Origin of the sequence: Flavobacterium sp. 2755 (assembly GCF_031455715.1) — a bacterium.
GTDB lineage: Bacteria > Bacteroidota > Bacteroidia > Flavobacteriales > Flavobacteriaceae > Flavobacterium.
Genome location: NZ_JAVDTG010000012.1, coordinates 57,672 through 115,342, shown reverse-complemented (window position 1 = coordinate 115,342; position 57,671 = coordinate 57,672). Strand labels below are relative to the sequence as shown.

At 33.4% G+C, this 57,671-nt stretch carries 55 protein-coding genes and 2 tRNA genes (2 of these 57 cut by a window edge); 27 read left to right on the top strand and 30 right to left on the bottom strand.

Features of this window, described 5'->3' with window-relative positions:
• From J2Y38_RS22210 to J2Y38_RS22180, 7 genes are all read left to right on the top strand, one after another.
• Positions 1-37 carry the final stretch of a PA2169 family four-helix-bundle protein gene (locus tag J2Y38_RS22210; RefSeq protein WP_309846969.1) on the top strand. 419 nt of this gene lie to the left of the window's left edge, so only the last 37 of its 456 coding nucleotides appear in the window; its start codon lies off the left edge, out of view; it ends in the stop codon at positions 35-37.
• A 134-nt stretch (positions 38-171) separates the two neighbouring features.
• Complete coding sequence (locus J2Y38_RS22205) at positions 172-747, top strand: hypothetical protein (protein WP_309846967.1); 576 nt, start codon at positions 172-174, stop codon at positions 745-747.
• 134 nt (positions 748-881) lie between these two features.
• Complete coding sequence (locus tag J2Y38_RS22200; protein ID WP_309846964.1) at positions 882-2,756, top strand: U32 family peptidase; 1,875 nt, start codon at positions 882-884, stop codon at positions 2,754-2,756.
• Positions 2,757-3,083: 327 nt separating this feature from the next.
• Complete coding sequence (locus J2Y38_RS22195; RefSeq protein ID WP_309846962.1) at positions 3,084-3,572, top strand: hypothetical protein; 489 nt, start codon at positions 3,084-3,086, stop codon at positions 3,570-3,572.
• Positions 3,569-4,729 carry a formate-dependent phosphoribosylglycinamide formyltransferase gene (gene purT, locus J2Y38_RS22190; RefSeq protein WP_309846960.1) on the top strand — a complete coding sequence of 387 codons (1,161 nt, stop codon included), beginning with the start codon at positions 3,569-3,571 and terminating at the stop codon, positions 4,727-4,729. The genes J2Y38_RS22195 and purT overlap by 4 nt, the downstream gene beginning before the upstream one ends.
• Positions 4,730-4,732: 3 nt before the next feature.
• Positions 4,733-5,050, top strand: coding sequence for a DUF6370 family protein (locus J2Y38_RS22185; RefSeq protein ID WP_309846958.1), 318 nt, complete (start codon positions 4,733-4,735; stop codon positions 5,048-5,050).
• Positions 5,050-5,625, top strand: coding sequence for a Crp/Fnr family transcriptional regulator (locus J2Y38_RS22180; RefSeq protein WP_056204650.1), 576 nt, complete (start codon positions 5,050-5,052; stop codon positions 5,623-5,625). The genes J2Y38_RS22185 and J2Y38_RS22180 overlap by 1 nt, the downstream gene beginning before the upstream one ends.
• 200 nt (positions 5,626-5,825) lie before the next feature.
• On the opposite strand, the gene aceA is transcribed toward J2Y38_RS22180, so the two are convergent.
• Both aceA and aceB read right to left on the bottom strand, forming a co-directional pair.
• Complete coding sequence (aceA, locus tag J2Y38_RS22175) at positions 5,826-7,106, bottom strand: isocitrate lyase (RefSeq protein ID WP_309846953.1); 1,281 nt, start codon at positions 7,104-7,106, stop codon at positions 5,826-5,828.
• 258 nt (positions 7,107-7,364) lie between these two features.
• Positions 7,365-8,966 (bottom strand): malate synthase A, encoded by a 1,602-nt coding sequence (gene aceB, locus J2Y38_RS22170; protein WP_309846950.1) that lies wholly within the window; start codon positions 8,964-8,966, stop codon positions 7,365-7,367.
• A 196-nt stretch (positions 8,967-9,162) separates the two neighbouring features.
• On the opposite strand from aceB, the gene J2Y38_RS22165 reads away from it, so the two are divergent.
• From J2Y38_RS22165 to J2Y38_RS22145, 5 genes are all read left to right on the top strand, one after another.
• Positions 9,163-10,644: a helix-turn-helix domain-containing protein gene (locus J2Y38_RS22165; RefSeq protein ID WP_309846948.1), complete on the top strand. Its 1,482-nt coding sequence runs from the start codon at positions 9,163-9,165 to the stop codon at positions 10,642-10,644.
• 6 nt (positions 10,645-10,650) lie between these two features.
• Positions 10,651-11,007: a hypothetical protein gene (locus tag J2Y38_RS22160; RefSeq protein WP_309846946.1), complete on the top strand. Its 357-nt coding sequence runs from the start codon at positions 10,651-10,653 to the stop codon at positions 11,005-11,007.
• 104 nt (positions 11,008-11,111) lie between these two features.
• On the top strand, positions 11,112-11,513 hold the full coding sequence (locus J2Y38_RS22155) for a DUF4375 domain-containing protein (RefSeq protein ID WP_309846944.1): 402 nt from the start codon (positions 11,112-11,114) through the stop codon (positions 11,511-11,513).
• A 364-nt stretch (positions 11,514-11,877) separates the two neighbouring features.
• A complete protein-coding gene (locus J2Y38_RS22150; protein ID WP_053471584.1) occupies positions 11,878-12,594 on the top strand; it encodes a pirin family protein in 717 nt (238 codons plus the stop codon).
• A gap of 156 nt (positions 12,595-12,750) precedes the next feature.
• Entirely contained in the window at positions 12,751-13,284 is a 534-nt protein-coding gene (locus J2Y38_RS22145; protein WP_291146290.1) for a YceI family protein, read from the top strand.
• Positions 13,285-13,446: 162 nt separating this feature from the next.
• Here the strand turns inward: J2Y38_RS22145 and J2Y38_RS22140 are convergent, their stop codons facing one another.
• Positions 13,447-14,307 (bottom strand): helix-turn-helix domain-containing protein, encoded by an 861-nt coding sequence (locus J2Y38_RS22140; protein ID WP_309846938.1) that lies wholly within the window; start codon positions 14,305-14,307, stop codon positions 13,447-13,449.
• 96 nt (positions 14,308-14,403) lie between these two features.
• Here J2Y38_RS22140 and J2Y38_RS22135 point away from each other — a divergent pair, with 96 nt between their 5' ends.
• On the top strand, positions 14,404-14,766 hold the full coding sequence (locus J2Y38_RS22135) for a DUF983 domain-containing protein (RefSeq protein WP_053471587.1): 363 nt from the start codon (positions 14,404-14,406) through the stop codon (positions 14,764-14,766).
• A 72-nt stretch (positions 14,767-14,838) separates the two neighbouring features.
• A complete protein-coding gene (gene fabD, locus J2Y38_RS22130; protein WP_155102558.1) occupies positions 14,839-15,714 on the top strand; it encodes an ACP S-malonyltransferase in 876 nt (291 codons plus the stop codon).
• A gap of 91 nt (positions 15,715-15,805) precedes the next feature.
• Here fabD and J2Y38_RS22125 read toward each other — a convergent pair whose 3' ends face one another.
• The 4 genes from J2Y38_RS22125 to J2Y38_RS22110 form a co-directional block, all read right to left on the bottom strand.
• Positions 15,806-16,123 (bottom strand): hypothetical protein, encoded by a 318-nt coding sequence (locus tag J2Y38_RS22125; RefSeq protein ID WP_309846933.1) that lies wholly within the window; start codon positions 16,121-16,123, stop codon positions 15,806-15,808.
• The gene (locus J2Y38_RS22120) at positions 16,111-16,308 is read right to left on the bottom strand and encodes a hypothetical protein (protein WP_309846932.1); all 198 of its coding nucleotides are present in this window, start codon (positions 16,306-16,308) and stop codon (positions 16,111-16,113) included. Before J2Y38_RS22120 ends, J2Y38_RS22125 begins: the two co-directional genes overlap by 13 nt.
• A 147-nt stretch (positions 16,309-16,455) precedes the next feature.
• Entirely contained in the window at positions 16,456-17,469 is a 1,014-nt protein-coding gene (galE, locus tag J2Y38_RS22115; RefSeq protein ID WP_309846929.1) for a UDP-glucose 4-epimerase GalE, read from the bottom strand.
• A 36-nt stretch (positions 17,470-17,505) separates the two neighbouring features.
• Positions 17,506-18,639 carry a DegT/DnrJ/EryC1/StrS family aminotransferase gene (locus J2Y38_RS22110; protein WP_309846927.1) on the bottom strand — a complete coding sequence of 378 codons (1,134 nt, stop codon included), beginning with the start codon at positions 18,637-18,639 and terminating at the stop codon, positions 17,506-17,508.
• Between the two features lie 133 nt (positions 18,640-18,772).
• On the opposite strand from J2Y38_RS22110, the gene J2Y38_RS22105 reads away from it, so the two are divergent.
• Positions 18,773-20,005 carry a glycosyltransferase N-terminal domain-containing protein gene (locus J2Y38_RS22105; protein ID WP_309846926.1) on the top strand — a complete coding sequence of 411 codons (1,233 nt, stop codon included), beginning with the start codon at positions 18,773-18,775 and terminating at the stop codon, positions 20,003-20,005.
• Between the two features lie 344 nt (positions 20,006-20,349).
• A complete protein-coding gene (locus tag J2Y38_RS22100; RefSeq protein WP_053471595.1) occupies positions 20,350-20,574 on the top strand; it encodes a hypothetical protein in 225 nt (74 codons plus the stop codon).
• Between the two features lie 117 nt (positions 20,575-20,691).
• Here the strand turns inward: J2Y38_RS22100 and J2Y38_RS22095 are convergent, their stop codons facing one another.
• The 4 genes from J2Y38_RS22095 to mutS form a co-directional block, all read right to left on the bottom strand.
• Positions 20,692-21,072, bottom strand: a complete 381-nt coding sequence (locus J2Y38_RS22095) for a DUF1508 domain-containing protein (protein WP_309846922.1) — start codon at positions 21,070-21,072, stop codon at positions 20,692-20,694.
• A gap of 121 nt (positions 21,073-21,193) precedes the next feature.
• Positions 21,194-21,279, bottom strand: a tRNA-Leu gene (locus J2Y38_RS22090).
• Between the two features lie 14 nt (positions 21,280-21,293).
• Positions 21,294-21,366 (bottom strand) — tRNA-Gly (locus J2Y38_RS22085).
• 162 nt (positions 21,367-21,528) lie between these two features.
• Positions 21,529-24,135 (bottom strand): DNA mismatch repair protein MutS, encoded by a 2,607-nt coding sequence (gene mutS / locus J2Y38_RS22080; RefSeq protein WP_309846920.1) that lies wholly within the window; start codon positions 24,133-24,135, stop codon positions 21,529-21,531.
• A gap of 156 nt (positions 24,136-24,291) precedes the next feature.
• Here mutS and J2Y38_RS22075 point away from each other — a divergent pair, with 156 nt between their 5' ends.
• From J2Y38_RS22075 to J2Y38_RS22065, 3 genes are all read left to right on the top strand, one after another.
• On the top strand, positions 24,292-24,723 hold the full coding sequence (locus J2Y38_RS22075) for a DUF1573 domain-containing protein (protein WP_053471598.1): 432 nt from the start codon (positions 24,292-24,294) through the stop codon (positions 24,721-24,723).
• Between the two features lie 74 nt (positions 24,724-24,797).
• The gene (locus J2Y38_RS22070) at positions 24,798-25,334 is read left to right on the top strand and encodes an RNA methyltransferase (protein ID WP_291146270.1); all 537 of its coding nucleotides are present in this window, start codon (positions 24,798-24,800) and stop codon (positions 25,332-25,334) included.
• Between the two features lie 113 nt (positions 25,335-25,447).
• Positions 25,448-28,417 (top strand): T9SS type B sorting domain-containing protein, encoded by a 2,970-nt coding sequence (locus J2Y38_RS22065; protein ID WP_309846913.1) that lies wholly within the window; start codon positions 25,448-25,450, stop codon positions 28,415-28,417.
• A gap of 92 nt (positions 28,418-28,509) precedes the next feature.
• Here the strand turns inward: J2Y38_RS22065 and folK are convergent, their stop codons facing one another.
• A complete protein-coding gene (folK, locus tag J2Y38_RS22060) occupies positions 28,510-29,643 on the bottom strand; it encodes a 2-amino-4-hydroxy-6-hydroxymethyldihydropteridine diphosphokinase (RefSeq protein ID WP_309846910.1) in 1,134 nt (377 codons plus the stop codon).
• A 138-nt stretch (positions 29,644-29,781) separates the two neighbouring features.
• Between folK and sppA the strand changes: the two genes are divergently transcribed.
• From sppA to J2Y38_RS22045, 3 genes are all read left to right on the top strand, one after another.
• Complete coding sequence (gene sppA, locus J2Y38_RS22055) at positions 29,782-31,539, top strand: signal peptide peptidase SppA (protein WP_309846907.1); 1,758 nt, start codon at positions 29,782-29,784, stop codon at positions 31,537-31,539.
• A gap of 11 nt (positions 31,540-31,550) precedes the next feature.
• A complete protein-coding gene (locus J2Y38_RS22050; protein ID WP_309846905.1) occupies positions 31,551-32,279 on the top strand; it encodes an alpha/beta fold hydrolase in 729 nt (242 codons plus the stop codon).
• Positions 32,280-32,667: 388 nt separating this feature from the next.
• Positions 32,668-35,268 carry an AsmA-like C-terminal region-containing protein gene (locus tag J2Y38_RS22045; protein ID WP_309846903.1) on the top strand — a complete coding sequence of 867 codons (2,601 nt, stop codon included), beginning with the start codon at positions 32,668-32,670 and terminating at the stop codon, positions 35,266-35,268.
• 76 nt (positions 35,269-35,344) lie between these two features.
• On the opposite strand, the gene J2Y38_RS22040 is transcribed toward J2Y38_RS22045, so the two are convergent.
• A complete protein-coding gene (locus J2Y38_RS22040) occupies positions 35,345-36,349 on the bottom strand; it encodes a glycosyltransferase family 9 protein (protein ID WP_309846900.1) in 1,005 nt (334 codons plus the stop codon).
• Between the two features lie 332 nt (positions 36,350-36,681).
• Positions 36,682-37,476, bottom strand: a complete 795-nt coding sequence (locus J2Y38_RS22035) for a DUF2797 domain-containing protein (RefSeq protein ID WP_309846898.1) — start codon at positions 37,474-37,476, stop codon at positions 36,682-36,684.
• A gap of 220 nt (positions 37,477-37,696) precedes the next feature.
• On the opposite strand from J2Y38_RS22035, the gene J2Y38_RS22030 reads away from it, so the two are divergent.
• The gene (locus tag J2Y38_RS22030) at positions 37,697-39,205 is read left to right on the top strand and encodes a GH3 auxin-responsive promoter family protein (protein WP_309846895.1); all 1,509 of its coding nucleotides are present in this window, start codon (positions 37,697-37,699) and stop codon (positions 39,203-39,205) included.
• Between the two features lie 498 nt (positions 39,206-39,703).
• On the opposite strand, the gene serB is transcribed toward J2Y38_RS22030, so the two are convergent.
• The 7 genes from serB to J2Y38_RS21995 all read right to left on the bottom strand — a co-directional run bounded on the left by serB (position 39,704) and on the right by J2Y38_RS21995 (position 43,865).
• Entirely contained in the window at positions 39,704-40,933 is a 1,230-nt protein-coding gene (gene serB / locus J2Y38_RS22025) for a phosphoserine phosphatase SerB (RefSeq protein WP_309846893.1), read from the bottom strand.
• A gap of 158 nt (positions 40,934-41,091) precedes the next feature.
• Positions 41,092-41,529 carry a VOC family protein gene (locus tag J2Y38_RS22020; RefSeq protein WP_053471606.1) on the bottom strand — a complete coding sequence of 146 codons (438 nt, stop codon included), beginning with the start codon at positions 41,527-41,529 and terminating at the stop codon, positions 41,092-41,094.
• 97 nt (positions 41,530-41,626) lie between these two features.
• Positions 41,627-42,070, bottom strand: coding sequence for an SRPBCC domain-containing protein (locus tag J2Y38_RS22015; protein WP_309846890.1), 444 nt, complete (start codon positions 42,068-42,070; stop codon positions 41,627-41,629).
• Between the two features lie 2 nt (positions 42,071-42,072).
• Positions 42,073-42,480: a VOC family protein gene (locus J2Y38_RS22010; RefSeq protein ID WP_053471608.1), complete on the bottom strand. Its 408-nt coding sequence runs from the start codon at positions 42,478-42,480 to the stop codon at positions 42,073-42,075.
• 117 nt (positions 42,481-42,597) lie between these two features.
• On the bottom strand, positions 42,598-43,002 hold the full coding sequence (locus J2Y38_RS22005) for an SRPBCC family protein (protein WP_309846889.1): 405 nt from the start codon (positions 43,000-43,002) through the stop codon (positions 42,598-42,600).
• 24 nt (positions 43,003-43,026) lie between these two features.
• On the bottom strand, positions 43,027-43,434 hold the full coding sequence (locus J2Y38_RS22000) for an SRPBCC domain-containing protein (RefSeq protein WP_309846888.1): 408 nt from the start codon (positions 43,432-43,434) through the stop codon (positions 43,027-43,029).
• A 20-nt stretch (positions 43,435-43,454) separates the two neighbouring features.
• A complete protein-coding gene (locus tag J2Y38_RS21995) occupies positions 43,455-43,865 on the bottom strand; it encodes a VOC family protein (protein ID WP_309846885.1) in 411 nt (136 codons plus the stop codon).
• 143 nt (positions 43,866-44,008) lie between these two features.
• Between J2Y38_RS21995 and J2Y38_RS21990 the strand changes: the two genes are divergently transcribed.
• Positions 44,009-44,974, top strand: coding sequence for a helix-turn-helix domain-containing protein (locus J2Y38_RS21990; RefSeq protein WP_309846882.1), 966 nt, complete (start codon positions 44,009-44,011; stop codon positions 44,972-44,974).
• A 151-nt stretch (positions 44,975-45,125) separates the two neighbouring features.
• On the opposite strand, the gene J2Y38_RS21985 is transcribed toward J2Y38_RS21990, so the two are convergent.
• From J2Y38_RS21985 to J2Y38_RS21960, 6 genes are all read right to left on the bottom strand, one after another.
• On the bottom strand, positions 45,126-45,779 hold the full coding sequence (locus J2Y38_RS21985) for a murein L,D-transpeptidase catalytic domain-containing protein (RefSeq protein ID WP_309846880.1): 654 nt from the start codon (positions 45,777-45,779) through the stop codon (positions 45,126-45,128).
• A gap of 133 nt (positions 45,780-45,912) precedes the next feature.
• Positions 45,913-47,145 (bottom strand): ATP-dependent Clp protease ATP-binding subunit ClpX, encoded by a 1,233-nt coding sequence (gene clpX, locus J2Y38_RS21980; protein WP_073489066.1) that lies wholly within the window; start codon positions 47,143-47,145, stop codon positions 45,913-45,915.
• Positions 47,146-47,314: 169 nt separating this feature from the next.
• The gene (clpP, locus tag J2Y38_RS21975) at positions 47,315-47,989 is read right to left on the bottom strand and encodes an ATP-dependent Clp endopeptidase proteolytic subunit ClpP (RefSeq protein ID WP_053471615.1); all 675 of its coding nucleotides are present in this window, start codon (positions 47,987-47,989) and stop codon (positions 47,315-47,317) included.
• Positions 47,990-48,217: 228 nt separating this feature from the next.
• Positions 48,218-49,540 carry a trigger factor gene (locus J2Y38_RS21970; RefSeq protein ID WP_309846878.1) on the bottom strand — a complete coding sequence of 441 codons (1,323 nt, stop codon included), beginning with the start codon at positions 49,538-49,540 and terminating at the stop codon, positions 48,218-48,220.
• A 105-nt stretch (positions 49,541-49,645) separates the two neighbouring features.
• A complete protein-coding gene (locus tag J2Y38_RS21965) occupies positions 49,646-49,996 on the bottom strand; it encodes a phage holin family protein (protein ID WP_309846876.1) in 351 nt (116 codons plus the stop codon).
• A 54-nt stretch (positions 49,997-50,050) separates the two neighbouring features.
• Positions 50,051-50,815 (bottom strand): alpha/beta fold hydrolase, encoded by a 765-nt coding sequence (locus tag J2Y38_RS21960; protein WP_309846873.1) that lies wholly within the window; start codon positions 50,813-50,815, stop codon positions 50,051-50,053.
• Positions 50,816-51,035: 220 nt separating this feature from the next.
• Here J2Y38_RS21960 and J2Y38_RS21955 point away from each other — a divergent pair, with 220 nt between their 5' ends.
• On the top strand, positions 51,036-52,397 hold the full coding sequence (locus tag J2Y38_RS21955; protein WP_309846870.1) for a hypothetical protein: 1,362 nt from the start codon (positions 51,036-51,038) through the stop codon (positions 52,395-52,397).
• A gap of 47 nt (positions 52,398-52,444) precedes the next feature.
• On the opposite strand, the gene J2Y38_RS21950 is transcribed toward J2Y38_RS21955, so the two are convergent.
• The 3 genes from J2Y38_RS21950 to J2Y38_RS21940 all read right to left on the bottom strand — a co-directional run bounded on the left by J2Y38_RS21950 (position 52,445) and on the right by J2Y38_RS21940 (position 56,366).
• Positions 52,445-53,299 carry a DUF4249 domain-containing protein gene (locus J2Y38_RS21950; RefSeq protein ID WP_309846866.1) on the bottom strand — a complete coding sequence of 285 codons (855 nt, stop codon included), beginning with the start codon at positions 53,297-53,299 and terminating at the stop codon, positions 52,445-52,447.
• A 2-nt stretch (positions 53,300-53,301) separates the two neighbouring features.
• Positions 53,302-55,575: a TonB-dependent receptor domain-containing protein gene (locus J2Y38_RS21945; protein ID WP_309846865.1), complete on the bottom strand. Its 2,274-nt coding sequence runs from the start codon at positions 55,573-55,575 to the stop codon at positions 53,302-53,304.
• 77 nt (positions 55,576-55,652) lie between these two features.
• Positions 55,653-56,366 (bottom strand): pyridoxine 5'-phosphate synthase, encoded by a 714-nt coding sequence (locus J2Y38_RS21940; protein ID WP_309846863.1) that lies wholly within the window; start codon positions 56,364-56,366, stop codon positions 55,653-55,655.
• A 116-nt stretch (positions 56,367-56,482) separates the two neighbouring features.
• Between J2Y38_RS21940 and J2Y38_RS21935 the strand changes: the two genes are divergently transcribed.
• Both J2Y38_RS21935 and J2Y38_RS21930 read left to right on the top strand, forming a co-directional pair.
• Positions 56,483-57,142 carry a CBS domain-containing protein gene (locus J2Y38_RS21935; RefSeq protein WP_053471625.1) on the top strand — a complete coding sequence of 220 codons (660 nt, stop codon included), beginning with the start codon at positions 56,483-56,485 and terminating at the stop codon, positions 57,140-57,142.
• Between the two features lie 91 nt (positions 57,143-57,233).
• Positions 57,234-57,671: the 5' end (the start) of an NAD kinase gene (locus J2Y38_RS21930; RefSeq protein ID WP_309846861.1), read on the top strand. 447 nt of this gene lie beyond the right edge of the window; 438 of the gene's 885 nt are visible here — the first part of the coding sequence; the start codon lies at positions 57,234-57,236; its stop codon lies beyond the right edge, outside the window.

Below are 57,671 nucleotides of genomic sequence, written 5' to 3'. Positions count from 1 at the left end.
AAATACTTTATCGCAAATTAAAATGAAAGCGAACTAATTATTATTGACACTTTTATTTTAGGAAAACTATCTGGTTTAAATAATCAGATAGTTTTTTTGTTTTTATCATCAATTTGAAATAAAAATCTTACTTTTGGCGCATCATTTAAAAAAAAACTCAAAAATCGTTTTATGACCTTAAATCTGCGTTGTTTTATTGCTATTATTTTTACTGTATTATTTTCATCTTATTCAAAAGCCCAAACAACGGGTAAATTTATTAAAGCATCTATAGGTTTTGGATCAAGTACATCACATTATGAAGAAAAAAATCCTGAAATCATTGATGGTTTTGGTTTTTATACACAAGGAGAATATGTAATGGGTATAACAAAATGGTTTAGCGTAAGACCTTATTTAGGAGCTATTTTTACCTCAACAGACGAAGATAAAATTAAAAATCCACAAGGTTATAAAGTAGAAACTAATGCCTTTTTTCTTGGAACCAAAGTACGTCTTTGCGCTCCAATTCCTTGGGTTGCTCCTTTTGTTGAAACTGGTGTTGGAGCTTCAATAGGTTCTTTTGAAACTTATACCGAATCTGTCAATGAGAAAAAAAATGGAGTTATAGCACATATTCCTATTGGCTTTGGACTTGCAATTGGTCGAAAAAACAATATAGAACTTGGAGTTTCATTCTATTCAAATTTATCTGCTCAACAATCTTTCGGAGGTTTTACCGCTGGATATTCTTTTCCACTAGATTAAAATCTAATTAATCATCATTCCATATTAAGTTAACAAATTCAAAAAAATCCCTTCATCATTAGCAAACTCAAATAATTTATAAGACCTTTGCACACTTTTTTTCGGGAATACCACAAAAGTCTAAAGTTTTAGAAATGAAGAAGAAAATCGAAATATTAGCTCCTGCTAAGGATTTAATTGGAGGAATCGCAGCCATAAACAGTGGTGCTGATGCAGTATATATTGGTGCGCCTCAATTTGGCGCACGTTCTAATGCAAACAACTCTATTGAAGATGTCGCTGCTTTAGTACAATATGCGCATTTATTTAATGCTCAAGTTTTTGTTGTTATGAATACCATTTTGTACGACAACGAACTTGAAACTTGTCGTTCAATGATCTGGGAATTATATGAGATTGGTGTCGACGCCCTGATTATTCAGGATATGGCGATTATGGAAATGGAGCTTCCTCCTATCGTACTTCACGCAAGCACGCAAGCCAATAATCGTGATGCCGATAAAATTAAATTCCTTAAAGATGCCGGAATTAAACGTGTTGTTTTAGCACGCGAATTAAACCTGCATCAAATTAAAACGATTTACGATCACGCAGATGTTGAATTAGAATTTTTCGTAACTGGAGCTTTATGCGTTTCTTTTAGCGGAAACTGTTATATGAGTGTGGCAAACGGAGAACGCAGCGCCAACCGTGGTTCTTGCGCACAAAACTGCCGTTTACCTTATAACTTAATCGACGGAAACGGAGAAACTTTAATAAAAAACAGCCACTTACTTTCGATAAAAGATTTAGATATTTCAGATCAAATCCCAAATTTGATCGAAGCCGGAATCGTTTCCTTTAAAATTGAAGGCCGATTGAAAGATGTTGTTTATGTAAAAAACAACGTTTCTTATTTACGCCAAAAACTTGACAGTTATTTAGAAGGTGAAGGAAGCGAAAAATACATGAAAGCTTCTTCTGGAACTTGTACGTATACTTTTGATTCTTCTTTAAGCAGAACCTTCAACCGTGGTTATACGGATTATTTCGTAAACGAAAGACACAGCTCAATTGGTTCTTGGGAAAGCCCAAAATCAAAAGGTCAATATATTGGTAAATTAATTAGAACTGTTGGAAACGCTTACGAAATCGAAAACGGTGAATTATTAAACAACGGTGACGGACTTTGTTTCATAAACGAAAATAACGAAGCGGACGGAATCTACGTAAACAAAGCCGAAAACGGTAAAATTTACCCGAACGTTTTAAAAGAAGTAAAAGATGGAACTTTCATCTATAGAAATAACGACGCCGCTTTCATCAAAATTGTAGAAAGAGAAGATAGTGCTGTTCGTAAATTAAGCACCACTTTATTACTGACTGAAACTGAAAATGGTTTCGAATTAATCGCAACCGACGAAGATGGAAACGTAAGCATTGTTAATTTAGAACATGCAAAAGAGCAGACAAAAACTGGCGAATCAATCGAAGAAAATATCAAAACACAATTAGCAAAAACAGGTTTTACACCTTATACTGCTAATGAAATCAATATTATGTTTTCTCAAAACTGGTTCCTTCCTATTTCAAAAATCAACGAAATGCGAAGAACAGTTTACGATCAATTGACTGAAATTCGTTTGGCAAATTACAAACGTGAAGAACACCAATTGGTAAAAACGTCACATCCGTATCCTGAAACCAAATTAGATTTCATGTACAATGTTTCGAACAAAACGGCTCGTAAATTCTACGAACGTCACGGTGTTACCGAAATCGAAAAAGCATTCGAATTACAATGGGATCCAGGAAAATCTCGTGTAATGACAACAAAATATTGCATCAAATACGAATTAAAAAAATGTCCAATACACCAAAAAGATATTGTTGGTGTAAAGGTAAAAGAACCATTAGTATTGAAACAAGGTGAACTTGAATATAAACTAAAATTCAACTGTAAACCTTGCGAAATGGAAATCTGGGAAAAAGATGCTGAATTTGAAATCGAAGAAGATCATTTTCATTAAAAAAACTTAACCACAAAATTTTTTTTACCGCAAAGAGCGCGAAGAAATACGCAAAGGTTCGCAAAGATTATTTTAAATCTTTGCGAACCTTTTTTATGCTGCTATTTTCCACAATATTGTCATTTCGAGGAACGAGAAATCTCCACAAGTAACTCCGTTCCAATTAGACAATCTTTGTCGAGCTTCTCGCGAAGATTTCTCGTTCCTCGAAATGACAAACTGTATGGATACTTTATCTAAAACTTAAATTAAAATCTCCTGAATCTCCAAAATCTGCGTGAGAATAAATTCCATTTTAATTATCTTTACTCACCAAACAAAATTTAAATGGGATCAAAAAACAACATTCAAAAATACTTCATAATTGCTGGAATTTTTGTGACCGCTTTTTTTCCATTATCAATATTTTCGGATAGTTATTTCATCGATTTATGTATTCAAATATGTGATTTCGGTATTTTTTGGAATCCAATTTTCTGGGGAATTTTATTTCCAATATTCATTATTTTTCTTTTTTGGAATACCGCTAAAAAATTAAGATATTCATTAAACCAAATAACATATTTTCAAGCTTGTTCTCAATTTTCTTTTGGAGTAAGTTCAAAATTAATATTAGCTCTTTTCACACTTTATATAGTCGGATTATTTTTTAATGGAATATCTGTTGCATTGAGAATACAACTTTATGACAAAATTCTATTTTCGATACTAATGATTTTATTCCTATCATTTATATTAATGATTCTAACTTTTATAAGCAGTTTAATTATTGTAAAAGCGAGCCAAAATACCCAAACTTTAAATCAAACAAAATGAAAATACTACTCCTAGGTTCAGGCGAGTTAGGCAAAGAATTTGTCATTGCCGCACAACGAATCGGACAAACCATAATTGCAGTTGATAGTTACGAAAACGCACCAGCAATGCAAGTTGCACACGGTTTTGAAGTCATCAACATGCTTGACGGCGAAGCGCTGGACAGAATCGTAGCCAAACACCAACCTGATTTTATAGTTCCTGAAATAGAAGCCATTCGCACCGAACGTTTTTACGATTACGAAAAACAAGGAATTACCGTTGTTCCTTCAGCGAAAGCGGCAAACTTTACTATGAATCGTAAAGCTATTCGTGATTTAGCAGCAAAAGAATTAGGACTTAAAACAGCAAAATATCAATACGCAACTTCAGCAGAAGAACTGCAAAAAGCCGTTCAGGAAGTTGGAATTCCTTGCGTGGTAAAACCTTTAATGTCTTCATCAGGAAAAGGACAATCGACAATAAAAACAGAAAGTGATATCGAAAAAGCTTGGCAATATGCCGTTGCGGGTTCACGTGGTGATGTTATTGAAGTCATTGTAGAAGCTTTTGTAGATTTTCATTCAGAAATTACGCTTTTAACGATTACCCAAAATAATAATCCAACTTTGTTTTGCGCTCCAATTGGTCACAGACAAGAACGCGGCGATTATCAGGAAAGCTGGCAGCCGGCACAAGTTTCTGAAGCTGATTTATACGAAGCACAGGATATGGCTGAAAAAATCACCGAAGCACTTGGCGGTGCAGGACTTTTTGGTGTTGAATTTTTCCTAACGAAAGAAGGAGTTTATTTTTCTGAACTTTCTCCACGTCCACATGATACCGGAATGGTAACTTTGGTCGGAACCCAGAATTTCAACGAATTTGAATTGCACTTAAGAGCGATTTTAAGCCTGCCAATTTTTGAAATCACTTTGGAAAAAGCTGGAGCAAGTGCCGTAATTTTAGCGTCAGAAGATTCTGCAAATCCTACTTTTACCGGAATCGAAAAAGTTGCTGCTTTACCAAAAACTGATTTCAGGATTTTTGGCAAACCAACTTCAAGACCGTATCGCCGAATGGGAGTTGTTTTAAGCCACGATTCACTCGCAACTCCAATTAATGAAGTAACTGAACGCGCCAAAGAAACGGCAAAACTAATAACTGTAAATTCTTAAAAAATGAAAAAACTTATATTCGTGCTTTTCCTGTTTATCGGAATTGCAGCTCAGGCACAAGACAAGAAGAAATTTGATAAACCAACAATCGTTGAAGCTTCTTGCGGAGAATGTCAATTTGGAATGAAAGGTAAAAGCTGTGATTTAGCGGTTCGTATTGACGGAAAAACCTATTTCGTTGACGGAACTACTATTCACGATCACGGCGATGCACATTCAGAAAAAGGTTTTTGCAATGCAATCAGCAAAGCTTTAGTTACTGGAGAAATCGTAAACAATCGTTTTAAAGCGACTTCATTCACTTTAGTAAACGAAAAATAATGGCATTAATTCTTGAAAATATTGCCAAACATGTTTCTTTGACACCAGAGGAACAAACACTTTTTTTATCTAAACTAGAAACGAATACTTATAAAGCCAAAACAATTTTATTGAATGCGGGCGAAGTTTGCAAACATTCTTATTTTGTAAATTCTGGAATTTTAAGAAGCTTCAATATTAACGATAATATTGTGGAACATGTTTTATCTTTTGCCTGCGAAGGCTGGTGGATGAGTGACATGTACAGTTATTTTTCTCAGAAACCCGGACAGCTTTTTATTGAAGTTCTGGAAGAAGCAGAAGTTGTTTCTTTATCCAAAGAAAATCAGGATCAATTGTTTATTGAGATTCCAAAGTTGGAACGCTTTTTTAGAATTTTAATTGAAAATTCATTAGTCGCTAATCAACAAAGATTAATGGACAATTTAAGTTTACCCGCCGAAGAACGTTTTGAAAAATTCACTAAGAAATACGGAACATTAGTTCACAAAGTTCCTCAAAAACAAATCGCTTCTTTCATTGGCGTAACACCAGAATTCTTCAGCAAAATGAAAGCTCGACTTTTGAAGAAATAAGTTTTTTTTTGCCACAGATTAAAAGGATTTTTTTTCGCCACGAATTACACAAATTCCACGAATTTTATTTTAATTTTTAAAACGATTTAATTCGTGGAATTTGTGTAATTCGTGGCAACATTTTTTTAAATCTATTTAATCCTTTTAATCTGTGGCAAAAAAAAATAAAGCCAGTTCATTGAACTGGCTTTTCTTTTGAATTAAAATTGCTCAACCTCAGTAGAATGTTTCATTGCTGTTATTGAAGATCTTCCTATCATAACCGTATTTTGAACCGCATCAAAATAAGAAGTACCAACAAAAGCCTGATGTTTTACTGCTCTGAATCCGTTTTTCTGTAAAGCGAATTCACGTTCCTGCAATTCAGAGTAACCCGCCATTCCGCGTTCTTTATACGCTTTAGACAATTCAAACATACTTGTATTCAAAGCATGGAATCCTGCCAAAGTGATGAACTGGAATTTATATCCCATTGCTGCTAAATCTTCTCTGAACGTTTCCATCTCGGCAACCGTTAATTTTGCTGCCCAATTAAAAGACGGAGAACAATTGTATGCCAGCATTTTATCCGGGAATTCTTTTTTCATAGCCGTTGCAAACTTTCTTGCAAATTCTAAATCCGGATTACTGGTTTCCATCCAAATTAAATCGGCGTACGGTGCGTAGCTCAAACCTCTTGCAATTCCTTGTTCGATTCCGTTTTTTACGTAGAAGAAACCTTCGGCAGTTTTTTCTCCGGTTAAAAACTTTCTGTCTCTTGGATCTGCGTCGCTTGTTAATAAATTAGCTGCTTCAGCATCCGTTCTTGCTACAATTAAAGTCGAAACCCCCATAACATCTGCTGCCAAACGCGCTGCAATTAATTTATTGATAGCTTCCTGAGTCGGAACCAAAACCTTTCCGCCGAGATGTCCACATTTTTTAGCAGAACTCAACTGATCTTCAAAATGAACTCCAGAAGCTCCTGCTTCAATCATTGATTTCATTAATTCGAAAGCATTTAAATTCCCTCCAAAGCCCGCTTCAGCATCAGCTACAATAGGAACTAAATAATCTTTTTTATCTTCAATTTTATTTACGGTCTGAATCTGATCCGCACGAAGTAAAGCGTTATTGATCTTTTTTACCACCATCGGAACGCTGTTTACCGGATAAAGCGATTGGTCAGGATACATTTCCCCCGCCAGATTTGCATCAGCAGCAACCTGCCATCCGCTTAAATAAATCGCTTCTAAACCCGCATCAACTTCCTGAATCGCCTGATTTCCAGTCAACGCCCCTAAACCAGCTACATAATCCTGACTTTTTAACTTTTTCCATAATTTTTGCGCTCCCATTTTGGCAATAGAATGCTCAATATGATATGAACCTTGAAGTTCAACTACTTCACTTGCAGTGTAAGGGCGTTCAACACCTTTCCATCTTGGGTTCGTTATCCAATCGTTAATCAATTCCTGAATTCTGTCTTCTGTTGTTTTCATAAGTATAGTTTAAGTGGTTAGTAAGTAATAGTTTTCAGTCGCAGTTTCTAGTTTTCAGTTTTACTGGACTTATTTTTCTTTGAGTTTAATTTTTAAACACATAGGAACATAGCTTTTCTTTGTGGTTAAAGGCATTTCATTTGTTTAAACAAATCCCGATAGCTATCGGGACTATGTGTGAAAATCTAGATTTTTTAAAAAACTCTTTTTCACATTTTGAACCTATGTCTCTATGTGTTAAAATTAAACTCAACGTTTTTATAAATATTTGTAACACGGAATCGTTAAGAAGTCAACGAAATCAGGATTTACTACTAATCTTTCCAATGCTTTTTCAGCTAATGGAAATTGTTGTTTTTCGTGATTTTCTTCGCCTAATTCCTCTTTGATTTTTCTGAATTCATCTAAAGCCAATTCGTGATAATAAGCCAAATCTAATTTTCGACCATTATCTAAAAGCACTTTATTCTGAAGCCATTGCCACAATTGGGATCTTGAAATTTCGGCTGTTGCTGCATCTTCCATTAAATTATGCAATGCCGCAGCACCTTGTCCGTTTAGCCAAGAAGCCAGATACAAAACTCCAACATTGATATTTTTTCGAACACCGTTTTCAGTAATGATTCCAATTGGTGGTTCAATTAAATCAGCTTCTGTAATTTTTCGATGTTCTCTTTTAATATGAATTTGATTTGGAGTCGGCATTCCTTTATCAAAAATTTCTTTTGCCAGCGCAACCAAATCAGGATGCGCCACCCAGGTTCCGTCGTGTCCATTTTTAACTTCGCGCTCTTTATCTGTTTTTACTTTTGCGAAAGCGACTGCATTGGCTTCTTCATTATTCCGAATCGGAATCTGCGCTGCCATTCCGCCAATTGCATGAATACCTCTTTTATGACATCTTTGAATAACCAAATTTGAATACGCATTCATAAAAGGTGAAGTCATATTTACCTGATCACGATCCGGAACAATAAATTTTGGATTTTTTCTAAACTTTTTAATGTATGAGAAAATATAATCCCAGCGCCCGCAGTTCAAGCCAACAATATGTTCTTTCAGTTCGTAAATAATTTCATCCAGCTGAAAACTTGCCGTTATGGTCTCAATTAAAATCGTCACTTTTATCGTTCCTCTTTTCAGTTTTAAATAATCTTCGGTAAAATCAATTACATTATTCCACCAGCGCGCTTCCAGATAATGTTCTAATTTCGGAATGTAGAAATACGGCCCTGAATTGTTTTCTAAAAGTCGTTTGTGATTATGAAAAACATACAAACCAAAATCTACCAAAGAACCCGAAACCTCATTTCCTTCAATTAAAAGATGCTTTTCTGGCAAATGCAAACCTCTTGGACGAACAATTAGCACTGCGATTTTTTCATTTAAATGATAGGATTTTTGCTTCACCAAATCGGTATACGTAATTGTTTTGTTGACTGCATCGATTAAATTCAGTTGGCCTTCCATCAAATTTTGCCAAGTTGGCGAAGTGCTGTCTTCAAAATCGGCCATAAAAGTTTTCGCACCCGAATTCAAAGCATTGATAATCATTTTACGATCAACCGGACCTGTAATCTCTACTCTTCTGTCCAATAAATCTTTTGGAGTTTCGGCAGCTGTCCAATTACCTTCTCTGATATTCTTCGTTTCCGGAATAAAAGTCGGCATGATTCCCTGGTCAAAAGTGACTTGCTTTTGGTCACGCTGTAAAAGCAATAGTTTTCGCTGTGATTCGAATTTTCTATGCAATTCAGTTATAAAAACAATCGCTTCTTCTGTCCAGATCTTTGGATAACGAAGCTTTTTTTCGGCTAAAAATTCCATCGCCGTTTCGGTAATTTCAATTTGGTTTTTCATAGCTGTGGTTTTTAATTTTCATTAGAAACAATTGAGTCATTTGTTGTTTTTCAAAACATCAAACCACAACAACCTGATGTCTAATAATTTCTACACCACAATATTAGAAAAAAGTTTTTTACAAAACAAGCGAACGTTCGCTAAATATTAAAAATAATTTTTTGGCGATTATTTTTATAATGATTATATTTGGTTCATGGATATCGAAAAAGACTATATAAAGCTGATCTTCGGACTAAAATTGAAGCAAGTCAGAACGCAAAAAAATCTGTCACTTTTTGGCTTAGCCAAATTGACAAATCTTTCAAAATCGTATTTAAACGAGATTGAAAAGGGAAAAAAATATCCAAAAACAGATAAAATTTTATTGCTCTGCGAACATTTGGACGTGACTTACGACCAAATGGTATCTTTAAAACTCGACAACAACCTTGCTCCAATTGGCGAAATCTTAAAATCAGGCATTTTAAAAGAGATTCCGTTAGAGCTTTTCGGAATTCAGGAAGCTGATTTAATTGATATTATTGCCAATGCTCCTGCAAAAGTCAATGCATTTATTAGTACGATTATCGAAATTGCACAACATTATAATTTAAGCCGCGAAAGTTTCTTTTTGGCCGCTTTGCGCTCGTATCAGGAAGCACACAGTAATTATTTTGAAGATTTAGAAGAAAAAGTAATTGCGTTTTCGAAGTCGTTTCAAATTAATCTGGATTCTAAAATCAGCACTGAAGAATTAGAAGATATTCTAAAAGAAGAATACGAATACAATATAAAAGAAATTGCTTTTACAGATCAGGAAGCTTTAGACGATTTACGTTCGATTTATGTTCCAAAAAGCAAAACTTTATTACTTTCTACAGAACTCGATGCTCCGCAGAAAGCTTTTATTTTAGCCAAAGAAATTGCTTATAATTATTTAAAAATCTCCGATCGATTATTGACTTTCAGTTGGATTAAGTTTGAAAATTTCGATCAGGTTCTGCATAATTTCTATGCTTCTTATTTTGCCGGTGCTTTATTATTACCGAGAAAATTAGTGGTTGACAAAATCAATTCTTTTTTGGAAAATGAAAACCCAAAGCCAGAAGAATTTGTAGCGTTAATAGAAAGTTTTGAAGTTTCGCCTGAATCTTTTTACCAGCGATTAACTAATTTATTACCGAAAGATTTTCAGCTGAAAAACTTATTCTTTTTAAGATTATCGCATAAAATAGGTTCCGATTTTTATCAGATAAATAAAGAATTACACATTACGCATCAACAGGAGCCGCACGCCAATGAAACCAACGAACATTACTGCAGAAGATGGGTTTCTGTTAAAACGATTGACGAGGCTATCAAACAAAATAAATCTCATTTTTTTGACGCACAAATATCCAGTTACGCTAATAGCGGAAACGAATATTTGGTTTTTTCATCGGCCACAAAAGATCCTTTTGCAGAAAATTATATTAGAAGTATTTCTGTCGGCATCTTAATAAATCCGACTATGAAAAAGAAATTCAAATTCATTGAAGGAAAGCCTTTAGTGAAAAGAATTGTTGGTGTTACGTGCGAAACTTGTGCCGTAAAAGATTGTCAGGAAAGATCTGCTCCTCCGATTGTTTTGGAAAGAAAGAAACGTCATGAGAATACTGACATTGTAGTACAGCAGTTTATAAATCAATTTAGCTAGAATCCTATGAAATATTTCACTTTAATAATAATATTCCTTTCTATTAACTTCAATCAGAAAACAGATAAACTTAACGGTCGTTACAATTATTTATTAGAAGACTATGGCTTATACGTCCAAAAAGACAAAATTACTTTTAAGGACAGTGTTTTCATTTTTGATAACAAGTACATGCCGAAAGGAAAAATCTCATATGGCAATATAATACTGTTGGAGAATTTTATAAATACTGACTTAATTATAAGTATTCGAAAAGATCAAATTCAAAAAGACACTATTCAATTTTATATCCACAATAAAAATGGTGGCGGAAATTATCTTGATATTTCAGCGGGGAGAGGGAAATTAATTAGAATTAAATAATTCAGATTTTCAACATAACGATTTCTCACAATCTTATCATCTCGACGAAGAAGAGATTCCCGCAAGTAGCTCGACAAAGTATTAAAAATCCAAAATTATAAGCAATGAAATTATTGAGCCTCATTTTACTTCTCTTTTTGTTAACATTTTCAAGTTGTTTAAGTCAAACTTCATCAGAGAAAATCAGTGTTTCTAAACCGATGGCCAATATTGAAGAGTTAGAAATAGAAATCAATAACGGAGGGTTTAACCAATACTTTTTTAACTGTGGTCAAAATTGCTTTGAAACGTTAAAAGCGTTGAAGAAAAATAACAAACCTAAAACTGCAAAAATTCTTGAATCGGCGATTTCCTTAATCAATCCAAAAAAACTACCTAACAAAGATTTAATTAAAAAACTCCGAAATCAAGAAGTTGAAGAACTTAACAATGAAGAAATAAATGCAAAATTAGAACTCTTGGATTTAGAGTTTTATAAATATCCTGATGGAAATTTACAAGAATAATTTACACCAATCTTTGTCGAGCTTCTAGTGTGATCTCTCCTTCGTCGAGACGACAAACTGTGTAGTTACTTTCTTTTTAAGCTATACAAACAACGACTTATAAAAACAAAAACTTCTCGTTTAGCCCCGATAGAAGTGAAAATCCTTTTGTGTCTCGTTTCTTTAACGAGACACAAAAGATTGAAACGGATAGCGGGACGTCAGGTCTTTTGAAAACTAAAATTTCTGCTCCAGAAAAAACTCAGAACCTTAGCATCTTAGAACCTCAGAACCTTTAAAAAAATCCTTTCTTAATCTAGGTTAAGTGCGTTTCCTTGACCTCGGCAGTATCTTTGTACTATAAAATTACAAAACATACAAGATCATGGAAAATATAATATTGCACAAAGCAGAAACAAGAGGAAATGCAAATCACGGATGGCTTAATGCTTATCACAGTTTTAGTTTTGCGAGCTGGTACAACCCGGACAGAATTCAGTTTGGAGCGCTTCGTGTTTTAAACGATGATACAATTGCTGCAGGAATGGGATTTGGAACGCATCCACACGATAACATGGAAATTATCACCATTCCGTTAGAAGGAGATTTGGCTCACAAAGACAGTATGGGAAATACTGAAATCATCAAAAATGGTGATATTCAGGTAATGAGCGCCGGAACTGGAGTTCAGCATAGTGAGTTTAACCCGAATGCAGATCAACAGACTAAATTGTTACAAATCTGGTTGTTTCCAAATAAAAGAAACGTTACGCCACGTTACCAACAAATCACTTTAGATGTTGCTGACAGACATAATAAATTATCTCAGATTTTATCTCCAAATGCTGATGACGAAGGCGTTTGGATTCACCAGGACGCTTGGTTCAATATGGGAAATTTTGACTCTGGCGTAACTACTGAATATAAAATTAAAAAAGAAGGAAACGGAGTTTATGCTTTCGTTTTAAAAGGAAATGTTACGATCAACGGTCAGGAATTAAACACTCGTGATGCGGTTGGAATTTCAGGAACTGATATCTTAAATATAAAAGCAAATACAGATGCTGAATTTTTATTGATGGATGTTCCGATGAACTATTAATTCAACGGCAATTTTTCAAACAATAAAAACAAAACAAACTGATAATCAAATTTATTTCGCCTTTATTTCTTAATCTAGGTTAAGTGCCAAACGAAGACAGCCGAAGTAACTTTGTCCTATCAAAATGAAATAAATTAATATTTAAAAAATAAAATTATGGCAACTACAAAATGGTCAATTGACCCAACACATTCAGAAATTGGTTTTAAAGTTAAACACATGATGTTTACAAATGTTTCAGGTAAATTTGGAACTTACGATGCAACAATTACTACACAAGGAGATGATTTCGAAAATGCTGCAATCGAATTTTCTGGGGATATCGCTTCTATCGATACTGCAAATGCAGACAGAGATGGACACTTGAGAAGTGCTGATTTCTTCGACGTTGAAAACAATCCAAAATTAACTTTTAAAGCTTCTTCTTTCAAAAAAATTGATGCTGGAGATTATCAATTAACTGGAGATTTAACAATCAAAGGAATTTCAAAAGAAGTAAAATTCCCAGTAGAATATAGCGGAATCTTAACTGATCCTTGGGGAAATACAAAAGTAGGTTTAAGCATTGAAGGAAAAATTAATCGTAAAGATTGGGGGTTAAACTGGAACTCAGCTCTTGAAACCGGAGGTGTTTTAGTTGGTGAAGAAGTAAAATTAAACATTGAATTACAATTTGTAAAACAAGCTTAATACTTTATAATAGGTTTTAATTTGGTTGGTTACGAAGCCTGCACTTTTTCTCGGGAGTGCAGGCTTTTTTGTTTTTAGGGACGGGGCTTCGACTTCGCTCAGCCTGACATGCTAAATCTTTAAGAATACGATTGTCAGGCTGAGCGAAGTCGAAGCCCTTTTTTATTTTATATTTCGAAATTCTGTTGGCGATAATCCTGTTTGTTTTTTAAAGAAACGGGAGAAATACGAATAATCTTCGTAGCCAACTTTAAAGGCTACTTCGTTTACGGCTAATTGTTTATCGATCAGCATTCTTTTTATTTCGAGGATTACACGATCTGTGATAACTTCTGTGGCTGTTTTTTGCAGAATTTCATTGCAGATTCTGTTTAAATGTTTCAAAGTAATATTCAGTTTTTCGGCATAGAAAGAGGGTAATTTTTCGGTTCTGAAATATTCTTCTAAAAGTGATTCAAACTTGTTGATTTTAATATTGTACGAATGGGTTTGGTGCGAATACGTTTCGCTGTATTTACGTGCGATTTCGATGTGAATTGAATCTAATAAATTCAGCATTTTATCCAGCTGATATTTATTATTCTGATTATTTTCCTGTATCAGTAAATCAAAATAAGGCAGGATTTTCGGGATTTCTTTTTCTTCGAAAACCATTTCTGGTCGATTATGAATGGAATGATAGAAATTATAATCATTGATGTTTTTTTGTCCGAAATAGAGATTATACAATTCCTGCGAAAAGATAATTACAAAACCTTCAACATCTTTAGACAAACTCCAATGATGCATTTGTCCGGGCTGCAGTACAAATAAACTTCCTCTTTTTATTTCGAATTGGTCAAAATCAACTTCGTGCCGTCCGGAACCTTTTGTAAAAAATACCATTAAATAGGAATCATGGCGATGCGGGTCTTCTACAAAACTGTGGCTTTTTAAATGCTCTGTAAAAGTATTGACGTAAAAATCGCGATGAATATCATTGCAGCTAAAATTCTGGACGCTGTAAATGGGATATTTTTTCATAACAAATGTCTTTATTGTGCTATAATAAGCGAAGATACTAAAAAGGCTTTTATCCTGCTCTGAATTACCTTTGTATAAATAAAAAACATCAAAGTCATGTCAAATTCATTAACTCATATTTTAAGCAACGAATGTCCTGTTTGTCATAAAGGAAAAGTATTTACAGACAGAAATATTTTTTTATCTTTCGGTCTTCCAAAAATGAACGAATATTGCAGCCATTGCAATTACAAGTTCCAAAAAGAGCCTGGTTATTTCTTTGGCGCGATGTATGTAAACTACGGATTAACAGTCGCTCAGGGAATTGCAACGTATTGTATTGCACAGTTTTTCTTTGAGACAAATTTCGATTTAAGAATTATTCCAATCATTGCTGTTGTCATTACTTTACTTACTTCTTTCAATCTTAGATTTTCAAGATTAGCATGGATTTACATGTTCAAGGATTATACGAAATAAAAAAATAGTACTTTTGCCTTCCAATTGAAACTAATTTTCAATTTTAAAAAAAGTAAAAATTAAATTAGACAAATGAAAGCATACGTATTTCCAGGTCAGGGTGCACAGTTTACAGGAATGGGCAAAGACCTATATGAAAACTCGGCTTTAGCCAAAGAATTATTCGAAAAAGCCAATGAAATTTTAGGTTTTAGAATTACAGATATCATGTTTGAAGGTACAGCCGAAGAACTAAAAGAAACTAAAGTTACACAGCCGGCAGTATTTTTACATTCTGTTATTTTAGCTAAAACTTTAGGCGAAGATTTTAAACCAGAAATGGTTGCAGGACATTCTTTAGGAGAATTCTCTGCACTAGTTGCTAACGGAACTTTATCTTTTGAAGATGGTCTTAAATTAGTTTCTCAACGTGCTTTAGCAATGCAAAAAGCCTGCGAAATTACTCCATCTACAATGGCTGCTGTTTTAGGTTTAGCTGATAATATTGTGGAAGAAGTTTGTGCTTCTATTGACGGAATTGTGGTTGCAGCAAATTATAACTGCCCGGGGCAATTAGTAATTTCCGGAGAAACTTCAGCAGTTGAAAAAGCTTGTGAAGCGATGAAAGCTGCGGGAGCAAAACGCGCTTTAATTTTACCTGTTGGTGGTGCATTTCACTCGCCAATGATGGAACCTGCAAGAGAAGAATTAGCTGCAGCAATTGAAGCAACTACATTCTCTACTCCTATTTGTCCAGTATATCAAAACGTAACTGCCAATGCAGTTTCTGATGCAAACGAAATTAAAAAGAACTTAATCATTCAATTGACTGCTCCAGTAAAATGGACACAATCTGTACAGCAAATGATCGCTGACGGTGCTACTTTATTTACTGAAGTTGGTCCAGGAAAAGTGTTAGCTGGTTTGATTAATAAAATTGATAAAGAAGCGGTTACTGCGAATGCATAATTAGTGTTCAGTATTCCGTTTTTAGTGATCAGTTAAAAACTATACTCATAAAAAAATCCTCATGAACCAATTGTTTATGAGGATTTTGTTTTTATAGCTCTTTTGCTTCTTCTGTATAATTATTTGTAATTCCTGTTATTATATAGTTCTGATTTCTTTTCTCAAAAAAGATATACCAAGTTGTTCTGACATTTGGCTTATAAAAAATATAATTTGAACCTAAACACTGGAGAGATTTTGGGGTTTTCTTGTGAGGAAAAGTAGAAGTACTCGAAATAATAAAATCAACTATTTTATCGATATAATTCTGAGCGGATTCATGAAAACCGAAATACTCTTGTTTAAAAAGTGAATAAACTAAATTATCAAAATATTCCAGAACAGCATTTTTAAAAATTACTTTTTCCAAGGATAAGCCTTTATTCTTTTAGACATTTCGGCTTTAAACTCTTCTGAGGTCAATCCTTTTGCAAACTCAGCATCAAAATCAAAAGTTTCAGGATCTATTCCTTTAAATTTAGGTTTTTGGATTTCGTATTCTACTCTAGGCTCTTCAACCTTATCATTTTTTTTATTTTCTTTTTTTGAGTCCATAATTCCTACAATTTTATCTTACAAAATTACAAAATAAATTGAATTAAAATAAAAATCCCAAATAATCAATTTAGATTATTTGGGACTTCTTTACATACTTTAGACGCAGTGCAGTGCGTCTCTACGGAATATCTTTGTGTATTTTATTTACGAACGAACTTTTTGTTCCCATTTCCAGGCACTTGCCATTGCTTCGTCTAAACTTAATTCTGCTTTCCAGCCTAAAACGTTGTTTGCTTTGTCTGTGTTTGCGTAGGCTTCTGTAATATCACCTTCGCGGCGCGGTTTAATTACGTATGGCAGTTTTTTATCGCTTACTTTTTCAAAACTATGAATCACTTCCAAAACTGAACTTCCTTTTCCAGTTCCTAAATTAAACGTTTCAACTTTTTGCAAATTCTTTTTGTTTAACAAACGCTGTAATGCAATTACGTGTGCTTTTGCTAAATCGACAACGTGAATATAATCACGAACAGCAGTTCCGTCTGGCGTTGGATAATCATTTCCAAAAACAGATAATTCCTGACGTAAACCTACTCCTGTCTGTGTGATAAATGGAACTAAGTTTTGAGGAACTCCAAGAGGCAATTCTCCAATTTCAGTTGAAGAATGCGCTCCAACCGGATTAAAATAACGTAATAAAATCGCACTGATATTAGTTACTTTTGCAGTATCTGCAATTATTTCTTCTCCAATTTGTTTCGTGTTTCCGTAAGGAGACATCGCTGTTTGAACCGGAGCATCTTCTGTAATTGGCATTTTTTCGGCTTGACCGTAAACCGTACAAGACGAACTGAAAATAAAACTTGCTTCAGGTTTTTGCTGTAATTCCTGTAAAAGATAAACCAAACTGCTGATGTTGTTTTCGTAATACAACAAAGGCTGTTCAACACTTTCACCAACTGCTTTTGAAGCAGCAAAATGAATTACCCCAGTAACATCATTATGTTTTTTAAAGAAATCCCGAACGGCACTTTTTTCTCTTAAATCAATTTTTTCGAATAAAGGCGTTTTTCCCGTTATGGCTGTAATTCCTTTTAAAACATCTTCTGAAGAATTTGAAAGGTTATCAATTATCACAACTTCAAAGCCTTCATTTTGCAATTCGACTACCGTGTGAGAACCTATAAATCCTAATCCTCCTGTTACTAATACTTTCATTTATTTGGTTGTTTATGTGGTTATTTTGGCTGTTACTTATTTATTCAAAAATTCTAAAACAGAATCTGTTATAAATTTAATCTGCTCGTCATCAAGTTCTGTATGCATTGGCAAAGCAATTACTTCCTGCACTAATTGATTAGTAACTGGGAATTGCTCTTCTTTATAACGAGGATCTAAATATGCTTTTTGAGAGTGCAATGGAATTGGGTAATAAATTGCACATGGAATTCCTTTATCTAATAAATACTGCATTAAAGCATTTCTATCAGCATCTAAGATTCTTAAAACATATTGGTGAAAAACGTGGTCGTTTTCATTTGCATCAAATTCTGGTGTAACAATATGTTTGTTTCCTGCGAAAGCTGCATTGTATTTTGAAGCCGCTAAACGACGTGCTTTATTATATTCATCTAACAAAGGTAGTTTTGCATTTAAAACTCCCGCTTGGATACTATCTAAACGTGAATTTACTCCCACAACATCGTGATGGTAACGCTCGTACATTCCGTGATTTACGATTCCGCGGATAACGTGAGCCAATTTATCATCATTTGTAAAAATTGCTCCACCGTCTCCGTAGCAGCCTAAGTTTTTAGAAGGAAAGAATGAAGTTGCCGCAACGTGACCAATAACTCCAACTTTGCTTTTTGTTCCAGTTTTTGAAATATAATCAGCTCCAATTGCTTGTGCATTATCTTCGATTACATATAAATTATGTTCAGCTGCAATTTCCATAATGGCATCCATATTTGCAGCGCGTCCAAATAAATGTACCGGAACAATTGCTTTAGTTTTTGGCGTAATTGCTTTTTTTACTGCATCAATATCGATGTTCATATTATGCAAATCAACATCAACTAAAACCGGAGTTAATTGTAACAATGCAATAACCTCAACCGTTGCTGCAAAAGTAAAATCGGCAGTGATAACTTCATCTCCTGGCTTTAAATCCAACCCCATCATTGCTATTTGCAAAGCGTCTGTTCCATTTGCACACGGAATTACGTGTTTTGCTCCTAAATAGTCTTCAAGATTTTTTTGAAACTGATGAACTAAAGGTCCGTTAATATAAGTATTTGTGTCTAAAACCTCTTGAATTGAAGCATCTACAGTCGTTTTTATTTTTTCATATTGACTTTTTAAGTCAACCATTTGTATTTTTTTCATTTTCGATATTTTATTTAAAAAAGCCTTTCTACTAAACCAGAATGTCAGAAAGAAGGAACAAAAATAGTTATTAATCCCTTCAAACCAATGAAAATAAACGAAAGAAATGTAATTTAGCTGCAAAAATTACTACATGCTTTTTTTATACAATTTAGCTGTTTCTTTAGCAGCGTTTTTTCTTAAAATAGTCGCACTTTTTAGTCCGAAAATTAAGCTTTTTGTTGAAGGTCGGAAAAATGTATTTTCCATTTTAGAAGAAAAAATTAAACCCGAAGACAAAACGATTTGGTTTCACGCTGCTTCGCTTGGTGAATACGAGCAAGGACTTCCTGTAATTGAAAAAATTAAAGAAAAATATCCTTTACATAAAATTATTGTAACCTTTTTTTCCCCTTCAGGATACGAAGTGCGTAAAAATAACACCGTTGCTGATGTTACCATTTATCTTCCTTTGGACACAAAAAGCAACGCTAAAAGATTTTTAAAATTGGTTCATCCTGAATTTGCTTTTTTCATCAAATATGAATTTTGGTTAAATTATTTAAAAGAATTAGAAAAAAGTAAAACACCAACTTATTTGATTTCCGGAATTTTCAGAGACAGTCAGATGTTTTTTAAATGGTATGGCGGTTTTTACAGAAAAGCATTAAAAGCTTTCACTTATTTCTTTGTGCAGAATGAAAGTTCAAAACAAAAAATTGAAGCTATTGGTTTTAAAAATGTAATCGTATCTGGAGATACGCGTTTTGACAGAGTTGCTGCGATTTTAGAAAGAGACAATACTCTTGATTACATCGAAAATTTCAAAAATAATCAGCAAACCATAATTATTGGAAGTTCATGGCCAAAAGACGAAGTTTTAATTGCTGAATACATCAATCAGGCGCCAGAAAATGTAAAATTTATTATCGCACCGCATAACATAAAAACGGATCAAATCTCGAATCTGAAATCCCAAATTACAAAATCGACAGTTTTATTTTCTGAAAAAGAGAACAAAGATTTATCAAATTATAATGTATTTATAATTGACACCATCGGGATCTTAACCAAAATATATAGTTACGGAACGATCGCTTACGTTGGCGGCGGATTTGGAAACCCGGGAATTCATAATATTTTGGAACCGGCAACATTTGGAATCCCAATTGTAATTGGCCCTAATTATTCTAATTTTGCAGAAGCTGTTTCTTTAGTTGGACTTGGCGGATGCATGCCAATTTCTAATATTTCTGAACTAAAAGAAATTTTAGACCGTTTACTGACTGATCCAACATTTCTTAAAGAAAAAAGTCAAATTTGCGAATCTTTTATTCAGAACAACAAAGGAGCCACAAATACGATTATGAGAATTGTTTCAGAGTAAGTAAAGATTCAAATTTAATTTTCTGAGCGATTATTTTAGAGAAACGATTTAAAAGCAGGTAATTTTCATTATTTAAGATCAGGCAATATTCCTTAAAAAGCAAGATAAACTGCAATTAAGAGAAATAAAATAGCCAATTCAACCATAGAATTTTCAACAAAAAATTATTTATACAAAATATTAAATAATTTAAGATAATTTTATATTTTTGGCATATTCTTTGATAAATAAGATAAACGTGAGCTAGGAAAATATTTTAAAAAAAAAGTGAAAAAATATTTTACATATTAAAAAATTTATATCTTTGCCACGAATTAATAATTAACCTTTTATAATAAAGTAAGATGAAAAAAGTATTTTTAAGTTTAGCTGTTGTTGCTGTTTTAACTGTTGTATCTTGTAAAAAAGCTGACGCTGCAGCTACTGAAACTGTAGATTCTACTGCTGTTGCTGTTGATTCTGCTGCTGCTGTAGTTGATTCTGCTGCTGCAACTGTTGACTCAGCTGCTACTAAAGTTGATTCTGCTGCTGCTAAAGTAGAAGAAGCTGCTAAAGAAGTAAAAAAATAATTAGAACCTAAATTCTAAAGATTTTAAAACCATCGAAATCGATGGTTTTTTTTTGACCAAATTTCAACTTGGTCGCAAAGCATAAAAAAAGCGCTCACTTTTCGTGAACGCTTTTTTTTAATCCTCTACCTCTTCTTCAACAGAAACCTCTTCATCTCCAAAAATCGATTCACTCGACGAGAAATCCAAAATCTCCGCTTTTGAAGCATAAGTCACAATTTCTTTTATTCCTTTTTGCAAAAGCAATTCTGTAGTGTATTTTCGACTTGTTGCAAAGTGAACACCATCTAACATCAATTTAAAAAAATATTTCCCCCCAGAGCCTTTAAATTTTAAAAATTTAGAGAGTTCAATTGTCTTTTTAAATCTTTCAATATCTTCTTCACATTCAAACCTCAATTCATAACTCAAACTTGTAAAAATCACTTTCCCTTTCCTGGAAGTAAACACAAACTTATATTCATCATTAAATCGCCTGCTAATTACAAAAGCACCCATATTTGAATTTTAGATTTTAGATTGTTGATTTTAGATCCTCCGAACCTTAGAATTTCAGCACGTTAGCGCCTTTAAAGAATTTACACAATAAAAAAAGCCTCTTCAAAAGAAGAGGCTTTAGTACTCAGAGCGGGACTTGAACCCGCACGAACATTGCTGTTCACTGGATTTTAAGTCCAGCGTGTCTACCAATTTCACCATCCGAGCATTATATGGTTTTGAGCGAAAAACGGGGCTCGAACCCGCGACCTCGACCTTGGCAAGGTCGCGCTCTACCAACTGAGCTATTTTCGCGTTTCAAATTCTAGTTAAGAACTACAATACTTGACTTGTTTCGTATTGCGAGTGCAAATTTAGGACATTTATTCAATTACACAAGCCTTTTTTCAAAAAAATATTTACTTATTTTATAACTTTCTGATAACCTAAACTTTAAACTTGAAAAAATTTTTCGATTTATTTCTTAACCAGCATTCTTTTTATTTCATTCAGCTTCATCAAGGCTTCAACAGGTGTGATCGCATTAATATCGAGGCTTAAGATCTCTTCTTTGATTTCTTCCAATAAAGGATCATCCAGATTAAAGAAACTCATCTGCATTTCATCATTAGCTGTTTTTACCCCGTTTAAAGCATCGCTTGAATGATTCTTTTCTAATTTCTTTAAAAGCTTCTGTGCTTTCAAAATTACAATCTGCGGCATTCCGGCCATTTTTGCTACGTGAATTCCAAAACTATGCTCACTTCCGCCTTTTACAAGCTTTCTCACGAAAAGAACGGTGTCTTTTAATTCTTTTACGGCAACATTATAATTTTGAATTCTCGAAAGCGATTCTGTCATTTCGTTCAATTCATGATAATGCGTCGCAAACAACGTTTTTGGTTTTGATGGATGTTCGTGTAAAAACTCAGCAATAGCCCACGCAATCGAAATTCCATCGTATGTACTTGTTCCTCTTCCAATTTCATCCAGAAGCACCAAACTACGATCTGAAATATTGTTCAAAATAGAAGCGGTTTCATTCATCTCAACCATAAAAGTCGATTCTCCCATCGAGATATTATCAGAAGCTCCTACCCTTGTGAAAATTTTATCTACAACTCCCATTCTTACACTGTCAGCTGGAACAAAACTTCCCATTTGAGCCAAAAGCACAATCAAAGCCGTTTGTCTTAAAATTGCCGACTTACCCGACATGTTAGGTCCGGTAATCATTATAATTTGCTGTGTTTCTCTATCCAGAAAAACATCATTTGCTATATATGGAGTTCCAACTGGTAATTGTTTTTCAATTACAGGGTGTCTTCCGTTTTTAATATCTAATTCAAAAGTTTCATCAATTTCAGGGCACACATATTGGTTTTCAACCGCCATTTGTGTAAACGAACATAAACAGTCTAATTGCGCCACTAAATAAGCATTCATTTGAACAGGCTTAATATAAGTTGCAATCCAGGCAACTAATTGTTCGAAAAGCTCTGATTCAATTTTATGAATTTTTTCTTCGGCGCCTAAAATTTTGGTTTCGTATTCTTTTAATTCTTCTGTAATATAACGTTCTGCATTTACCAAAGTCTGTTTACGAATCCATTCTTCCGGAACTTTATCTTTATGTGTGTTTCGAACTTCGATATAATATCCAAAAACATTATTGAATGATATTTTTAAAGATGAAATTCCTGTACGTTCAGATTCTCTTCTTTCTATTCCTTCCAAGAATTCTTTTCCAGATGTAGAAATAGCCCTCAATTCATCTAATTCTTCATTAATTCCTTTTGCAATTGCATTTCCTTTTGAAATAGCAACCGGCGCATCCTGATTTAAGGTAGTTTTGATTTTTTCGCGTAACAAATCACACGAATGCAAACTGTCTCCAATAACTTTTACAGCTTCCTGCGGACTTTCGAGCGCTAAGGTTTTTATTGGAATAATAGCATCCAGAGATTCTTTCAAATATACAATTTCGCGCGGAGAAACTTTTCCTGCCGCAATTTTAGAAATCAAACGTTCTAAATCTGAAATTTGCTTAATTTGATATTGAATATTTTGTAAAACATCCTGATTTGATTTCAAATACGCAACCACATCATGACGTCCTTTTATTTTATTGCCGTCTTTTAGCGGAAGTGCCAGCCAGCGTTTTAACAAACGTCCGCCCATTGGAGAAAGCGTTTTATCGATTACATCTAAAAGTGTTACAGCATTTGGATTATAGCTGTGATACAATTCTAAGTTTCTAATCGTAAAACGATCCATCCATACATAAGCATCTTCGGCAATTCGCTGAATCGCTGTAATATGCTGCACTCTGTTATGCTGCGTTTCTGATAAATAGTAAAGGATTGCTCCGGCAGAAATAATTCCTTCTTTTAATTCTTCTACACCAAAACCTTTTAATGAATTGGTTTGAAAGTGTTTCGTCAGCGTTTCTAAAGCGTAATCTTCTTTGTAAATCCAGTCTTCCAGATAAAAGCTATGAAAATCTTCTCCAAAAGCATTTTTAAAATCACTTTTGCAGTTCTTAGGGACAAGAACTTCACTAGGATTGAAATTCTGCAGTAATTTATCTATGTATTCTGCATTTCCCTGAGCGGTAAGAAATTCTCCTGTCGAAACATCTAAAAATGAAATCCCAATATTTTTGTTAGCAAAATAAACAGATGCTAAAAAGTTGTTTGTTTTAGATTGTAAAACTTCATCGTTTAAAGAAACTCCGGGAGTTACCAATTCTGTAACGCCTCGCTTTACAATAGTTTTAGTCATTTTAGGATCTTCAAGCTGATCACAGATTGCAACACGAAGTCCGGCTTTAACCAATTTTGGTAAATATGTATTGATAGAATGGTGTGGAAAGCCCGCCAGAGCCGTCTCTGTATCAGACCCTGCGCCTCTTTTTGTTAAGGTAATCCCAAGAATCTTAGAAGCTCTGATAGCATCTTCTCCAAAAGTTTCATAAAAATCTCCTACTCTGAAAAGCAGACAGGCATCAGGATATTTTCTCTTGATTTCGTTGTACTGTTTCATTAAAGGTGTTTCCTTCACCACTTTCTCTTTAGCTGCCAAAATTGATATGTTTTTAAATGAAAATTAAGACAGCGAATTTATAATTTTTTGGCGGCATATCGGGCACTTCAAAAATTAAAATATTTTAAGATTTTTTTATGTTCAGATATAAGAATTTTATATAGCTTTGTTCATCATTAAAAAAGACCCTTAAAAATGAAAAAAATAATTTTATTCGCTATGTTAGCTGTAGCTGGTATTACGGCTACTAACGCACAAACAACTAAAAAAGCTAAAGCTGCTAAAGTTGCTAAAGTTGAAGGAGCTGGAATGCTTTTCGAAACAGAAACTATTGATTACGGAACTATCGCTCACAATGCTGACGGTAAACGTGAATTCGTTTTTGTTAACAACGGAACAAAACCGTTAATCATTACAAACACTCAAGGTTCTTGTGGCTGTACAGTGCCTACAACGCCAAAAGAGCCAATCGCTCCGGGTGCTAAAGGTATTATTGGTGTAAAATATGCTACTGACAGAGTTGGTGCTTTTACAAAAACTGTAACTGTTACTTCAAATGCTGAAGGACAACCAACAAAAGTACTTACTATTAAAGGTACAGTTTTACCAGATCCAGTAAAAAGCTAATCTGAGAAACAACAAAATAATTGAAAAAGCTTCCTTATCTTTGGAAGCTTTTTTTATGACCTGAATTTAAACCAATGAGAAAACTCGAAAATAGCGAACTAGACAGAAAATCAATCGAAGATTTTAAAAAATCAGACAAAACTCCTTTAATATTGATTTTGGACGATATTCGCAGTTTGCACAATATTGGATCTGTTTTTAGAACTGCCGATGCTTTTTTGATCGAAAAAATAATTCTTTGCGGTATTACAGCGACTCCTCCCAATAAAGAAATTCATAAAACTGCTCTTGGCGCTACTGAAACTGTTGCGTGGGAACATCACGAAAATGTACTGGAAGTAATCGAAAACCTGAAAAAAGAAAATGTCCTGACTCTTGCTATTGAACAAGTTGAAAGTGCCATTTTTCTTCAGGATTTTAAGGTGGAGAAAAACCAAAAATATGCTTTAGTTTTTGGAAATGAAGTTTATGGTGTATCTCAGGAAGCGGTTGCTATTTGCGATGGCTGTATCGAAATTCCGCAATTAGGAACCAAACATTCTTTAAACATTTCTGTAAGTGCCGGAATTGTAGTTTGGGATTTATTTCAAAAATTAAACTGGCCAAACTAAGAATTAAAGAATATTTTTACCAAAAAAATGTGATTTTTAAATTAGTTTCAGTATTTAAATGTTAGAAATATAAATATATTTTTTTATTATTAAGAAATTGATACTTTTATAAAATGAAAACTATCTATTTCCTTAAACCACAACATTTATTTTTCTTATTGCTTTTCCCTTTTACTGGATTTGCTCAATATACAGCTATTCCTGATCAAAAATTTGAAGAGGCGTTAATTGATTTGAATATTGACAGCGGTGCTCCTGATGGTCAGGTTCTGACTGCAAATGTCAAAGACCTAACAGAATTAAAAATTTCAGGTAGAAACATTACTGATTTAACAGGTATTGAGGCTTTTGTAAAATTGACAAACTTAGATGTTGGACTAACTAACCAAGATATCAATAAAAGAAATTTTCTTACTACTTTAAATCTTACAAACAATATTTTACTAAGTTTTTTAAGATGTGATTACAACCATTTATCCAATATAGATCTTTCTAAAAACACGGAATTAAAAGTTTTATTTATAGAAAATAACGGATTAAACAGTTTAGATGTTTCAAAAAACACACATTTAAACACGCTCCATTGTTCTGATAATAATATATCAAATTTAGATCTCACTAACAATCCTACTTTATCAAATTTAAATTGCAATATTAATAAATTAACAACTTTAGATCTTTCAAAAAATATCGTTTTGGAAAATATAAACTGCGCTTCTAACAATTTGTCCAGTTTTGATATTTCTAAAAACCCTTTATTGAAATCTTTAGACTTAAATAGCAATCAAATACCTTCTCTAAATTTTTCTAGTAATCCAGATTTAAATTACTTAAACTGTCATAATAATCAATTCTCTAGTTTAGATGTGTCTAACAATCCTAATCTAAATTTTTTTTATTGTAGTGATAACCAGCTAACAAATTTGAATTTAAAAAATGGGCAGAACACAAAACTAGCCATTGGAAATTTCAAATCTAATCCTGGTCTAACTTGTATACAAGTAGATGATGAGGCTTATTCAAATGCAAATTGGACAATCTTCAAAGATAATACAGCAAAATATTCAAATGACTGTAGTAAACCCGCAACAACTGCCCCTATTGTTAAAGCAACCGGAGATCAATTATACTGCCCACAAAACACAATAAAAATTGTAACTGATTTTACTATTACGCACGATCCAGCCGAAACAGCAACTAAAGGCGTTTATATTCAAATTTCGTCTGGTTATTCAAGTGGATTCGATCAGCTTGCGCTTTCAAATCAGGCGGCACACCCTAATGTAATAACAAGCTGGGATGCAACAGCAGGGAAATTAAGCATAACAAGTCCAACAGGAACAAATGTTTTATATTCTGACTTAGTTGATGCTGTAAAAGATGTGGTTTTCTCAAATTCTTCGGCTACAGCTTCGGGAACAAGAACTTTCTCCATAACAATTGGTAATGCTAATTATTTACCTTCAACAAAGCATTTTTATTTATTTGTTCCGAGTATTGGTATTACGTGGACAACTGCCAAAGCCGCAGCAGAATCAAGTACTTATTACGGGCTTACAGGATATTTAGCCACTATTTTATCTGCAGATGAAGCCCAATTAATAGGTGAACAAGCCTCTGGAACGGGATGGATTGGCGGAAGCGATGCCGAAACCGAAGGCTTATGGAAATGGGTTACAGGGCCCGAAGCCGGAACTATAATGAATTATACTTTTTGGAATTCCGGAGAACCTAATAATTTAGGAGAAGAAGATTATGCACATATTACACAACCCGGAATTGGAATTAGAGGTTCATGGAACGACCTTTCTAATACCGGTTCGTTAACGTCTGGCGACCCATATCAGCCAAAAGGTTATGTGGTGGAATATGGCGGAATGCCCGGGGAATCTCCGCTTGAAATCGCGGCAAGTACAAAAATTACAATTCCGGTTGCGACACCAGGAGCAAATCCAAATCCGGTTTGCGATTCTGGAACTTTTACTTTTACTGCAACAACAACTGCGGGAGCAACAATTAGCTGGTATGATGCCGCTGTGGGAGGCAACTTATTAGGAACAGGAAACACGTATACTACTCCAACAATAAATACTACAACAACTTATTATGTAGATGCAGGCTGTGAATCAAACAGGAAATCGGTTACGGCTACGGTAAACATGACTCCAACAACTCCGGTTGCGGGTAAGCCTTCTTATTCAAACTGTGGACCGGGGTCTGTAACTATTAGTGCCAGTTCAAACATTGGAACTATTAACTGGTTTACAACCTCAGTTGGAGGAATAAGTCTTTTTAACGGAAGTAATTTTACAACACCAATAATTTCATCAAATACAACTTATTATGCAGAGGCTTCAAATTCCAGCTGTATTAACCCAACTCGTACGCCTGTAAATATTGAAATTTATACTCCGCCAGTTGTTCATGACGAAAGCTTAATTTTATGTCAATTTCAAACCATAACATTAGATGCCGGAGTTTCGGGAATGAGTTATGAATGGTCAAATAAAGCCTCTACACAAACAATATCCGTTTCACAAGCCGGTACTTATACTGTAACTGTAACAAGTCCTGAAGGTTGCCCAAGCACGAAAACAATAATAGTTGAAGAACGTCAGGTTCCAGAAATTAATCGAATTGAGGTAAACGGAACAAGAGTTATTATTTACCTTAAAAAGGAAACCTCATATTTTGAGTATTCTGTAGACGATGTTTACTATCAGGATTCTAATGTTTTTTATGATGTTCCGGGCGGACTGCAAACGGCGTATGTTCGCGAGAAAAGCGGCTGTGGAAATGGAGTCCCGTTGAATTTCGTTGTTCTTGTTTTTCCAGCATTTTTCACTCCAAATGGTGATACTCATAATGATATATGGGAAGTAACCGGAATGGAAAATTATCCGCAGGCAGAAGTTACTATTTTTGACCGTTACGGCAAACTCATAGCACAGTTAAACGCTTCTAATATGAGTTGGGACGGTACACTTGAAAGAACGCCTCTTCCGGCTTCAGATTATTGGTACGCTTTAAAAATAGACAATACAAAACCTATTTTACGAGGACACTTTTCATTACTGAGATAGTTTTGAATTAGAAAATGTGTCAATTAGAAAATGAGATAATTAAAAAATGTCTTAAATAAATTATCTAATTGACACATTCTCTAATTATATAATTAACCTAATTTCTTCTGAATTTCATTTAAAACAAAAAGATAATCTTCCTGTTTCTTTACAAAGTCACGATCAGAAACGTCGATAATTAAAACATTCAGATCGGTTTGGGATTTAATGTATTCCAGATATCCGTTGTTGATTTTATCTAAATAATCAGCTTGAATATTTTGCTCGTAAGCACGTCCGCGTTTTTTTATGTTTTGAAGAAGACGTTCTGTGTTTTGATACAAATAAATATACAAATCTGGTTTTGGCATTTCTTTGTAAATGATATCGAATAGATTTCGGTACAAACGATATTCGTCTTCCTGCAAAGTAATTTTAGCAAAAATCAGTGATTTAAAAATATGATAATCGGCTACGATAAAATCTTTGAACAAATCAAACTGCGCCAAATCATCTGATAATTGCTGATAACGATCGGCTAAAAAAGACATTTCAAGCGGAAAAGCATATCTATTTTGATCTTTGTAAAATTTCGGAAGAAACGGATTATCTGCAAAACGTTCTAAAACCGTTTTGGCATTAAAATCATCTGCAAATTTGTGAACTAAAGTCGTTTTTCCGGCCCCAATGTTTCCTTCAAAAGCAATATAATTATATTTCTCTAACGGAATTTCACTGAGTGGGCATTTCAAATCCTGAACAACCGTACAAACGCTGTCGTCTGGAGAAATGGCAATTAATTCTGAAATAGATTTCTGAAAAACAGGATGTTTCCAGTTTAATTTTAAATCCTGAACAGGGAGTAAAACAAAGTTTCGGTTCTGCATTAAAGGATGCGGAATATGAAGTTTTTCTGTCTCTATAATTTCGTCATCAAAAACAATTACATCAACATCAATAATCCGGGATTGATATCCTTCCTGATTCAATCTGATTCTTCCTAACTGTTTTTCGACTTTTAAAACCTGATTTAATATTTTTTGTGCCGATGAAGTAGTGTGCAAAAGTAACGCGCAATTATAAAATGCATCGCTCTCAAAACCCCAGGCAGGCGTTTCATAAAGTTTCGAAACCTTAATCACAGTTCCCACTTCCTGATGTATCAAAGCAATACAGCTTTCAATGTTTTCTAACCTGTTTCCCTGGTTGCTGCCTATAGATAAAACGACTTGGTGCTGTGATTTCATAATTAATGCAAATTAACTAAAACTATTTTAGAATTAACCAATATATTTGTGAAACGGCACATTGAAACCGATTAAAATTTATGTGCGAAATTTGTAACAAATAGCCCTTTATCGCTACTTATTAAAAAAAATATACTTATGAAGTTTTTAGGAAATGTACTTGCCACAGTTATTGGTATTTTTGTATTTATCATGCTCTTCTTTTTTGGAGTGATCCTAATTGGGGCCATTTTTGGCGGAGACGACAAAGTTTCGGTTAAAAATGATTCTGTTATCGAATTAGATTTAAAACAGATCAATAATGATTATGCCGGAAAATATAAAGATCCTTGGGTAACTGTTTTTTCAGATAAAAAAAGTGTTGGTTTAACCGATGTAATCAATGCAATTGAAGCCGCAGAAACAGACGATAATATTAAAGGAATTTCAATCTTAAACGACGAGTCTTCTTTAGGACTTGCGCAATACAAAGATTTGAGAAATGCATTGGAGAGTTTTAAAAAATCAGGAAAATTTGTCTGGGCTTACGCTAATACGTATTCGCAGAAAGAATATTATTTAAACTCTGTTGCCAATGTTGTGTATTTGAACCCAGCCGGAGATTTAGATTTTAAAGGACTTTCGTCTGAAGTGATGTTCTTTAAAGATTTTCAGGAAAAATCAGGAATCCACATGGAAGTGATTCGTCACGGAAAATACAAAAGTGCCGTTGAGCCATTTTTAGAAAACAAAATGAGCGATGCAAACAGAGAACAAGTTACAGCGCTTTTAAACTCAATTTGGTCAACAGTTTGCAGCGATATCTCAAAAAGCCGAAATATTCCGGTTGATAAACTAAATGAAATTGCAAACGGTTTGTTAGCCAGAACTCCACAAATGGCAAAAACGCAGCATTTAGTTGATATTGTAGCTTATGAAGATGTTTACCATAATGCCATTAAAAAAGCCTTGAAAGTTAAAGACGACGAAGAGTATAATAAAATTTCGATTTTAGATTATACTCAAAATAATGTAACAACAGCATTAACCAATGTTGCTACTGATCAAATTGCAATTATTTACGCTCAGGGCGAAATTGCAGGCGGCGAAGGCGATGTAAATGTTATTGGCGAAGGTTCAATGCGCCGTTCGCTGCAGGAAGCCAGAAAAAATGAAGATGTAAAAGCGATCGTTTTAAGAATCGACAGTCCGGGCGGAAGCGCGCTGACTTCTGACTTAATCTGGAGAGAAATTGAAGTGACTAAAAAAGTAAAACCGGTAATTGTTTCCATGGGAAATTATGCTGCTTCAGGAGGTTATTATATCGCTTGTAATGCGAATAAAATTTTTGCAGAAAGCAATACTATTACAGGTTCTATCGGGGTTTTTGGAGTTTTACCAAACTTCACTCCGCTTGCTAATAAATTAGGAATTAATACAGAACAGGTAAAAACACACGAAAACTCAGCAAATTATAGTCCGTTTGTACCAGTTGATGAAAAATTCAAAGCTTTTACGCTTGAAGGCGTTGAACAGATTTACAAAACTTTTGTAACGCATGTTGCCGAAGGAAGAAAAATGACTTTTGCACAAGTTGATTCTATTGCACAAGGAAGAGTTTGGTCTGGATCTGAAGCTGTAAAAATTGGATTAGTTGACAAAATTGGAGGTTTGAATGATGCCATTGCAGAGGCTGCAAAAATTGCTAAAATCAAAGATTATGGCACGCAAAACTATCCTGAATACGAAAAAACATTTGGTGATTTAATGGGTAGTTTACCTTTTGCTCAATCTAAAGAAGCTTTTATAAAAGAAGAAATTGGCGAAGAAAACTATATGCTTATCGAGCAGGTAAAAAGATTTCAGAGACAAAAAGGAGTTCAGGCGATGATGCCTTTTGGACTAAACATTAAATAATTCCATTTAAAATGAAAAACATAATTCTGTTTTTAACCGTTTTGTTTCTGACATTCGTAAATGCCCAAAGCCAAAAACAAGATACTTTTAAAGAAACGTCTGCCATTTTAAAAATCAATAATGATCAGATTTTTGGTACACTTACCGTTCCCGACGGTGTAAAAAAATGTCCGGTTGCGTTGATCATTGCTGGTTCTGGCCCAACAGACCGAGACGGAAATAATTCGATGATGAAAAACAATTCCCTGAAAATGCTGGCAGAAGAACTGGCCAAAAACGGAATTGCATCTTTACGATTTGATAAACGCGGCATTGGCGAAAGCAAAAAATCGGCAGTAGCAGAGTCTAGTCTGGTTTTTGAAAATTATACCGAAGATGTAAAAAGCTGGATTAACTATTTGAAACAAGACAAACGTTTTACACAATTAACGGTTATTGGTCATAGCGAAGGTTCTTTAATAGGAATGATTGCCAGTGCAAAAGCCAATAAATTTGTTTCGATTGCCGGAGCCGGAGAATCTGCCGATAAATTGATAAAAACGCAAATTGCTTCTAAATCAAACAAGCAAATTGAGGATATGACGTTTCCTATTATTGATAGTTTAAAAGGCGGTAATAAAGTAAACAAAGTCGATCCGCTTTTAAATTCGCTTTTCAGGGCAAGTATTCAGCCTTATTTGATTTCGTGGTTTAAATACGATCCACAGACAGAAATTAAAAAACTGACATTCCTGTTTTAATCATTCAGGGAAATAATGATTTACAAGTTTCGGTTAAAGATGCCGAAAACTTATCGAAGGCTAAACAGAATTCAGAATTGGTTATTGTAGATAAAATGAACCATATCATGAAAATAGTCGACGGTGACCAAAAGGCGAATATGGAAAGTTATAATAACGAAACTCTTCCCATTTCTGAAACCTTGGTCCATAAGATTGTTTCCTTTATTAAAAAATAGTTACAATAATAAAAAAGTAAAATCCGTTTGAAAAGTATCAAGCGGATTTTTTTTATTCAATACTAACATAATTTTCTTACATTATTAAGAAAATTTTATCGTGGTACTTCAATAAAAAAACTATTTTTGCAAGAGTTAATTCTCAAAAAATAAACCTCAAATCTATAAATATGTTAAAGAAAATTTTAAAAGTAACTGCCATTGTTCTAGTGGTTTTTGTGGCCGCTCTATTTGCCATTCCGTATTTCTTTAAAGACCAAATCAAGGCTAAAATTGCCGAAGCAATCAACGAAAGTGTTGATGCAAAAGTCAGCTTTGCCGATGCTGATTTAAGCTTGTTTAAGAATTTCCCGAATGCTGCGGTAGGAATCGAGAAATTGGTTATTATCAACAAAGCGCCTTTTGAAGGAGATACTTTGGTATCATTAGGAGAATTAAATCTTAAAATGAGTATTAAAGAACTTTTTAAAGGAAAAGACGAACCTTTAAACATTCAGGGAATTACATCTGAAAACGGTTTAATCAACATTATCTTCAATAAAGACGGTGTTGGAAACTTTGATATTGCTTTAAAAGATAAAAAAGAAGAGAAAACAGATGAAAAAAGCAGTCCGCTTTCTTTAAAAATTCAAAACTATAAAATCGAGAACTTTACCTTTAGATATATTGATCAGGGTTCAAAAATTAAAATGGTTATTGATAGTTTAAATCACGAAGGAACTGGGGATTTTACCAATTCAAAATTAGATTTAAATACAAAAACTACAGCAAACGTATCTTTAGATATGGATAAAGTTAATTATATGAAAAATATAAAACTGACTTTAGACGCTATTTTAGGAATTGATTTAGAGCAAAGTAAATATACTTTTAAAGAAAACAAAGCTTTAATTAACCAATTGCCGTTAGAATTTGACGGATTTATCCAAATGGTTAAAGAAGGTCAGATTTATGACTTGAAATTTAAAACGCCAACTTCGTCGTTTACCAATTTCTTAGGATTAATTCCTTCTGCTTATGCATCAAGTCTTGATGGTGTAAAAACAACCGGAGATTTTACTGTTGTTGGTTTTGCAAAAGGAAAATTAACAGACACAACAGTTCCTGCATTTAACATTGCTATTGCATCAAACAATGCTTCGTTTCAATATCCGAACTTACCAAAATCAGTTCAGAATATTGTAATTGATACTAAAATTATCAACGAAACCGGAATTCTAAATGATACTTATGTAAATTTAGATAAACTGTCTTTCAGAATCGATCAGGATGTTTTTAGCGCTAAAGCAAATGTTAGAAACATTACTGTTAATCCGCTTGTGAATGCGGCTTTAAAAGGAACTATTAATTTAGCGAATCTTTCAAAAGCGTATCCAATTAAAATGGACAAACCTTTGGCAGGTATTTTAAAAGCTGATGTTACTACAAATTTTGATATGGCATCTGTAGAGAAAAGCCAATATCAAAACATTAAGAATGCCGGAACTATGAGTTTATCAGGATTTAAATATACTGATGAAAACAATAAATCAATGAATATCAGCACGGCTTTGGTTGAATTTAACCCAAGCACTATTAACCTGAAACAATTTAATGCTACAACCGGAAAAAGTGATATCGCGATAAACGGTGTTTTAGAAAATTTCTACGGTTTTATGTTTAAGAAACAAGAGCTTAAAGGAAACTTCAACATGAGTTCAAATCAATTAGCTGTTGATGATTTCATGACTTCTGGAGAACCTGCAAAAACAGAGGAAAAAACCCCGGCAAAACCAGCTGAGGCAATGAAAATTCCAGCTTTCCTGAACTGTACTTTAAATGCAAAAGCTACAACTGTTTTATATGACAATTTAAAACTGAAAGATGTTTCTGGAAAATTGATTATTAAAGATGAAAAAGCACTTTTAGAGAACTTTAAAACTTCAATTTTTGGCGGAACTATTGGTTTGACTGGATCAGTTTCGACAAAAGCAAAAGTGCCAACGTTTGATATGAATTTAGGTTTCAATCAGGTTGATATTGCACAGACTTTTACGCAGTTAGACATGATGAAAAAAATCGCGCCAATTGCCGGAATTATCAATGGTAAATTGAATTCGACTATTAAATTAAACGGAAATTTAGACGATAAGGAATTAACTCCTGATTTAAAATCTATTTCTGGAGATTTAATTGGGCAGTTACTTTCTACAACGATAAATGCTAAAAATTCAACGGTATTAAATTCTTTAACTTCAAACATTAAATTCCTTGATATGAATAAAGTGAATTTGAATGATATTAAAGCTGCCTTGACTTTTGAAAACGGAAAAGTAAACGTAAAACCTTTCGATATTAAATATCAGGATATTAAAGTAACGGTTGGCGGAACGCACGGTTTTGATCAAACGATGAATTATAACCTGAAATTTGATGTTCCTGCTAAATATTTAGGAAGCGAAGCAAATGCTTTTCTTTCTAAATTGTCTCCGGCAGATGCTGCGAAACTGGAAAACATTCCAATCAATGCTGTTATTGGAGGAAACTTTTCAAATCCAAAAGTTACTACAGATATGAAAAGTGCTGTTACTAGTTTAGCATCGCAAGTGGCGAATCAGCAAAAAGAAAAACTGACTCAAAAAGGCGCTTCTGCTTTGACGGATTTACTTAATAAAAACACAAAAGCAAAAGATACAACACAGGCAGCAAAAACTGAGAAAGAACAAAAAACTCAGGAAACTACTAAAAAAGCAACGGACTTAATCAACGGGCTTTTCAAAAAGAAAAAATAAGCTGTACTAAAAATAAAAAACTGCTCCCGAAAGTAATTTCGGGAGCAGTTTCTTTTTATAGCAATCTGATTTGAATTTATTTATTCAATATCTTATTTATGGCATTAATATAATCCGGAATCGTTAATTGGTTAGTATCAATTCCCACGCTGTCATTTCCGTATGGCTGATATTTTTTTAGAATTGAAATTGAAAACAAACCTACAGTTGGCGCTTTTGATGCACTTGACAAATGCATAATTCCGCTGTCTGCGCCAATAAAAACATCTACATTTGCTAATACTGAACCTATTTCGCGAATATCCTTACTGTAGAATGAAGGCGCCTGAAAATTAATTTGTGATACATTTTCGACCGGCAAAACTTCAAAAATATTATAATCCGGATATTCCTTTTTTAAAGCAGCATAAAACTCTTCCCACCACGAAACGCAATAACATTTTTCTCCTGTTGCAAACGTAAAAATTGCAATTGTTCTTTTCTGTTGATCAACAATATTGTTGAGAGTTTCTTTTCCTTTTGCAATTTCTTCCTGGGTTAATTTTAAATCAAGAAGCGGAACTGGTTCTTTTTTATCTTCTATGCCAAACTGGCTTAAAAAATATCTTAAATTATAAACCGGATATTTTGCTATATGCTCATGGTCATCATAATTGGACTGCACATTTTCTGGAAGGTCTCCAAAAAATTTATATTTAGCATTTGAGAATTGAACGGCTAACCTGCCCGAAGAAGAATTTCGATCAACATTAATTACAAGATCGTAATTCTGTTTTTTTATTAAAGTCCAGACTTTAAAATATTTGACTAAGTCTTTGAAAGGTTTTTTAGGGAGATCAATTATTTTATCGACATTATCATACTTTTCAAAAACAATGGGAGCCAGAGTTCCTTTTACAAACAAATCGATTTTACATCCCGGAAATATTGCAGAAACTTCCTGTATAAGCGGCGTAACTAAAAGCATATTTCCCAGCCTGCCGTTAGGTCTGCAGATCAATACTTTTTTAATTTTGCTTTTATCAATCGTGCCGTTTTTACTAATGTTTGCATTACCAATATTTTTGGTTAATATGCGCATTAGGTTACGCCTGACTTTGTTAATGCTAACTTTTTTTAAGCTACTCATTGTGGTATTTATTTCGAGATTATTTTTGGAAACAGCAAAAAACATTTTAGCTAAAAAATGAAGCATAAATTGTTTAAAACACACTTTTTAAATGTTTCCAAATTTAGCCTCTTTTTTTGCTCAAAAATAAATTCTAATAATAAGCAATTATTACAAAATTGTAATAAAATCTATAATTATTCCCATTTTTGAACCTTCCAATGAAATAAATTTACAACAATTAACAAAACAAATGACAAAGAATAGACCATCAGTCGTTAAGAATCGACAAAGAATAGAAAATACTAGACGTTGATATTTACAACATAACCTTCTGAACCACGGATGTTAAAAACGGTCCCATTTTCAAAAATTAAATACTGGCCTTTGATTCCTACCAATTTTCCCTGAAAAGTTGGGGTTTTATCTAAATTCAAACTTGCCACTTTTGCCGGATAATTTAAAACCGGATAATTTAATTCGTATAAATCATTTTTTTGGCTGTAAAAGTATTCCTTAACTTCTGCCGGAATTAAATTCTCCACTTTTGATTTTTCAAAAATCAAGTCACATCCTTCTGCACTACATTGAAGCATTTTCCTCCAGTTTGTTTTATCTGCATAATGATCTTTTAACGCTACCTCGGTAATTCCTGCCAAATAACGGTTAGGAACCTCAACAATTGCAATAGCCTGCGTTGCTCCCTGATCAATCCAGCGTGTTGGAACCTGGCTTTTACGTGTTACCCCTACTTTTATTTCGCTCGATAAAGCTAAGTAAACAACATGCGGCTGTAATTGTGCTTTTTGTTCGTATTCTAAATCACGGTCTGCAATTCCTAAATGTGCAGTACTTAATTCAGGTCTCATAATCCAGTCGCCTACAGCCGGACTGGAGTAGAAACAGTCATAACAAAAACCTTGTCTAAAAATCTTTTTCTTTTTTTGACAATTTAAACATTGAAAACCTGCAAAACTAATTTCAATTTCTTTATCTAATAATTGATTCACATTCAAGAAACTATCTTCGAAAACTAAATAATATTGAATTGGGTTACCAAATTCAGTTTGCATTTTTGTAAGTACGCCTTGATATGTCATTAGTATTTTATTGTAGATTTTAGATATTAAATTTTAGACTGCTCTTATTTTTTGAGTTAATCTTTAGTTTACAAGTAGTGGTTTTTATTACAAAAAACACTATTTTTGATACAATGACAAAGTTACTATTTGTTGCTTGATATTCAAATTTTAAGTTCCGATTTACATGAATCGCAAAACCTAAATTTAAAATCGGCAATCTAAAACCTAAAAACCACTCATGCCTCTATCAATAATAAATTCATTCGCTTCCTGGGTCCTCAAACAAAGGATACATCAAATCGAACTTTTTTTAAAATACCCAAATGAAGTTCAGGAAGAACTTTTGCATAATTTATTATTGGCAGCTGAAAATACAGTTATTGGAAAAAAATATGATTTTGAATCGATAAACTCTTATCAGACTTTTACAGAAAGAGTTCCGATTGCTAGTTATGAAGAATTACAGCCTTTAATTGAGCGTACACGTCAGGGTGAGCAGGGCGTTTTTTGGGAATCGCCTATTAAATGGTTTGCGAAATCGAGCGGTACTACAAATGCCAAAAGTAAATTTATCCCGGTAAGTAACGAAGCGCTGGAAGATTGTCATTATAAAGGAAGCAAGGATTTACTTTGTTTGTATTTGAATAATAATGAGGATTCTGAATTGTTTTTGGGAAAGAGTTTGCGCTTGGGCGGAAGTTCTCAGATTTACGAAAACAACAATACTTTTTTTGGTGATTTATCGGCAATTTTAATTGAAAATATGCCTATTTGGGCCGAGTTCAGCAGTACACCAAGCAGTAAAACTTCGTTAATGAGCGAATGGGAAACTAAAATTGCTGCGATTATTAATGAAACCAAAAATGAAAATGTAACGAGTTTTGCCGGAGTTCCTTCGTGGATGCTGGTTTTAATGAATAAAGTTCTGGAAAATACGGGCAAACAAAGTTTATTAGAACTTTGGCCAAACCTTGAAGTTTATTTTCACGGCGGCGTGAGTTTTTCCCCTTATAAAGAACAATACAAGAAAATTTTACCAAGTAAAGATTTTAAATACTACGAAATCTATAATGCATCTGAAGGTTTTTTTGCGATTCAGGATTTAAATAATTCAAGTGATTTATTGCTGATGCTGGATTACGGAATTTTCTATGAATTTATTCCAATGGAAACTTTTGGTGCGACAGATCAAAAAGTGATTCGTTTGGCTGATGTTGAATTGAATAAAAACTACGCAATTGTAATTACCACAAATTCTGGCTTATGGCGTTATTTAATTGGTGATACGGTTCGTTTTACTTCGTTAAATCCGTATAGAATTAGAGTTACGGGAAGAACCAAACATCATATTAATGTTTTTGGGGAAGAATTAATGGTTGAAAACACAGATCAGGCCATTGCAAAAGCATGCCAAATCACTCAAACCGAAGTTATCGATTATACCGTTGCTCCTATTTTTATGCAGGATAAAGAAAAAGGTGCGCACGAATGGATGATTGAATTCAAACAAAAACCTGCTGATGTTGGTCTTTTCCAAAAAGTTCTGGACGAAACCCTTCAGACTTTAAATTCTGATTACGAAGCGAAACGCTACAACAATATGACTTTAAATCCTTTGGTGATTAATGTAGCACGCGAAAATTTATTTTATGATTGGTTGAAGGAAAGAGATAAACTTGGTGGGCAGCATAAGATTCCGAGGCTTTCGAATCAGAGGGATTATTTGGAGCAGCTGAAGGAGATGTAAATTTTAAAAAATTGGCACACAGATGACGCGGATTCATTTTGTAAAAACACGGATTGGCACGAATTTCTATATAGATTCTACAAATTTTCAATAGCCCCTAGCTAAAGCTAGGGGTTTATAATTTATACCAAAGCCAGGCTTTAGCCGAATTCTACGTTGCTAAATATATTTGGCTAAAGCCTTAATCTTTATCAATTCTTATTCCTCCAGCTAAAGCTGGAGGCAATTGATCTTAATTTATTTTTAATTTATTCTCTCTTAAAAACGTTAATTCCACTGAGTCGCATGAGGGATAGAAGTGGAAATCCTTTTGTGCCGGGGTTCGGCACAAAAGATTGTAACGTATAGCCCGACCCGGAGGGACATGCCCATAAAAAAACCTTAGTCTTTATTGAATATCTAAGGTTTTTTTATTTTTATTTCGATTGTCAGGCTGAGCGAAGTCGAAGCCCTTTTCGATATGAAAGCCCTTCGACTTCGCTCAGGGTGACAATAGTATTACATCATATCGATATATCTGTCGTGATATCCTAACAAGTATAAAACACCATCAAGTCCTAAACTTGAAATTGAGGTTGAAGCACTTTCTTTTACTTTTGGTTTTGCGTGGAAAGCGATTCCTAAACCAGCTAAGTTTAGCATTGGTAAATCGTTTGCACCATCGCCAACTGCAATAGTTTGGTTAATATGAATTCCCTCTTTTTCGGCAATCGCTTTTAGGTATTCGGCTTTCTTTTGTCCGTCTACGATATCTCCAAGGTATTTTCCGGTTAGTTTACCGTCTTTAATTTCCAGTTGATTGGCGTGAACATAATCGATTCCGAGTTCTTTTTGAAGATAATCTCCAAAATAGGTAAATCCTCCTGAAAGAATTGCGGTTTTATATCCGTAATATTTTAAAGCTTTCATTAAACGATGTGCTCCTTGTGTAATTGGTAAATTTTTGGCAACATTTTGCAAAACGTCTTCGCTCAAACCTTCCAACAAAGCCATACGCTGTTTGAAACTTTCGTTGAAATCAATTTCACCATTCATCGCCGATTCTGTAATGGCTCTTACCTGCGGTCCTACTCCGTTTAGTTCTGCCAATTCGTCGATAACTTCGGTTTGGATTAAAGTAGAGTCCATATCGAAACAAACCAAACGACGGTTTCTTCTGTAAATGTTATCTTCCTGGAAAGAAATGTCAACGTTTAAGGTTCTTGAAATTTCCATAAAACTTGCTGTCATGACAATTTTATTTACAATTTCGCCTGTTACAGATAACTGAATACAAGAACGCGGATATTCTTCTTTTTCTACAATTGAAGTTCTTCCCGTTAAACGTATAATAGAATCGATATTTAAATTTTGATCTGACATTATTTTAGTAACCGCCGCTAATTGAGAAGCTGCTAGTTTTTCGCCTAAAATATTGATGATGTATCGCTGTTTAGATTGTGATTTTACCCATTTCTCATAATCTTCGATAGAGATTGGAATAAACTTAACTTTAATTTCTAATTCATAAGCTTTAAACAGCAAATCTTTTAAAACTGGTCCTGAAGATGAACCCGCTTCGATTTCGAATAAAATACCTAAAGATAATGTATCATGAATGTCGGCTTGGCCAATATCTAAAATATTAGCATCGTATGCCGCCAATACAGCTGTTAAACCTGCTGTCACCCCTATTTTATCGTGTCCTGAAACTTTTAATAAAATAATCTCTTTATCTTCTATTGCCATTTTATCTTTATTATTTAACGAGCGACAAAAATCGGCAATCTCTTGGTGATAAAAAAGAATAATCATTGTTTTTTTTGCAAAGAAAAAGCGCATATTCATGCGCTTTCCTGAGTAATTTAACAATTATGCTCCGCTATTAGAATAACGTAACTTTTTAATTATTTGTTTTGCATATTTTCGTCAAAGTTTACCATCCAGTTTATACCGAATTTATCTTTGAACATTCCGAAATAAGCGCCCCAAAATGTTTTATTTAAAGGCATTTCGATTTTACCCCCAGCCGAAAGTCCGTTAAAAATTCGGTCTGCTTCTTCTGTGCTTTCTGTGTTAATTGAAACTGAAAAATTTTCACCAAAAGGCAGATCACCAAATCTTGTAGAACTGTCACTTCCCATTAAAATTGTATTTCCAATTGGCAGGGAAACGTGCATAATTCTTTCTGCATCTTCAGCTGAAACTTCATCGCAGCCTTCTTCTTTTGGCATTTCTTTAAATTTTCCGATATAAGGAAATTCTCCGCCAAAAACGGATTTGTAAAATAGAAATGCTTCTTCGCAATTTCCATTAAATAATAAATAAGGATTTACAGTTGCCATGATATTTTTTTAATTGTGAGTTATAAATTATAAATTGTTAATGTCTTCTCTTTGTTTTTTGTTTGTTTCTATGTTCTTTTTTTCATCATCTTTTCTTCTATTTTCCCTCTTCTGAAAGTTCTTTTACGACTTCCAAACCTCTAGGAAAAACATCTTTAAAATAATCGACATATTTTTCAACCGAATCATTACGAGCAATCAAATCTGTAAATTCACCATCTTCAATTAATCGGTAGGTTTCCATTGCGCCGCTCCATTTTTTTGTTTCTTCATCGAGAGGCTGTTCTTTAAAATCTTTTATTTCACCTATATGCTTAAAAGCCATATATTCGTTTGGAGTTTTTGTTTCAATTATACTATACATTCCTTCTCCGCTTGGTGTCATAAAATGTATTTTATCTCCTTCGTTCCAAGTACTTATGGTATGAGATCCTTCGCAAAAAACACTTGTCCATTTTCTATAGGTTTCATCATTCCATAAAACATCCCAAACTTTTTGAGCCGGGGCTTTAATTCTTATTTTAAATTCTAGCGTTTCCATAATTAAGATAGTTTAGTAAAATCCATAAATAAAACATTCCAGCGATGTCCGTCTATATCGGCAAAACCAAAGCCGTACATCCATCCCTGACTTTCTGCTGGAGAAGAAAAAATAGTCCCTCCCGCATCCTGAACTTTTTGAGCCAGTTCATCAACTTCTTCTTTACTTTCGGCATCAATCGAAATTAAAATTTCAGAGCTTGCTTTTGTGTCGGTAATTTTGTTTTGCGAAAAACCTTCAAAAAGTGATTCTTCAAACAGCATTACTACAAAATGTGATTCACCCACAACCATGCATGTAGAACTTGGCGTATCGTGCTGCTCATTAAAAGAGAAGCCTATTTTCCAGAAAAAATCTTTTGCTTTTGCCACGCTTTTCACAGGCAGATTTAACCATATTTGTTTCGTCATTCTTTGATATTTTCGTTAAACTTTTTTTTAAAGTTGCTAAGGTTCTGAGTTTCTGAGATGCTAAGATTTTTTTACTTTGAACCTATGTTGCTTTGAACCTTTGTACCTAATCAAGAATCAATTATTCTCTACATAATTTTTAAAGTTGTCCAAAATTGCCTGCCAGCCTCCGCGCTGCATTTCTTCCGGATTTTGAGTTTCCGGGTCGAAACTTTCTGTTATTTCTACTCCGTCTAAAGTTTCTTTGAAGGTAATTTCAACTTTTCTTCCGTCGGCCATAACGTATTTTATCGCTTTGTTTGGTTCTACGAAAGTATATTCACCTTCAAAATCAAAGCTCATGCTACCGTCTTTTGCGGCCATTGTTGATTTGAATTTTCCGCCTTGCTTTACATCATTTTCAGCATAAGGTGTATGCCAGTCCGGAGAAGCAAAACTCCATTTTGTAATATGTTCCGGTAGTGTCCAAAAATCCCAAACTTTGTTTATTGATGCGTTAATTGTATTCTGTACTGTTATCATTATTTATATATTTAAAAATTATACTTATTCAACACTTTCAACATATTTTTTAAAATTGTCAATTACGTTCTGACACCATTGTTTCTGCATACTTTCAGAATCTTCCTTGTTTGGCTCAAATACTTCTGTGATTTTTACCTTATCGCCTTGTTCTTCAAAATGAATACTACCGGTTCTGTTATCCAAAAGTTTATATTCTATTAATCGAAATTTTTCTATTTTGGTATATTTCCCTTCAAAATCAAAACCTGCGCTTTTATCTTTAGCAGCCATTTCATATTTAAATTTACCATTTACCTGTATATCATTTTCTGCATAAGGCGTATGCCAATCATCAAAAGCATAATTCCAATTTTGAATATGTTTTGGAGAAATCCAGAAATCCCAGACTTTATCTATAGATGCATTAATTGTATTTTGAACTGCTAGCATTTAGCCAAATTTTAAATTAATTACATCTGATCCGGAATCTGACTTTCATCCATATAAAAAACTTCCCAATGATGTCCATCTAAGTCAAGAAAAGTTCTCTGGTACATCCATCCATAATCGCTTTCTTTTTTATAATCCGTTCCACCCGCCTTAACTGCTTTCTCAATCATTTCATCAACTTCCTTTCTTGATTCTAAAGAAATAGAAATAAGGGCTTCGCTGGTTGTATGAGAATCGCAGATTTTCTTATCTGTAAAAGTTTGATAAAACTCTTCTGCCAAAATCATTAAATTAATATTCTCACCAATAATTATACAGGCTCCTTTTTCATTTGTAAATTTCGGATTCGTAGAAAAACCTAAATCATTAAAAAATTTTATCGCTTTATCTAGCTCTTTTACAGCTAGATTTAAATACATTTTCGTTTCCATAATATATAAAGTTACAATTTATTTAAAACAAATTTAGAATTTTAGAATGGCCTTTATGATACATTAAAAGTCAACTTTAGGGGCATTTAAGACATTTTTATTACTTTTGTTGTAAAGCCAATCCTCCAAAAAACCACAAAATCATGAGTAAGAAAGTAGGTTTAATTGTTCCTCACGACTATAAATTATTAAGTATAGCCGCAATTTTAGAAGTTTTTGAAACTGCAAATAAATTAAGTCCTGTAACTGACAAACCATTTGAAATTATGGTTTTTCAATTGGCAGAACAAATCCATCAGGAGCGTTTGTTTGGATATGAAATTAATTCTATTGAGGATTCTGATACACTTTTAGAACTTATTTTGATTCCGGCTTTTACTACAGATAATATGAGTGAAATGATTGCGAAGAATAAAAAATTTATTCCGTGGTTACAGAAACAACATCAGGCAGGAGCTGAATTGGCTAGTTTTTGTACAGGAGCATTTTTGTTTGCTGCTTCGGGATTATTAAATGAAAAACTGGCTACCACTCATGTCGATGCTTGCAGCGCTTTTACAAAGGCTTTCCCGATGGTGAAATTAAAACCTGAAGAAACTTTAACTGCGGATGGAAGTTTATATACCAGTGGCGGATCTACCTCAACATTTCATTTATTGATTCTTTTGGTTCAGAAATATTGCGGCAATGAAATTGCAGTTCAAATTGCTAAGATTTTCTCTATTGATTTAAACCGATACAAACAAAGCTATTTCAGCACATTTAGACCGAATCATTTGCACAATGATACTTTGGTTGCGATGCTGCAGCAAAAAATTGAAAGTCAATATCACAGCATCGAAAAACTGGAAGAAATAACCAAAGATATTCCAACGAGTGCCAGAAACATGACACGCCGTTTTAAACAAGTTACGGGAATTCCGCCCATTGAATATTTACAGAATATAAGGGTTGAGAGTTCAAAGAAATATTTGGAACAAACGCAGCTTTCAATTTCAGAAATCATCGAAAAAACAGGATATAACGATCCAAAAGCTTTTAGAAAAGTTTTTTATAAAATGGTGGGCATGAAACCTATTGAATATCGGGAGAAGTTTAGGGTTCAGTAGTTTTAGAAGCAGAAATTTCGTTTTTCAAAACAACCTTTAGTCCTGCTCTACACTATATCTTTTGCTGTGAACCCCACAGCAAAAGGATGCCGTTTCGATCAGGGCTATTTAAGACATTTAATTTTCATTAGAAAAAAAATCTTTTGAAGACTTACGATTTAATAATCCACATCAGGACTTTTTTATTTGTTTTTAATAATTCGTCTATTTCTTTCATGCTTTCATTTGAAACCGCTGGACAGCCCCAGCCTTCCGGCGTTCCTTCGGGATAAACTTCGTTTTCCGGAACTGCTTCCCAGGAATGTAAAACTATCGCACGGTTTCTTGCATTTGAATTGGTTTTGTCTTTTCCCTGCAAAATATAATTGACTTTAATTCCCCATTGACTTACACCTCGGTCTAAAATGACATATTTACCCAGTGAGGAACAATGCGAATCAAATTCATTGCTAATCTGCGGTTTTTCTTTAGTTACTGTCGCGCCCCATCTATTGTCGCCGCAGCCGTGACTTACCATAGATGATTTTACAACTAGATTTTTCTTGAAATCGTAAATAAAAAATCTCTTTAAACCAGAATGCAATCCCAGATCGATTAGAATAAATTTATCTTTATTCAGGTTATTTTGAAGACAGTATTGTTTTGCTTCTTTATAAAATTTACTGTAATCAACTTCAACGCGAGGTTTCTCTTTTTCAATTACTTCTATTTTGTTTTCTTTTTCAGAAACCAACATTTCTTTTTTATCTTTTTGATTACAAGATAAAATCAAAGCTAAACCAATTACAAAAATCATATTTTTCATGCTTACAATTTACACAAAATCCGAAACGGAAATCTTACTTTAAAAGTATAAAAAAAACCTGCTCAAATAAATGAACAGGTTTAAAAGTGAAACTTTGTCAAAGTTTTGAACTTTGACAAAGTTATCTAGAGGTTTAAGAAGCAATTTCCATTCGCTTCAATAAGTTTTTACTTAAGGTATGTTCTGCATAATCTTTATCGATTAGTAAAACTTTATCGTCAGAACTTGGCAATTCGTACATTGCATCTGTTAGGATTGCTTCACAAAGCGAACGTAATCCACGTGCTCCTAATTTATATTCTAATGCTTTGTCTACAATAAAATCTAAAGCTTCATCGGTAATAGTAAATTCAACTTCATCCATTAAAAATAATTTCTGATATTGTTTTACCAATGCATTTTTAGGCTGTGTCAAAATAGCACGAAGTGTTTCTTTATCTAAAGGATCCATGTGTGTTAATACCGGTAAACGACCAATGATCTCCGGAATTAAACCAAAATCTTTAATGTCTTTTGGAATAATATATTGAAGCAGGTTATTTTTATCTATATTATCTACATTTTTAGAAGTAGAATATCCAACTGCCTGACGGTTTAAACGTTTAGAAATAATACGTTCTACTCCATCAAAAGCTCCTCCTGCAATAAACAGGATGTTTTGTGTGTTTACCTCAACAAATTTTTGGTCTGGATGTTTACGCCCTCCTTTTGGCGGTACGTTTACAACTGTTCCTTCTAATAGTTTCAATAAAGCCTGTTGTACACCTTCACCAGAAACGTCACGTGTTATTGATGGATTATCGCTTTTACGGGCAATTTTATCAATTTCATCAATAAATACGATTCCTCTTTCTGCTTTGGTTACATCATAATCGGCAGCTTGTAAAAGACGCGTTAAAATACTTTCAACATCTTCTCCTACATAACCAGCTTCTGTTAATACTGTTGCATCAACAATAGCTAAAGGAACGTCTAACATTTTTGCGATTGTTTTAGCAACTAATGTTTTTCCTGTTCCGGTTTGCCCCACCATAATGATGTTACTTTTTTCAATCTCTACTTCATCATCTAATTGCTGCTGCATTAAACGTTTGTAGTGATTGTAAACCGCAACCGACATTACTTTTTTTGTCTGGTCCTGACCAATAACGTATTGATCCAGGAAAGCTCTTATTTCTTTTGGTTTCTTTAAAATTAAGTCGCCAACAAGTTTCGCGCTTCCGCTTGATTTTAATTCTTCTAGAACAATTCCGTGTGCCTGTTCAATACACTTATCGCAAATATGTGCATTAATACCAGCAATTAATAAATTAGTTTCTGGCTTTTTTCTTCCACAAAACGAACATTCTAATACTACTTTTGCCATTCTTTATTTAAGTTACTAAGCTGCAAAGATACTAAGTTTCTAAGCTTTTTTTATCTAAAACTTTAAAACTTAACGCCTTTACAGCTTAATATTTGATTTTTATTTTGATTTTAAATTACAAAGAACACTTAGATTCTCAGCGTCTTAGCAACTTAGAAGCTTAAAAAAATTAGCTTCTTCTTAATACTTCATCAATCATTCCGTATTCTTTTGCTTCTTCAGCGATCATCCAGTAATCACGCTCACTGTCTTTGTGAACTCTATCAAAAGTTTGTCCTGAATGCTGTGAAATGATGTGGTATAATTCATCTTTTAATTTCAACATTTCACGTAAGTTAATTTCCATATCTGTTGCAACACCTTGTGCTCCTCCAGATGGCTGGTGAATCATTACACGTGAATGTGGCAGAGCCGAACGTTTTCCAGCTGCTCCTGCACATAATAAAACTGCTCCCATAGAAGCTGCCATACCTGTACAAATTGTAGCTACATCTGGTTTAATAAATTGCATTGTGTCATAAATTCCCAATCCTGCGTAAACGCTTCCTCCTGGAGAATTTAAATAAATCTGGATATCTTTTGATGCATCAGCACTTTCTAAAAATAATAACTGAGCCTGAACGATATTAGCGATTTGGTCGTCGATACCTGTTCCTAAAAAGATAATTCTGTCCATCATTAATCTTGAAAAAACATCTAATTGAGAAATATTCAACTGACGTTCTTCGATGATATATGGTGTCATATTCGTTGGGTTCATCGCAGCTATGATTTTGTCATAGTACATAGCGTTTACTCCTTGGTGCTTTGTAGCAAATTTTTTGAATTCTTTACCGTAGTTCATATGTATCTGTTCTAAGTTTACTTTATTTAACGTATATATTCTCCATCAAAGGTTGTACCTATTTCTAAAGAATGTCAATTTGTCTTCTTTTTGTTTTGTTTCATGTTTCAAGTTAATTTAGTTTCAAGTTCTGCAGCTAACATGAAACCTGAAACAAGATAAACCTGAAACAAAAAAAGAGCGTCGGCAGAAAACTGCCGACGCTCAAATATAATTATTTTTCAGAAATTATTCTCCGTAAGAAGCTGCAATAAATTCTTCGTAAGTAACTTCTTTAGTTGTTGGATTTGCTTTCTCTTTAAATAAATCTAACAATTTAGCTGCTACAACTTGCTCAGAAAGTCTTTTCACTTCCTCTTGGTTAGATAAAACTCTAGCCACGATTCCCTGAACTTCTTCGTCAGTTGGATTTGTTTGTCCAAATTGAGCCATTTGCTGTCTGATTGCATTTGTTGTAAAAGCTTTCAAATCTTCAAATGTAATTTGGATATTACTTTGAGCCATTGCTTTTCCTTCAATCAATTGAAAACGTAAACCTTTTTCAGATCTTGCGTATTCTACTTCAGCTTCTTCTGCAGAAAGTTTTTTCTCTCCAACAGTTTGTAACCATTTTTTAAGGAATTCAGCCGGTAAATCAAATTTTGTATTTTCGATCAGGAAATCCTGAACGTCTAATAATAATTTTTGGTCAGCTTGCTGTGCAAATTGAGCTTCAGCATCTTCTTTAATTTTAGCTTTTAAATCTTCTAAAGAAGCTACTTTTCCTTCACCAAAAAGTTTATCAAATAATTCCTGGTTTAATTCTGCCAATTCAGAACCGTTGATTGCTTCGATAGTAAAGTTTACTTCGATATCTAAACCGTGAACATCATCATGAGATACTTTTAAGTAATCCATTAATTGGTGATCGTCTTCAAATAAACCTTTTGTGCTTACTTTAACAACATCTCCAACTTTTTTACCGATGAATTTATCTCCGGCTTTTTTGTTGAATGTAGAAACAGAAATCGTAGTTGTATTGCTGATACCTTTTTCTTCGTTTGTAAAAGTTCCCGTTAAATCTGAATCAGAATCTACTTTATCCTGAGGAATTGCTTTTCCAAATTGTTTTTGGATACGCTCTACTTGTCCGTCGATTAATTTATCATCAGCAGTAACGATATATTTTACGATATTGTTTTTAGCTTCTAAATCAATTTCGAAGTTTGGCACTAAACCAATTTCGTATTCAAAAGTTAATTCTTCTGCATCCCAGTCAATATTTTCGTTTTCTTTAGCAAGAGGAGTTCCTAAAAGATTTAATCTTTCAGATTGAATAAAACGCTCTAAAGCCAAATCAACTACTTTTTTAATTTCTTCTTGTTTAATACCTTTTCCGTATTGTTTTTCAACAAGATCTTTAGGAACTTGTCCTTTTCTAAATCCTTTTACTTGCGCTAAAGGCAATTTTTCGTTGATTCTTTTTGCCACTTGACCTTTATAATCCATATGGACAACGTTCAATACAATTGTCTCGTTTACAGCGTCTATTGCTACTCTTTTAATATCCATCTTCTTCTTTAATTTACATAATAAAATTGGGTTGCAAAATTATAAAATTTTTGCAACCCAACCAAGTTTTTAATCTATTGTATTCGAAGCAGTTTTAATGTGCTTTTAATTTGATTTATCGTCTCCCAGTATTTTATAAGTAATTGACTGAAGTATTGACAAAATAATACTGAAAAATAATGCTGTCCAGAATGATTCGACTTTAAATCCTCCAACAATATAAGTACAAAATATAATAATTATAGCATTAATAACCAGTAAAAATAACCCTAGCGTAATGACTGTAACCGGCAGCGTTAGTACAACCAAAATTGGTTTTATAAAAAGATTTAATAATCCTAAAACCACTGCTACTATTACTGCTGTCCCAAAACTGGCAACATAAACTCCAGGTAAAAAATTCGCGATCAATAAGACCAAAGCTGCCGTGACAAGAAGTCTTAGTATTAATTTCATAGTTCTTAAATTTAAAATTTATTTAAAAGTAATATTTTTTTTATCAAAAAGTAATTACTCTTTCAAAAACTCGGTTGTCAGCTCAAAAAACATTTTTGGATTTTCTGCATGAAGCCAGTGTCCTGCGCCTGGAATAGTTTCTAGCTTAACATTTGGAAACTGTTTTTTTATTTCGTCTAAATCTGTATCTAATATATATCCAGATTCTCCTCCTCTAATAAATAAGGTTGGATTATTAAAAACTAAATTTTCTGCCAAAGGTTTCCCGATAGCATCGAGATTATTATTAAAAACTTCCAAATTAAAACGGAAAGCAAGCTGTCCCGGTTCTTTCCAATATAAATTTTTCAATAAAAACTGGCGCGTCCCAAAATCAGAAACATATTGTGCAACGATTGCTTCAACATCATTTCGGCTTGGTTTTACAGAAAAATCAACTGCATTTAAACCTGCCAAAATATCCTGATGATGCTGTTTGTAAAATTTCGGGCCAATATCGGCCACAATTAATTTATCTACAAGATCAGAATGTGTTGTTGCAAAAAGCATAGCCACTTTCCCGCCCATCGAATGTCCCAGAATATCAATTCTTGTTAGATTATTTGCCTGACAATATTCATATACGTCCTGAACCATTGCTTCATAACTCCATTCATCTGAATGAAAGCTGCGTCCATGGTTTCTTAAATCTAAAATATGAACCTGAAATCCGGCCTCAACATATTGTCCTGCCAGCGTTTTCCAATTATCAGACATTCCAAGAAATCCATGCATGATGATAAATGGTTTTCCTTCGCCTTCTATTTTTGAGTAAAGCATTAAATTTTTCTTTTAAATTCTACTACAAATGTAAAAAACTTATCTATTAATCTGTAACAGAATGTGTTCTTCGAGATATTTTTTATACTTGATATTAATAGAAAAAAGTTTACATTTTTACGTGATCCCGTAAAATTAATAGAATCAAATAAACTATCTTGCGCCCCGAAATCAAAACCAAAAATATTGATTTAAATCCAAATTAATTAATACCACCTTTATGATTAAAAAATTCCTTTTATTATCATTAGTTGCTTCGCAGCTTATGGTTTCATGTTCAAGCGACGAAAGCAATGATGAAGAAACTAAACCCGAAACAGAATTATCATTAGAAGAACAAATTGCTGCAATTGTTAAACAGCCTTATTCTAAATTAACTCCTGGTGAGCAAAAATTAAAATTAGAGGCCGAAGCTAATCAAATGCTTACTGAGCTGGACAAAACGAAAAGTTCTGGAGCTATTGAAGCATTAGAAAATTTATCAAGATTGTTAGGTGTTGATCAAATTGAGCTTTTTGATGGAAAAGATGATAATGACATTGAAGATGTTTTAAACGTTTCTGGTGTTTATGCTGTTTATACATGGAATAACGCTAATCAAAAATGGGTAAAAACAGCTTCATCATCAGAGTTAAAATTTGTTTTTCCTGCCAAAGAATCTCAAACTGCAAACAATGCTGTTTTTACATCTAAAAGTGTTTCATCTGACATAAAAGTAAAATTCGCCACTAATTATTATGATGGGAATGAAATAACAGACTATTTCTTTCTTCCAACTTCTGCTGATGCAGTTTTAACAATTGATAATGCTCAAGCGGCTGTATTTACACAAACTGCAAAATATGCAAACGGAAAAGAAATTCCTACTGATTTTGCATACAAAATGACTTTGAACGATGGTTACACTTGGGAAATGAGTGGTGTTAAAGCAGCACAAAATACTTCAAAAGCATCTCTTACTTACAATGGAAAAACTCTAATTAACTTTAATGCCGGAAGTAACGCTGAAATTGACAAATTACTTGCTGATCAAGAACTTACTCAATACAGAGGTAAAGCAAATGGTTTATTCCAATTAATGGACAATTTTATCATTGTTGCTGATATGGATTTAGCTGCAACTGCTGCAGATGCAGAAGCTTTGCACAAAAATAATATTCGCCCAACTGAACCTTCATACAACAATGCTAATAGTAACTTCAAAGCTTATTATACTGCATTAAATGCTTATGAACTAAAAATATCTCAGGGAACTGCAGCTAATTTCAACAAAAACATGAAGTTATTTTTAGTATCTAAAAAAGATGGAACTAAAATCGCTGAGCTTGTTCAGCATTCAGAAGAAAGTGATGACCCGTATGTTTTTGAATTACCGGTTTGGGATGCTGAAAATGGCTATTGGGCAAACTGGTATGAGAGCAATGGAGAATCATTTTCTCAACCATACCTAGATGAAGTAGTTTACTTAAAATTCAATGATAATACTGAAGTATCTATGAGTACTTACTTTTCTGAAGGATTTGATACATTCCAAACTAAATTTGAAGATTTTATTAGTGCTTTTAATAAAGAGGAAAAATAGTTTTAAAAAAAATAATTTAAAGCCGGTTTGAACATTTCAAATCGGCTTTATTTTTTTGGAGGTGTTCTGACTATTATGGTACTTTGTCCATATCCTGCCCAAATACCAATTCCTCCTTTTATATTCGATTTTAAACTTGTGTTTGATGGATAAATAGGATTTTTGCTGTTTACGATTTCGTTTTGCCAGCTGTTCCAGAAATCCAATGCTTCTTTCGTTTGTGTTCTTAGTTTTACATAAATAACGTCTCCATCGGCAAAATAAGGTGTGAATTTTGTTTTAGGAAACAACAAAACCCCTCTGTTTATCTGCACAGAAACCGAAGAACTTTTAAAGTTTTTATCGTCTAAATTGCCATAAAATGAAGGCACAAAAATAGGTTCTTCGCCGTCAATTTTTGTAGCGATTTGGTAATAGTTTTTTTCGGCTGGCGGATCATCAAATTTTACAAAAATATAACCGGTTGTATCTATCGGATTCTTCTTTATATATTCTGCACTTTTAAGCTGTACTGATTTGGGAATTGATGTTACAGCTTCGACAACACGATTTAGGTATTCAATTTTAATAGAATATTCTTTTCCTGCTTCTCCTTTTAATGTTGAACCAAAATATACAAATGGAGGAATTCTGTTTTTATCATTCTTAACCCTTAAAACTTCTGAATTCTGTCCGTCAGAAATTGTGATTTTTGCAGATCGAATTACGTGATTTAAAACATTTGTAGAATCAATAACATCTGTAACCGGAATACTGCTCGACAGCAAAACATTGGCAAAATCACCTTCTTCAATCCAGCCTTCAACCACTATTTTTGATTCCAGGCTTTTTTGCTCACTAAAGTCATCTTTTGAACAACTTATTAGTACTAAAGCAAAAAGAAATAGTATATATTTTTTCATCTTTAAAATTTAAATCTCCAGCTAACAGAAGGAAGAATTCGGTATAACACTTTTTTTTCCTGTTTTACCACAACTTTGCTTTTATCTTCGTTTACTTCTACATCTAAAACAACATAAACCGGGTTTGAGATATTGAATGCATTGTAAATAGAAAAGTTTAAAGCACTTTCTTTCTTCGGCGTTTTTATAAAATAATAGTTGGCAGAAAGATCAGTCCTAATATAATCAGGCATTTGTGCATTATTATATCCTGAATATTCTTTAACCGGGTTATTATTTATGAAATACCAAGAAGTTGGCATCGTAAATCGATTCCCGGAACCGAATATTTGGGTAACTCCAAAATTCCATTTAGAATTTAAATCATACATTCCAACTACAGAAAGATTATGACGTCTGTCGTATTTTGCGAAATATGTTTTTCCATTATTCAATTCATCAAAATTTCGATCAGACCAGCTTAACGTATAACTCAGCCAGCCAGTAAATTTTCCGTTGCTTTTTTTGAGCATCATTTCAAATCCGTACGCTTTTCCTTCACCCACATACAAATCATTTTTCAACGTTGTAATTTCATTAAACTGCGTTATTCCATACGGATATTCCAGCAGGTTTTTCATCGAACGATAAAATCCTCCAAACGATGAAGACAAATTTCTGGTAATATTTTGATTGGAACCAACAGCAAATTCATTAGATGATTGCGGCTTTATTCCATCAGAACTGGCAATCCAAAAATCTGTTGGAATGCCAACGCTTGAAGTTGTAATCAAACTCAAATATTGATATTGTCTGTTATAAGAAGCATAAAATGAATATTTTTCATTGACATAATAATTCAGCACAGCGCGCGGTTGAAAATGCAAATACGAGTCTGATCCGGAAGTATAATAATTAATTCGAAGTCCTAAATCGGCCGTTACATTTTCAAATAACTTAGGTTTTGCGTTTACAAAAATTGCTGCTTCATTGGCATTAATTATTCTTTGGGAATAATTATCAAGCGTTGTCAGGTTTTCGACATTAACTTTTTGAGGCTGCAAATTGTGATAAACATATTGCAATCCTGATTCAAATGGAATATTATGAATTGAAAATCGTACGGCATTTGTAAAACCAAAATCTTTCACAAAAGAAGAAACTCCAAATTGAATTGTTGCCTGTTCCATACTTAAATCATTAGAATAATGACTAAAATAAACTGAATTAGACATGCTGACTTTTGGAGAAAATGTTGTGGTTAAAGATGGCGAAATTGTAAAATTGCTCCATTTTAAATTGGTTCGCAGTGCCAGATTCTCATCTTTTATTTTCAATTCGTCTCCGCTAAAAAAAGCATCTAATGAAAATAGGTTCTTTTTAGAAATTTGAGATAAAAAAGTAAAATTTGCATCAGAAAAACCATATTTCATATCCTGAACATCATTACTTTCTGAACCAGATTTTAATATTGGGCCTACAACTTCATCAATATAAGTTTTTCTCCCAGAGATATAAAATCCTGTTTTATCATTTAAAGGAACTGCCAATGTTACTTGCGATGCCAAAATTCCGGCATTTCCCTGAATCGAAAATTCTGACGGCAATTTTTTATTGGTGTTTAAAACTGTTGTCGAACTTAATCGTCCGCCGTATTTTGCATTCGAACTTGATTTATCAAATTCCACATCCTTAATATGATCTGCATTGTAAAAAGGAAAAATTCCGAGTAAATGAGACATTCCATAAATGGGCGCTTCATTATATAAAATGGCATTATGTCCGGGATCACCACCGCGAACGTATAAATAACCATTTGCATCTCCGGAATTTTGAACTCCGGGTGTCAATTGCAAAAGTTTTATAATATCTGTAGCTCCTAAAAGTGTTGGAACAGCGTTTAATTCTTTTAAATTAAAAGAAAGTTTTCCGCCAGATAAAGTTTTGATGCCGCTTTTTTTATCATTTGAAATAATTACTTCTTTTAAAAGCGAAATATCTTTTTCTAAAACAATGGAAAACACGGTATCTTTTCGAAGATTGCAATAAATAGTTTTTGGTGTAAAATCTAGATGGTTAATTTTTATAACCAAATTACCTGAAGGAATACTTTCTGAAAAATTACCCAAAGTATCTGTAATAGTATGCAGCTGTTTTTTATTTATTTCGAAAGAAATATTGGCACCAATTAAATTTTGGTTTTCGGATGATTTTACATTTCCTGATATCCTAACATTTGACTGTGCAAAAAGATTAGAAAAGGAAAATAATAAAAAAAGGATAATAGATTTCGACACTTAATTTTAATAAGAAAAGTGCGAAAATAAACAATTATAACCCAATTACTCAGGTTATAATTGTTTTAATTTTAATCTTACTTCAATTTATTCAAATACATATTCACAACATTATCCAAACCAAGATAAAGTGCTTCTGAAATTAAAGCGTGACCAATAGAAACCTCTAATAATCCCGGAATATTTTGTTTGAAAAACTGAATATTATTTAAACTCAAATCGTGTCCGGCATTAATTCCCAAACCTAATTCGTTCGCTAATTCTGCAGCTTTCACATACGGATCGATTCCGTTTTTGTTTCCTAAATCATATTGATGCGCAAAAGCTTCTGTATATAATTCGATTCTGTCTGTTCCTGTTTTTTTAGCTCCTTCGATAATTTCTAAAACCGGATCAACAAAAATTGATGTTCTGATTCCGTTTCTTTGAAATTCCTGAATAACTTCGGTTAAATAATCCTGATTTTTAATGGTATCCCAGCCTGCAGAAGATGTAATGGCTCCAATTGCATCTGGAACCAAAGTAACCTGATCTGGTTTGCATTCTAAAACTAAATCAATAAAATTATGCTGCGGATTCCCTTCAATATTATATTCTGTAGTAACAATTGCTTTTAAATCACGTGCATCCTGATAGCGGATATGACGCTCATCCGGACGTGGATGAATGGTAATTCCCTGCCCTCCAAAACGCTGAATATCGAAAGCAACTTTTAATAAATCAGGAACATTTCCGCCTCGCGCATTTCGTAACGTTGCAATTTTATTGATATTAACACTTAACTTTGTCATATAAATAGATAATTAATTCAAGTAACACTATATTTGTTACGACAAAAATACAAAGTAAAACGCAGCAGTTTTTGGTATTTTTTGATTATTTTGCATCAAATATCTTCGATTGATTTATGACAGAAATTACAAACTATATCACAAATGATTTCAGAGCGATTGATAGTCAGGAAACGATAGCATCGATTCAGGACTTTTTTATCGATGTAAATTTTTCTCATTTTCCGATTTTAGAAGATGGGATTTTCATTGGAAGTATTTCTTCTGATGATGTTGAAACGTTTGATACCGATAAAAAAGCTATTGACTACAAATATACTTTAGAACGCTTTTTTGCCAGAAAATCAATGATCTGGCTGGATGTTCTGGAAGTCTTCGCAAAAAATCACACTAATATTATTCCTATTCTTGATGAGAATAACAGCTACATAGGCTATTATGAAATGGAAGATATTATGAAGTTTTTTCAGGAAACACCATTTTTAAAGGAACAAGGTGGAATTATTATTGTTCAAAAAGGGCTACTGGATTATTCTATGAGCGAAGTAACCCAAATTGTAGAAAGCAATAATGGTAAAATTTTAGGCTGTTTTGTTTCTGAAGCCGATGTCGAAAATGTTCAGATTACTATAAAAATAGGTTTGGGAGCGATGAATGAAATTATTCAGACGTATAGAAGATATGGTTATGAAATTATTTCAGAACATCAGGAAGACACCTATATCAATAGTTTAAAAGAACGCTCTGATTATTTAGACAAGTATCTTAATATTTAAATTAGAAAATTGGTCAATGAGAAAATTAGAAAATATTCTCAACTAATAAATTATCAAATTAACACATTTCCTCATTATCTAATTAAGAAGAATGAAAATAGCCATTTACGGACAATATTATCAAAACAGTACCGAACCTATTATAAAAGATATTTTCTCTTTTTTCAATTCCAATAATGTAGAAATGGTAATTGAGGAAAATTTTCTGGATATGCTTTACGATAAGCAGCTTGTAAAAAAGGAGTATAAAACTTTTTCTCCAAGTACTACTTTAGATAATAGTTTTGAAATGCTGATTAGTATTGGCGGCGATGGAACGATTTTGAGAGCGGCGGCTTTTGTTCGTAATTCAGGTATTCCTTTATTAGGTATAAACGCAGGAAGATTAGGTTTTCTTGCAAAAGTTCAAAAGGAAAACATTGACAGTCTGCTGCAATATGTTATCGATCAAAACTACACAACTTCTGAAAGAACTTTACTGGGTATAACCTGCGAACCTAAAAATGACGCATTTGCAGAACTTAATTTT

Excerpts from the sequence above, each read along its gene's own strand:
- J2Y38_RS22205 (WP_309846967.1), top strand. The coding sequence starts at position 172 with ATGACCTTAAATCTGCGTTGTTTTATTGCTATTATTTTTACTGTATTA.
- J2Y38_RS22200 (WP_309846964.1), top strand. The coding sequence starts at position 882 with ATGAAGAAGAAAATCGAAATATTAGCTCCTGCTAAGGATTTAATTGGA.
- J2Y38_RS22195 (WP_309846962.1), top strand. The coding sequence starts at position 3,084 with ATGGGATCAAAAAACAACATTCAAAAATACTTCATAATTGCTGGAATT.
- purT (WP_309846960.1), top strand. The coding sequence starts at position 3,569 with ATGAAAATACTACTCCTAGGTTCAGGCGAGTTAGGCAAAGAATTTGTC.
- J2Y38_RS22185 (WP_309846958.1), top strand. The coding sequence starts at position 4,733 with ATGAAAAAACTTATATTCGTGCTTTTCCTGTTTATCGGAATTGCAGCT.
- J2Y38_RS22180 (WP_056204650.1), top strand. The coding sequence starts at position 5,050 with ATGGCATTAATTCTTGAAAATATTGCCAAACATGTTTCTTTGACACCA.
- aceA (WP_309846953.1), bottom strand. The coding sequence starts at position 7,106 with ATGAAAACAACAGAAGACAGAATTCAGGAATTGATTAACGATTGGATA.
- aceB (WP_309846950.1), bottom strand. The coding sequence starts at position 8,966 with ATGAAAAACCAAATTGAAATTACCGAAACGGCGATGGAATTTTTAGCC.
- J2Y38_RS22165 (WP_309846948.1), top strand. The coding sequence starts at position 9,163 with ATGGATATCGAAAAAGACTATATAAAGCTGATCTTCGGACTAAAATTG.
- J2Y38_RS22160 (WP_309846946.1), top strand. The coding sequence starts at position 10,651 with ATGAAATATTTCACTTTAATAATAATATTCCTTTCTATTAACTTCAAT.
- J2Y38_RS22155 (WP_309846944.1), top strand. The coding sequence starts at position 11,112 with ATGAAATTATTGAGCCTCATTTTACTTCTCTTTTTGTTAACATTTTCA.
- J2Y38_RS22150 (WP_053471584.1), top strand. The coding sequence starts at position 11,878 with ATGGAAAATATAATATTGCACAAAGCAGAAACAAGAGGAAATGCAAAT.
- J2Y38_RS22145 (WP_291146290.1), top strand. The coding sequence starts at position 12,751 with ATGGCAACTACAAAATGGTCAATTGACCCAACACATTCAGAAATTGGT.
- J2Y38_RS22140 (WP_309846938.1), bottom strand. The coding sequence starts at position 14,307 with ATGAAAAAATATCCCATTTACAGCGTCCAGAATTTTAGCTGCAATGAT.
- J2Y38_RS22135 (WP_053471587.1), top strand. The coding sequence starts at position 14,404 with ATGTCAAATTCATTAACTCATATTTTAAGCAACGAATGTCCTGTTTGT.
- fabD (WP_155102558.1), top strand. The coding sequence starts at position 14,839 with ATGAAAGCATACGTATTTCCAGGTCAGGGTGCACAGTTTACAGGAATG.
- J2Y38_RS22120 (WP_309846932.1), bottom strand. The coding sequence starts at position 16,308 with ATGGACTCAAAAAAAGAAAATAAAAAAAATGATAAGGTTGAAGAGCCT.
- galE (WP_309846929.1), bottom strand. The coding sequence starts at position 17,469 with ATGAAAGTATTAGTAACAGGAGGATTAGGATTTATAGGTTCTCACACG.
- J2Y38_RS22110 (WP_309846927.1), bottom strand. The coding sequence starts at position 18,639 with ATGAAAAAAATACAAATGGTTGACTTAAAAAGTCAATATGAAAAAATA.
- J2Y38_RS22105 (WP_309846926.1), top strand. The coding sequence starts at position 18,773 with ATGCTTTTTTTATACAATTTAGCTGTTTCTTTAGCAGCGTTTTTTCTT.
- J2Y38_RS22100 (WP_053471595.1), top strand. The coding sequence starts at position 20,350 with ATGAAAAAAGTATTTTTAAGTTTAGCTGTTGTTGCTGTTTTAACTGTT.
- J2Y38_RS22095 (WP_309846922.1), bottom strand. The coding sequence starts at position 21,072 with ATGGGTGCTTTTGTAATTAGCAGGCGATTTAATGATGAATATAAGTTT.
- J2Y38_RS22075 (WP_053471598.1), top strand. The coding sequence starts at position 24,292 with ATGAAAAAAATAATTTTATTCGCTATGTTAGCTGTAGCTGGTATTACG.
- J2Y38_RS22070 (WP_291146270.1), top strand. The coding sequence starts at position 24,798 with ATGAGAAAACTCGAAAATAGCGAACTAGACAGAAAATCAATCGAAGAT.
- J2Y38_RS22065 (WP_309846913.1), top strand. The coding sequence starts at position 25,448 with ATGAAAACTATCTATTTCCTTAAACCACAACATTTATTTTTCTTATTG.
- folK (WP_309846910.1), bottom strand. The coding sequence starts at position 29,643 with ATGAAATCACAGCACCAAGTCGTTTTATCTATAGGCAGCAACCAGGGA.
- sppA (WP_309846907.1), top strand. The coding sequence starts at position 29,782 with ATGAAGTTTTTAGGAAATGTACTTGCCACAGTTATTGGTATTTTTGTA.
- J2Y38_RS22050 (WP_309846905.1), top strand. The coding sequence starts at position 31,551 with ATGAAAAACATAATTCTGTTTTTAACCGTTTTGTTTCTGACATTCGTA.
- J2Y38_RS22045 (WP_309846903.1), top strand. The coding sequence starts at position 32,668 with ATGTTAAAGAAAATTTTAAAAGTAACTGCCATTGTTCTAGTGGTTTTT.
- J2Y38_RS22040 (WP_309846900.1), bottom strand. The coding sequence starts at position 36,349 with ATGCGCATATTAACCAAAAATATTGGTAATGCAAACATTAGTAAAAAC.
- J2Y38_RS22035 (WP_309846898.1), bottom strand. The coding sequence starts at position 37,476 with ATGACATATCAAGGCGTACTTACAAAAATGCAAACTGAATTTGGTAAC.
- J2Y38_RS22030 (WP_309846895.1), top strand. The coding sequence starts at position 37,697 with ATGCCTCTATCAATAATAAATTCATTCGCTTCCTGGGTCCTCAAACAA.
- serB (WP_309846893.1), bottom strand. The coding sequence starts at position 40,933 with ATGGCAATAGAAGATAAAGAGATTATTTTATTAAAAGTTTCAGGACAC.
- J2Y38_RS22020 (WP_053471606.1), bottom strand. The coding sequence starts at position 41,529 with ATGGCAACTGTAAATCCTTATTTATTATTTAATGGAAATTGCGAAGAA.
- J2Y38_RS22015 (WP_309846890.1), bottom strand. The coding sequence starts at position 42,070 with ATGGAAACGCTAGAATTTAAAATAAGAATTAAAGCCCCGGCTCAAAAA.
- J2Y38_RS22010 (WP_053471608.1), bottom strand. The coding sequence starts at position 42,480 with ATGACGAAACAAATATGGTTAAATCTGCCTGTGAAAAGCGTGGCAAAA.
- J2Y38_RS22005 (WP_309846889.1), bottom strand. The coding sequence starts at position 43,002 with ATGATAACAGTACAGAATACAATTAACGCATCAATAAACAAAGTTTGG.
- J2Y38_RS22000 (WP_309846888.1), bottom strand. The coding sequence starts at position 43,434 with ATGCTAGCAGTTCAAAATACAATTAATGCATCTATAGATAAAGTCTGG.
- J2Y38_RS21995 (WP_309846885.1), bottom strand. The coding sequence starts at position 43,865 with ATGGAAACGAAAATGTATTTAAATCTAGCTGTAAAAGAGCTAGATAAA.
- J2Y38_RS21990 (WP_309846882.1), top strand. The coding sequence starts at position 44,009 with ATGAGTAAGAAAGTAGGTTTAATTGTTCCTCACGACTATAAATTATTA.
- J2Y38_RS21985 (WP_309846880.1), bottom strand. The coding sequence starts at position 45,779 with ATGAAAAATATGATTTTTGTAATTGGTTTAGCTTTGATTTTATCTTGT.
- clpX (WP_073489066.1), bottom strand. The coding sequence starts at position 47,145 with ATGGCAAAAGTAGTATTAGAATGTTCGTTTTGTGGAAGAAAAAAGCCA.
- clpP (WP_053471615.1), bottom strand. The coding sequence starts at position 47,989 with ATGAACTACGGTAAAGAATTCAAAAAATTTGCTACAAAGCACCAAGGA.
- J2Y38_RS21970 (WP_309846878.1), bottom strand. The coding sequence starts at position 49,540 with ATGGATATTAAAAGAGTAGCAATAGACGCTGTAAACGAGACAATTGTA.
- J2Y38_RS21965 (WP_309846876.1), bottom strand. The coding sequence starts at position 49,996 with ATGAAATTAATACTAAGACTTCTTGTCACGGCAGCTTTGGTCTTATTG.
- J2Y38_RS21960 (WP_309846873.1), bottom strand. The coding sequence starts at position 50,815 with ATGCTTTACTCAAAAATAGAAGGCGAAGGAAAACCATTTATCATCATG.
- J2Y38_RS21955 (WP_309846870.1), top strand. The coding sequence starts at position 51,036 with ATGATTAAAAAATTCCTTTTATTATCATTAGTTGCTTCGCAGCTTATG.
- J2Y38_RS21950 (WP_309846866.1), bottom strand. The coding sequence starts at position 53,299 with ATGAAAAAATATATACTATTTCTTTTTGCTTTAGTACTAATAAGTTGT.
- J2Y38_RS21940 (WP_309846863.1), bottom strand. The coding sequence starts at position 56,366 with ATGACAAAGTTAAGTGTTAATATCAATAAAATTGCAACGTTACGAAAT.
- J2Y38_RS21935 (WP_053471625.1), top strand. The coding sequence starts at position 56,483 with ATGACAGAAATTACAAACTATATCACAAATGATTTCAGAGCGATTGAT.